A 57,671-nucleotide genomic window follows, 5' to 3' on the forward strand; every position below is an offset into this window, starting at 1 on the left:
GCGGCCCCGACCACCTGGTTCACCGTCAGCCGGCGGGTGAAGCCGCCGAACGGCAGCTCGCCGAGCAGCAGCAGGCCGATCACGGCGACCGCGAGGATCACCGCGTCCACCGACTTGCGGCCCTGCTCGCTCCAGTAGACGTCCTCGAGGTGCAGCACCAGCGCGAACTCGTCGAGCACCAGTCCGGCGCCGATCCCGAAGCCGCAGGCCAGCCAGTTCCAGGCCTGACCGCCGTCGCCGCGGATGGCGAAGGCGGCGACGCCGCAGACCAGCATCAGGGCCTGGCCGAACACCACGTGGTGGATGTGCATGCCGCCGGGCGTGACGTTGCCCGGCCACCACCGCGCGCCGCGGCGGATCATCCGGACGCTGAACCTGATGAAGAGGAAGGAGGCGATCAGGCCCACCAGCAACAGGAAGAGCGGCTCGCGGCCGGAGTCCACGATCCGCTCCCGGTAGGCGTCGGTCACCCACTGCCACATCGCTGGACGCACCTCCGGCGGACGCTGCACGGCTCTGTTCCATCTGACGACGGCTCAGCGCCGGGCGGCCACCCGGCGGCCGGTCCGGTACGCCGAACGGATGAGCGTGCTCCCGGCGCACGGGGTATCGCCCGCGCCACTTGCGCCGCCTACTCGGGACGCGCGCCCCTCCGTGCCATGCTGTGGCCCGGCCCGGCCATCCAGTCCCACTGATGCGTTTATCGGACTGACCGTCAGCGCCGACCTCCGCCTCCGCTGCCAGGACACCCCACCCACCGCGAACGGATGTGACCATGGAAGCCCTCCCCCGCCGAACCCTGCTCGCCGCCGGTGCCGCCACCGCCGCCACCCTGGCAGCCGGCTGCTCCGGGATGGGCGGCAGCGGAGGCGAACAGGCTGCCCAGCCGGGCGCCACCGGCACCGGCGGCGCGGCCGGCCAGAGCCCCCAGCCGGTCCCCGTCGTCACCCTGATCGGCGACGGCTCCACCTCCGACACCGGTGCCCAGCCCAACCAGCCCAAGGCCGAGCCGCTGAAGCTGGGCGAGCGCCCGCCGCAGTTCGTGGTGTTCTCCTGGGACGGCGCGGGCGAGCTGGACAACAAGCTGTTCAGCCGGTTCCGGCAGCTCGCCAAGGAGCACAACGCCGGGATGACCTTCTTCTTCAGCGGCGTGTACGCGGTGCCCGAGGCCAAGAAGACCCTCTACCGGCCGCCGCAGCACCCGATCGGCGCCTCCGACATCGGCTACCTCACCGACGAGCACATCCACGGGACGCTCCAGCAGCTCGGCGCCGCCTGGCTGGAGGGGCACGAGATCGGCACCCACTTCAACGGGCACTTCTGCGGCCCGACCGGCGGCGGCAAGTGGTCGCCGGAGGACTGGGACAGCGAGATCGAGCAGGCGATGGACTTCGTCATGAACTGGAAGACCAACACCGGCTTCGACCTGCCCGCGCTGCCCTTCGACTACCGCAAGGAGCTGATCGGCTCCCGCACCCCCTGCCTGGAGGGCCAGCGCGGCCTGCTGCCGACCGCCGCCAAGCGCGGCTGGAAGTACGACAGCAGCGGCGGGGGCGGCCTCCAGGTCTGGCCGCAGAAGTTCCAGGGCGGCGCGCTGTGGGACATGCCGCTGCAGTCCATCCCCTTCCCGGGGCACAGCTTCCAGGTGCTCTCGATGGACTACAACATCATGTACAACCAGTCCGGTGCCAACACCAAGGGCGACCCCGGCCACTACCCGGCCTGGCAGGTGCAGGCCCGCGACTCGTACCTGGCCGGCTTCGACCGGGCGTACAACTCGAACCGGGCCCCGATGATCATCGGCAACCACTTCGAGGAGTGGAACGGCGGGATCTACATGACCGCCGTCGAGGACGCCCTGAAGATCATCGCCGGGCACCCGGAGGTGCGGCTGGTGTCGTTCCGCCAGTTGGTGGAGTGGCTGGAGGTGCAGGACCCGGCGGTGCTGCGCAAGCTCCAGGCGCTGCCCCCCGGCCAGTCGCCGACCGGCGGCTGGGCCGAGTACCTCGGCGCGGCGGGCAACAGCACCCCCTCGAAGCCGCCGGCCTCAGCCCAGGTCGCGCCCCGGACCTGAGGCTCCGGCAGCGCCCGCCGCCGCGGGGACCCCGGTGCGTCCGGAGACCAGCGCGCCGACCAGGGCCACCCCGGTCATCACCAGGAAGATCACCGCGAACGGGCCGACCGGGGTCGGCCCGTTCGCCGTCCCGGTCAGCGCGCCACCGCCGAGGGCCGCGAACAGCACCCCGGACAGGCCCATCAGCACCACGTTGCCGAGCGCGTCGCTGAGCTGGAGCGCCGCCGAGTTGGCGCCGGTCTCCTCGGCCGCCGAGAGCTTCATCATCAGCACGCTGATGCTGGCCACCGCCAGCCCCATCCCGACCCCGCCGACGGCCCAGGCCACCGCCGCCGCCCAGGTCGGCACCGCGGGCACCAGCACCAGGGCCGCCCCCGCGATCGCCACCGCCGTCAGCACGAAACCCAGCCGGATCAGCGCCTCCCGGTGCCGGTCGGCCCACGGCCGCCCCTGCAGGAAGGAACCCAGCGCCCAGGACAGGCCGCCGCTGGTCAGGGTGAGGCCGGCCAGCGTCGGGGACAGCCCGCGCTGGGTCACCATCATCAGCGGGATGAACGCCTCCGCCGCGAAGAACGCCCCCGCCGCCACCCCGCGCAGCAGGATCACCGTCGGCAGCCCGCGCGCCGCCAGCAGCGTGCCCGGCGGCAGCAGCCGCACCACCGCGGGCAGCAGCAGCGCCGCCCCGGCCGCGGCCGGCAGCAGGCCGATCAGGTCCAGCCGCTGCCCCGCGTACTGCAACAGCCCGGCGCCGAGCGCGGCCATCGCCGCCAGCACGGTGCGCCGGCGGTCGTAGGCCGCGGCCGTGACCGACGGCTGGGCCCGCTCGGCCCGGCGCAGCGCCGGGCCCATCACCGCCAGCGGCAGCAGGATCAGCACCGGCACCGCCAGGAACACCCAGCGCCAGCCCAGGTGCTGGGTCACCGCGCCGGAGATCAGCGGGCCGAGGATCGAGGGCAGCACCCAGGCCGCCGAGAAGGCCGCGAACACCGCCGGCCGCAGCCGCTCCGGGAACGCCCGGCCGACCACCACGTACAGCGCCACGATCACCAGCCCGCCACCGAGCCCCTGCACCGCCCGGCCGGCGACGAAGGGCCACATCCCGGCCGCCGTGCCGGCCAGCACCAGGCCGGCCCCGAAGACCGCGATCCCGGTGAACAGCGGCGCCAGCGGACCACGCCGGTCGCACCACTGGCCGGAGACCACCAGGGCGAACAGGGTGGTGGTGAAGTAGCCGGAGAACGCGAACGCGTACAGCCCGAGGCCGTCCAACTGCCTGGCCGCCACCGGCATGGCCGTGTTGACCGCGGTCGCCTCGAAGGCGAGCAGCAGGACGACCGAGACGATGCCCAGGGTGAGCGCCCGGTACGGGCCGCTCAGCACGCCACCTTCCGCCGGGGGCGGCTGCGGGGTCCGGGCGCTGTCGACCGAGGCGGAGGAGGCAGTGGTCATGCCAGCCATCGTAAGACCCGTGGCGGCGGATGACTCCTGACGGGAGACCGGTTCGGCCTCCTCCGTCGGACCTACGACCTGTGCGCCGCGGTCCCGCCGGATCAGTGCAGCACCTTGAGCCCCACCACACCGGAGAGGATCAGCAGCAGACACGTGATCCGGGCCGCCGTCACGGCGTCCCCGAGCGCCACCATCCCGTACAGCGCCGTGCCGATCGCGCCGATGCCGACCCAGACCGCGTAGCCCGTCCCCAGCGGGATGCTGCGCATGGCGTACGCCAGACCGCCCATCGAGAGCACCAGGGCGACGGCGAAGACCAGGCTCGGCGTCAGGCGCGAGAACCCCTTCGACCCCTCCAGGGCCACCGCCCAGACCGTCTCCAGCACACCCGCGACGATCAGAACCACCCAGGCGATCACGACAGACTCCTCCGCAGTCACTGCGTGGCGGCCCTGCGCCGCCACTGCTGTACTGCGTCGTCTTGTCGTGCCGGGTACGACGCACCTCGTCCGGGGCGAGCTGATGACCTCGCCGCACTTCGAAGGTAGCACACCACGACACACAGAATTCATATTCGGATATTGACGCACCCCCGGCCCTGCCGCATAAGATGAATTCATCAGCACGGCGACGGAGCAGAATCCCGCCGCCCCGGGTGTTACGGACGACAGGAGTCGGCGATGAACAGGAGCACGGAGGCCCGCTACGCGGCGCCCGGCACCTGCGCCCACTGTTGCCGGCGCCCCGACTGTCGCGCCTGAGCGCGTCTCTCCCCCCGACCGGTGAGGCTTTCCGGCCTCGCCACCCTCCCGGCCGTGTGCCCGAGTGGTTCAGGGAACCGCCTGCAAAGCGGTTTACGTGGGTTCGATTCCCGCCACGGCCTCCACCGATCGAATTCCCGGACAGCTTCCCCGCCGTCCGGGAATTCGGCATTCCCGTATCCGGTAATTCACGACCCCGAGGCGTCCGAGGAATTCGGCGGGGAATGCCGCAGGGGCGCCCCCGCACTCGGGAGCGCCCCTGCCGTCGAACCGGCCGCCGGTGGTTACTCGATCACCGGCGGCAGGGCCGAACCGCCACGCCAGGTGTCCTCGTCCTCGACGAGGTAGTCCGGGCGGTGGCCGGCGTCCTTCTTCTTGCCCTTGCCGGCCCCGCCGGCGCCGGCACCGTGCATGCCGCCCGCGCCCGCCGCGCCGTTCTGCCCGCCGCGGCCCGCGCCGGCCGCGCCCGCACCGGCACCACGACCCTTGCCGAGGCCGGAACCGCCCTCGGTGAAGGCCCGGCCGCTCGCGCTGCCCGGCTTCGCGCCGCCGACCGTGCCGCCGGCCTTGCGCACCAGACCACTGCCCTTGCCGCCGGCGCCGCCCTTGCCGCCACCGGCGCCGCCACCCATGCCGCCGCCGTGCATACCGCCGGCCCCGGCACCGGCACCGGCACCGCCGGCCGCACCGCCCTTGCCCTGGCCGCCCGCGCCACCGGCGCCGGCACCCGCGCCCGCACCGCCGGTCGCACCCGGCCGCTGGGCGCCGCTGCTGCCGCTCTTGCCGGTACCACCGACACCGCCGGCGATACCGCCACCGGCCCGGCCACCGCCGAGCCCGCCACCGCCGCCGAGACCACCGGGGATGAACCCACCCCCGGCGATACCGCCACCACCGGCACCGCCACCCGCGCCACCGCCGATGCCGCCACCGGCACCGATCCCGCCGCCGATGCCGATACCGCCGCCACCGGTCGGGTGCGTGGTGGTGGGCGGCGTCCAGCCGTCGATCCCGGTGGACGGAGGCTGCACCACACCACCGGGATGCGTCGTCCCACCCCCGGGCAACGTGTGCCCGGGCTGACCGGGCACGGTCGGGCTGGTCGGGTCCAGCTGATGCGGCATGGTGCCGGGGGTCAGGCCGGTGCTGCCCTTGTCACCGGAGGACGGCGTGTCGGGGAACGCCGGGGTGGGCATCGGCGAGGGGACGACTCCGCCCGGGGGGACGGGGTTGGACGGCTCGGGCGGGAAGCCCTTGCGTGTGGCGTCGAAGCCGTCGGATCCCTCGGGATCCTTCAGATGCGAAGCAGCCTTGTTGTACTCCGGGCCGAGGTACTCCATGATCCCGATGGCGTACTGGTGCTGGACCTCGGTCGCCGACAGGTCGTCCTTGTTCTTGTTGACCGCGTCGATCCGGTTCATCCCGGCCGCCACGTCCGCCTTGAACTGGGCGTCGGAGCGGTCGAATCCGTCGCCGAGCAGCTTGACGCCGCTTTCGAGCGTGCTCGGCACCCGGACCTGCTTCATGGTGCTCTGCGCCTGCTGCAGCGCCTGCCCGGCGATCTGCAGCGCCGCCGAGGTGTTCTGCGCGTGGGCGGCCGTGTTGGTCAGGCTGGTCTGGATCTCACCGGCCTTGCGGGTGAAGCCGCTCGCGGCATCGCCCTCCCAGTTGGCGTTGGCGTGCTCCACCGCCTTCTGGAGGTCCTGCACCGCCTGCTGGAGTTCGGCGTGCACATTCGTCCAGTGCTGGCTCACCTCCTGCAGCCGCGCCGGCTTGGCGCCGGAGAGCATCCCCTTGAGCGGAATCAGGTCGTAACCGTCGAAGCTCGTCTTCGGTCCGTCACTCATCTCAGACCGCCCTTCCGTTGTGCCCGTCCATGACCATCACACCGTCGGACTCCCGGGCCAGGTAGGCCTGATTGACGGTGTGCGTCTTGTCGCCGAACTCGTTGATCAGGGAGTCCAGCTGCGCGATGGTGTTGGTCAGGAACTGCTGCATTCTGTCGTGTGCGGCGAACATGGCCTGGGCCTCTTGGAAGTCCCCGCCGAAGTCGTCACGGGTCACCACCGTGTTGTACTTCGCCTTGCTCCCGCACTCGCTGATGCCCTGCTGGAGGGTCCGCAGTCGCTTGACGACTGCCTCCAACTCATCGGTGTTGACGCGGTATCCGTCGGACACGCGACCCTCTCCCCCTGGAAATCTTGTGCTTCCCCGTGAATTCGCCCGTCGCCACGGGCGGTTACTGGCTGGCTAGAGCGTTCGATGGTATCGCCTTCGGGCGGTGTACTGACACACCCTCAACGCTGCTGGTTACCGTCCTGGTACGGGTTGTGCTGGTACGGCTGTTGCTGCTGCTGCGGGTACGCCTGCGGGGGCTGGCCACCGAACGGCTGCTGCTGGGGGTACCCCGGCGGCGGCGCCTGCCCACCGTACGGCGGCTGCGCCGGCGGCCAGCCGGGAGCAGTGCCGTAAGGAGCCTGCTGCGGCGGGACGGGCGGCCGGCGACGGCTGCGGCGGGACACCACCACGATCAGCACCACCAGCAGGACCAGGCCGACCAGGACCGCCGCACCGATCGCCAGGTAGGAGGACTTGGATCCCGAGTCCGTGGACGCGAGCGGCGGAAGCGTCCCGGTCGAGGGCTTCGGCGCGGAGCCATCCGTTGCCGGTGATGACGCCGCGCCGCCAGCACCCGCCGAGGCGGCGAGCGGGCCCTGCGCGGAGCCGGCCGGGATGTCCATGGTCAGCGCCTCGTAGGGACGCAGGATGCCGTAGCCGTAGTGCGGGTCGGGCAGCTTGGAGCCCTTGGCCGCCGGCGGCACGAGAGCCGACTTGACCAGGCGGTTGGCAACCTGACCTGCGGTCAGCGTCGGAAACTTCGCACGGATCAGGGCCGCCGTGGCCGAGACGTAGGCGGCCGAGTCCGACGTGCCGTCGCTGATGCAGTACTCACGACCGTCACAGTCCCCCGCACTCACCATGTCGGTGCCGGGGGCGGAGATCAACGTCTGCGGCCCGTAGTTGGCCTTGCTCCAAGCAGTGTTGGTCTTGTCGACGGCGCCCACCGCGAGCGCCCCGGGAACGTTCGCAGGGCTGGCCACGGTGCCGGTGGCATCATTGCCGACCGCCGCCACGACCAGGACATCGTGCTGCACGGCGTATGCGACGGCGGACACCTCGTCGTTGGACGGAGCACGGGTCTTGCCCGCCGAAATGTTGATCACCTTGGCGCCGTGGTCGACGGCCCACTTGATGCCCTCGGGAATGGCGTTGCCGCCGGTGGCGTCGTCGTAGTAGACCGGCAAGATCTTGGCGCCCGGCGCGAGTCCGACGACGCCGGCGTTGCTTCCGTGCCCCTTGGCCGCAATCTCGGCCGCCATGCTGGTGCCGTGCGACTTCGGGGGCTTGCGGTCACGACCCTGGCCGCCCGGGTCGAAGCCCGGGAGCACCTGTCCTGCCAGGTCGGGGTGGTTCGGGTCGACGCCGCTGTCGATGACCGCGACGATGATCCCCTCGCCCTTGGTGACCGTCCCCACCTTGTCCAGGGAGTAGTACTGGTTCACCCACTGACCGTCCCGCACGGCGTCCGCCGAGGCCGTCGGTGCGGCGGTCAGCAGCAACGTACCGGTGAGCGCCGTGGCGCCCAGTACTCGCATGGCTCTGGTCAGCGTCATCAGCACCCCGTCAGTCGGCTACCGCTACCCGTGTCTCGCAATGGCCCCCATCAGGCCGGGCCGTTCGATCGTATCCCCCGGGCCTGCCATCCGCGCAGCACCCCCTGCGATCAGCGCCCCACGCAGCGCCACTGACGCACGCTCAGGGCCCGGCCACGCGGTCCGGGTCGGGCAGCGGGGTGGACGGCGGGGGGAGGAAGGCGGGCGGGGGCGGGGGCGCGGCGGTGCGGCGGTTGTGGCGGTTGAGGGCCACCGTCGCGATCGGGAAGGCGACCAGCAGGAGCAGCAGGAGCACACCGCCCCCGCCGGAGGACCCGTCGGTGGAGCTCGGGCGGGTGGCGGCGGAGTGGGCGGCGGCGGCCGTGGTGGCCGCGGCCGCCGGTCGGGCGAGCGGGCCCTGGACCGGGCCGGCGGGGATCTCCTGGGTGAGTGCCTCGTACGGGCGCAGCACGCCGTAGCCGTAGCGCTGGTCGGGCAGGTGGGCGCCCTCCAGGCCGGGGGTGATCAGGGCGGACCTGACCAGCCGGTCGGCGACCTGGCCGGCCGTCAGGTTCGGGTACTTGGCGCGGACCAGCGCGGCCGCGGCGGAGACGTAGGCGGTCGCGTCCGAGGTGCCCTCGCCGACGCAGTACTGCTGCTCGTCGCAGGAGCCCGCGGCCACGATGCCGACGCCGGGCGCGGACAGCATGATCTGCGGTCCGAAGCTGGACTCGGCCCAGATGTCGAGCCGTTGGTCGACGGCCGACACCGCGAGCACGCCCGGGCTGTCGGCGGGGCTCAGCACCCGGGCCTCGCCCTCGTTGCCGGCGGCGGCGACGATCAGGACGTCCTTCTGCGCCGCGTACGCGACGGCCTGGCTGAGGGCGCGGCTGGCGCCGTCCTTGCCGCCCAGCGAGATGTTGATGACCTTGGCGCCGTGGTCGACGGCCCACTTGATGCCGTCGGGGACGGCGTCGTAGCCCCGAGCGTCGTCCTTGTAGACCGGCAGGATCTTCACACCGGGGGCGAGCCCGACCACCCCGGCCGAGCCACCGGGGCCGTGGCCGTGGCCGGCGATCAGGCTGGCCATGCTGGTGCCGTGCGGGTCGGTGGGGCTGGTGTTGAGGCCCTTGCCGGCCGGGTCGTAGCCGGGGAGCACCTGGCCGGTCAGGTCCGGGTGGCCGGCGTTGACGCCGCTGTCGATGACGGCGACGATGACGCCCTCGCCCTTGGTCACCCGCCAGACCTGGTCGAGCTTGAAGAAGCCGTTGGCCCACTGCTCGTCGCGCAGGTCGTCGGCGGTGGCGACCGGGGCGGTGGCGAACAGCGCCGTCGCCGTCAGCACCGCCGTACCCAGCAGCGAACCGGCTCTGCCGAACCGCCCCATCCTCGTACTCCCCCGCCCGAAAACCGCCAATCGCCCGCCGCCTGCTCCCCGCCGGCCGCCGGCCCGAAAGCAGCGATCGTACCGGCCGCGACCTGCGGTGGCGCCTCCTTTGTCGCAGGTCGGTCCTCAGCCGACGATGGCGTCCTCGGGGAGGATCGGGAGGCGGCCGACCGGGAGTCCGGTGGCCGCCCGGACGGCGGCCGCGACGGCCGCCGGGGCGACCACGGCGGGCGGGGCGCTGACGGCCTTGGCGCCGAAAGTGGCGACCACGTCGCGCTCCTCCAGCAGGGCCGCGATCCGGATGTCGGGGGTGTCCAGCGCGGTCGGCAGCCGGTAGCCGGTGAGCGAGGGGTTGACCAGCCGGCCGCCCTCGGTGCGCAGGTCCTCCAGCAGGGCCAGGCCCACGCCCTGGGCCACCCCGGCCTCGATCCGGTCCTCGATCTGGCGCGGGTTGAGCGCCCGGCCGACGTCCTGGGCGACCGTCACGTCGACCACCCGCACGGCGCCGAGCTCGATGTCCACGTCGACCACGGCCCGCATCGCGCAGAACGCGATCGAGACGAAGGCGTCGCCCTGCCCGGCCTCGTCCAGCGGCTCGGTCGGGTGCGGGCGGCACTGCGCGGTGGCCCACAGCTCGCGGCCCTCCAGCGCCTCGCCGACCGGCATGCCGAGCACGCCGTCGTAGGAGGTGATCTTGCCGTCGGAGATGGTGAGCAGCTCCACCGACATCCCGAAGTTGGCGGCGATCGGCTGCAGCATCTGGTGCCGCACCATCAGCGCGGCCCGCTCGACGGCGCCGCCGGACACCCAGGTGTGCCGGCCCCGGGCGGACGGGCCGGCGCCGGACTGGTCGCTGTCGACCGGCGCGATGTAGACCTCGCTGACGCCGAGCACCGACTGCACGATCTGCCGGGCGAGGGTGGCGAAGCCCTGGCCGGAGTCGACCGCGGCGCAGATCACGGTGGCGTGGTCGCCGCTGACCCGCACGGTGGCGGTGGAGACCTCGTCCTCGCCCTCGGCGCCGAGCATGTGCACCATGCCGACGGCGTAGCCGATGCCACGCCGCACCGCCGCCGGGTCGCCGGCGCCGCCGGGCCCGCCGGGCAGCAGCCAGTCGGCCTCGGGGTCGTCGACCGGCAGCGCGGGCAGCGGCTGCTCGGCGATCGCCTCCAGCAGCGCGGTGACCGGGGCGGGGCAGGTGACGGGCTGTCCGGTGGGCAGCGGGTCGCCGGTGGCCATCGCGTTGCGGCGGCGGATCTCCAGCGGGTCGATCCCCACCCGGGCGGCCAGCTGGTCGAGCTGGGACTCGTACGCGAAGCAGGCCTGCAGCGCGCCCTCGCCGCGCATCCGGCCGGCCGGCGGGTTGTTGGTGCGCACCGCCCAGGCGTCGACGAAGACGTTGGGGCAGGTGTACGGGCCGACCGAGAAGGCGGTGGCCGCGGCCAGCGCCTCGGCGGAGACGTCGGCGTAGGCGCCGCCGTCCAGCAGGATCTGGGCCTCGACCTTGACCAGCCGGCCCTCGGTGTCGGCGTGGTGCCGGTAGCGCAGCAGCGCGGGGTGGCGGGTGGTGTGGGTCTGGAAGGACTCCTCGCGGGTGAGGGTCATCTTCACCGGACGGCCGGTGCGCAGCGCCAGCAGGGCCAGGGTGACCTGGAACGAGAGGTCCTCGCGGTCCGCGGTGGCGCCGGGCACGCCGGTGACCACCAGGCGGACCCGGTCGGGCTCCAGGCCCAGGCACGCGGCGGTGCGGTCGCGGTCGCCGTGCGGATCGGTGGTGGACAGGTGCAGCTCGACCCCGCCGTCCGGGCGGGGCACCGCGAGCCCGGCCTCGGCGCCGATCGGCGCCGGGTCCTGCCGGCCGACCTGGTAGAGGCCCTCGACCACCACCTCGCCGACCGCCTCCGGGTCGCCGGTGCGCAGCGGGAGATGGCGGAAGAGGTTGCCGTCGGGGTGCAGCGGCGGGGCGTTGAAGGCCGCCTCGGGGTCGGTGACGGCCTCCAGCGGCTCGTACTCCACGACCACCAGGGAGGCGGCCAGCCGGGCGGTGTCGGGGTGGTCGGCGGCGACGGCGGCGACCGGCTCGCCGTGGTGGCGGACCACGCCGGCGGCCAGGATCGGCCGGTCGGCGACGATCGGGCCGTGCGGGGCACCGTCGGCGCTGCCGTCGGGCCCGGCCGGCAGGTCCGCGGCGGTGACCACGGTGTGCACGCCGGGCACGGCCAGCGCGGCCGAGGTGTCGACGGAGACGATCCGGGCGTGCGGGTGCGGGGAGCGCAGCACGGCGCCCCAGAGCAGGCCCTCGGCCCAGAGGTCGGCGGCGTACGGGTAGATGCCGAGCGCCTTGGGGAGGGCGTCGGTGCGCAGCGGGGAGCTGCCGAGGCCGAACGGCTCGGGGGCCGACCCGGTCTCCTCGGCCGCGGCGGGCGCGGGGGCCGGCGTGAGGTCGGTGGGCGAGCTCATGCGTGGCGGTCCTCGTGGATCGGGGCCCCTCCGGCCGAGGGCTGGGTGGGGATGCCGTGGGCGGGGGTGCTGCCGTCGTAGCCGGCCGGGTCGTAGACCGGGGTGTCGTAGACCGTGCCCTCGTAGCCGGGGTCGTAGCCGCCCGGCTGGTAGCCCGGGATCGGGTAGCCGCCGGTCGGGTGGTCCTGGTAGCCGGGCGCGGGGTGCCCGGTGCCGTGCGGGGGCGTGGGCAGGTACGGGGTTCCGTGGGCGGGGGTGGCGTCGGGACCGGGGCCGTCGTGCGCCGTGCCGTGGGCCGGGGTGGCCTCGTGGCCGGGGGCCGGGTAGTAGCCGGTGTCGTACCCGGTGGGCTGCGGCGGTACGACGGGGTAGCTGCCGGTCCCGTACCCCGCCGGGTCCTGCACCGGGGGGTGGGTGGGCTGCTCGTAGCCGCCGGTGTTGTACACGCCGGTGCCCACGGCGGTGGGCCGGCCGGGCTGGAACTGCTCGGCCTGGAACTGCTCGGCCTCGACCCAGAGCTCGGAGTCGGCGTAGAGCGGGAGTTCGCCGGCCAGCGGGAGGTCGGCGGCGGACTGGGCGACCACGGACCGGTCGGCCGGCGCGGCGGGCCCGCGGTCGGCCGGCTGCCGGGCCGGGGCGCCGGAGTCCGGCTCGGCCTGCGCGGCGGCGGCCGCGTCGGCCTCGGCCTCCAGCTCCGCCTCGCGCTGGTCGGCGACGGTCTGGACGGCGGCCAGCACGCCCCGGTAGCCGGTGCAGCGGCAGAGGTTGCCGCAGAGCGCCTGGCGGGCCTCGACGTCGCTGGGTCGGTGGTTGCGCTGGAGCAGGTCGTGCACGGCCATCGCGAGGCCCGGGGTGCAGTAGCCGCACTGGACGGCGCCGGACTCGGCCAGCGCCCGCTGGACGTCGCTGGGGCCGCCCGCTTCGGAGAGCCCCTCGACGGTGGCGATCTCGCTGTCGGCGGCCAGCGCGGCGGGCACCAGGCAGCCGGCCACCAGCTGGCCGTCCACCTGCACCGAGCAGGCACCGCACTCGCCCTGCTCGCAGCCGCCCTTGGCGCCGGCCAGGCCGAGCCGCTCGCGCAGCACGTACAGCAGGCTCTCACCGATCCAGGCGTCGGTGACGGGCCGTTCGAAGCCGTTGACCCGCAGCGTGTAGGAGGCGCAGGGGCGCACGTCGGCGCCGAACGCGGTGGGCTGCCCGGTCGGCTGCCCGGTCGTCGGGTGGTCCGTCACTTCAGCGCCCTTCCCAGTGCCCGGCGGGCCAGTACCGCCACGGTACGCCGCAGCCGGACGGCGGCGGCGCTCGGCCCCTCGCCCGCGCCCTCCAGGGCGCCGTCGGGGATGCAGGCCCCGGCGACGTAGTCGCCGAAGGCCGCCAGTGCGGCGGGGTCGATGGTGCTGGCGCCCTCCTCGCCGCGGGCCTCCCAGTCGATGCAGCCGGCCACCCAGGCCTCGGCCTCCAGCGGCCGCAGCGGGACGGGCGCGACGGCCCCGACGGCGCAGCGCACGGCGCGCCGGGCGGGGTCGAGGACCAGGGCGACCGAGGCGGTGGCGCGGGCCGGTCCGCTGCGGCCGGTGGACTTCAGGAAGACCTGCGGGGCGTGCAGCAGCGGCACCCGGACCCAGGTGAGCAGTTCACCGGGCCGGATCGGGTCGAGGCCGGTGAGCACGTGGCTGACCGGCACCTCTCGGGTGGCACCGGCCCGGGCGAGGGTGGCGGTGGCCTCCAGTGCGGCGAGCACCGGCAGGGTGTCGCCGGTGGCGGCGGCGGTGGCCAGGTTGCCGCCGAGGGTGCCGACGTTGCGGACCTGCGGCGGGCCGGCGGTGCGGGCGGCGTCGGCGAGCGCGGGGATCAGCGCGGCGAAGTCGGGGCGGTCCATCCGGGCGTGGGTCAGCCCGGCGCCGAGGACGGCGGTGCCGCCGTCCTCGTAGCGCCAGCCGCGCAGTTCGGTGATCCGGCCGAGCCCGATCAGGGCGGCCGGGCGCAGCCGTCCGGCGTTGACGGCCTCCATCAGGTCGGTGGCACCGGCCACCGGCACCGCGCCCGGGGTGGCGGCCAGCGCCTCGACGGCCTCGTCGACCGAGGCCGGCAGCATGATCGTCCGGTTCACCAGGATTCCACCGTGCTCCACTTGCTCATCAACTGCCCGCTCCCCCCGCCTTCGGCCGGGGACGCCCGGAGGCGGTGCGACCTGGCCCGTAGGGTACGGGCGATCGGGCCGGGTTGGGCAACTCTGGCACACAATGTTTGGTGATCAATTCCCGGGTCGTGGACCGCCGCCCGGAATCTCGGACAAGTCAGGGCATAAATCGGCCCGATTCCGAACCGGGCTGGTCGACTGTTCACCTGATCTTGACGTCGGCGACCATCCGGGAGTTCCCCGCCGGGCGGCGGACCGGCGGGGGCCGATGGTGGACCGGCGGCGGCCGGCGGCGGACCGCTCAGGCCGTCGGCGGGCGCCCCTCCAGCGGCCTTCCCGCCACCCCTGGCCTGCGCTGCCACGGGCGCGGGCCCTCGGGGCGCCGGTACTCGACCCCGAGCGCGTCGAGCCGGGCGTAGTGCCCGAGCATCCGCCGTTCGAAGTCCGCGAAGTCCCGGGCCGCCGGATCGGTCGGCAGCGCCGACCAGGCCACCTCGGCGAACGCGGCCAACCGGGGGAAGGCGCGGTAGTCCACGTCCCGGGCGTCGTCCATGAACTCGGTCCACAGGTTGGCCTGGGCGCCCAGCACGTGGGCCGCGGCCTCGGCGTCCAGCTCGGCGGGGACGGGCTCGAACCGGTAGACGTCCTCCAGGGTGCGCACGTACGCGACCGGGATCGGCTCGTCCTCCCCGGGCGCCTGCCGGTAGTCCAGGTACACGTACTGCTCCGGGCACATCACCACGTCGTGCCCGGCCCGCGCGGCCGCCACCCCGCCGGCGTACCCGCGCCAGGAGGACACCGCGGCGCCGGGCGCCAGGCCGCCCTCCAGGATCTCGTCCCAGCCGATCAGCCGGCGTCCGCGCTCGGCCAGCCAGCGGTCGAAGTGGCGGATGAACCAGCTCTGCAGCTCCTCCTCGTCCGCCAGCCCGAGCTCCTTGATCCGGGCCTGGGCGGCCGGGCTGGCCTTCCACTGCTCCTTGGGGCACTCGTCGCCGCCGAGGTGGACGAACTCGGACGGGAAGACCTCCAGCACCTCCTCCAGAACTCCCTCGAAGAAGCGAAGGGTCGACTCCGAGACGTTCAGCACATTGGGGTTGATCCCCCAGTCCGTCCACACCGTGAGCGCCGCGGTGTCCACCACGTCGGTGTTGCCCAGTTCCGGGTAGGCGGCGATGGCGGCCTGGGAGTGGCCGGGCAGGTCGATCTCCGGCACCACGGTGATGTGCCGCCTCTGCGCGTACGCGACGATCTCGCGCAGGTCGTCCTTGGTGTAGTAGCCGCCGTGCGGCCGGTCGTCCCGGCGCCCGCCGGCCCGGTAGCCGACCATCGAGCGCCCCCGCCAGGAGCCGACCTCGGTGAGCCTCGGGTAGCGCTCGATCTCGATCCGCCAGCCCTGGTCGTCGGTCAGGTGCAGGTGCAGCACGTTGAGCTTGTGCGCCGCCATCAGGTCGATGAAGCGCAGCACGTCGGACTTGGGCAGGAAGTGCCGGGAGACGTCCAGCAGCACCCCGCGCCAGCCGAACCGGGGCGAGTCCTCGATCGTGATGCTCTGGATCTTCCACGGCTCGCCGGGCAGCGGCGCCTTCCGGAAGGCCCGCGGCCCGAGCAGCTGGCGCAGGGTCTGGGCGGCGTAGAACAGGCCCGGCCGCCCGCCCGCGGTCAACCGGGCACCGTAGACGTCGATGGTGATCCGGTACGCCTCACGGCCCCGCTCGGCGCGCAGCTGCTCGTCGAAGGTCAGCGTGACGGTGTCGGCCGAGCGCGAGGCCTGCTCCACCGAGCAGGCGTCGAAGGTGAAGCCGGTGGCCGCCGCCAGTTCGGAGCGCAGCCAGCGGGCCACGCCCTGGGCCCCCTGGTCGGCACCGATCCGGGTGGTCGGCTTGAGCTCGAAGGTCCACTCGTGGTGTTCCCACTCGTCGACGCGGTTCGGGGCGGGGATGAGGTCCATACGGCTCATCCTGCCCCGCCGGCACCCCAGTGGCATAGACCAATGTGCGGACTCAGTCCTGCTTGTCGTCGCCGCCCTTGTCCGAGCCGAGACCCTCGAAGATCTCCTTGCACATCGGGCACACCGGGTACTTCTTCGGGTCTCGGCCGGGCACCCAGACCTTGCCGCAGAGCGCCACCACCGGGCTGCCGGAGAGCGCGCTCTCCATGATCTTGTCCTTCTGGACGTAGTGCGCGAAGCGCTCGTGGTCGCCGTCGCCGTGCGACACCTGGGGGACGGGCTCGACCAGGGTGCCGGTGCCGAGGCCGCGCTCGGGCTCAAGAGTGCTCATGGGTGCCAAGTCTAGGGCGGCCGCGCGGAACCGGGCCAGTAGCGGCAGGCCGGGGCCCCGGCGGCCGTACGGGGGCGGGCCCGGCTCAGTTCAGGGTCGGGTCGTCCGGGTAGGTGGCCAGCATCGCGAGCGGCCCGCGCTGGCGGCGCAGCACCGAGCGCCAGAGCCGGTCCGGGTCGGGGCAGGAGACGTCGCCCGGCTCGCAGTCCGCCAGGTACCAGGCCCCCTCCTCGATCTCCTTCTCCAGTTGCCCGGGCGACCAGCCCGCGTAGCCCGCGAACACCCGCAGCGCCCCCAGTTCGCCCACCAGCACCTCCGGCGGCGCCTCCAGGTCGACCAGGCCGATCGCGCCGTGCACCCGCCGCCAGCCGAGCGGTTCGGCGTGACCCTCCTCACCCGGCACCACCGCGATGGCGAGCGCCGAGTCCAGGGCCACCGGCCCGCCCTGGAAGATCACCGGCGGCTGGCCGGTGAGGTCCGCCCAGGCGTCCAGCACGCTGGCCACCTCGACCGGGGTGGGCCGGTTCAGCACCACGCCGAGCGCGCCCTGCTGGTCGTGGTCGAGCAGAAGTACCACCGCCCGGGCGAAGTTGGGGTCGGTGAGCACGGGGGTCGCGACGAGCAGTCGGCCGGTGTGGGAGGGGGCCGGGGTCATGCCCAACATGATCCCGCAGCCGGGGCGGTCACGGGCGCCCAACACGAAACCTCCGCGAGCCGCGCCGCCACCCGTACGGCCCAGTCGATCGGTCCCGGAACGCCCCGGAAGAGCATGATCACTAATAGGACACACGGGAACCAATCGACCGCCTACTACCATCTACGTTTGGTGGTGAGCCTTGCGGGTGGATTCCGTCCCACAGCTGTCCGTCCATCCGCCGCCTCAGCCCTGTCCTCCCCCCGGCACCCGGATTGCGAGAACGATGATCGACGACGTCCTGCTGGTCCACGGCGGTAACCCGCTCGAAGGCGAGATCCAGATCCGTGGTGCGAAGAACCTGGTCCCCAAGGCCATGGTCGCCGCGCTGCTCGGCCAGGGCCCCAGCAGGCTGCGCAACGTCCCCGACATCCGTGATGTCAAGGTGGTGCGCGGCCTGCTCCAGCTGCACGGTGTGACCGTGCGGACCGGCGACGAGAACGGCGAGCTGATCCTCGACCCCTCGCACGTGGAGAGCGCCAACGTCGCCGACATCGACGCGCACGCCGGCTCCTCGCGCATCCCGATCCTGTTCTGCGGCCCGCTGCTGCACCGGCTCGGCCACGCGTTCATCCCGGGCCTGGGCGGCTGCGACATCGGCGGCCGGCCGGTCGACTTCCACTTCGAGGTGCTGCGCCAGTTCGGCGCGCAGATCGAGAAGCACCCGCAGGGCACCTACCTGGTCGCCCCGCAGCGGCTGCGCGGCACCAAGATCGAGCTGCCCTTCCCCTCGGTCGGCGCCACCGAGCAGGTGCTGCTCACCGCCGTCCTCGCCGAGGGCGTCACCGAGCTGCGCAACGCGGCCATCGAGCCGGAGATCGTCGACCTGATCTGCGTGCTGCAGAAGATGGGCGCGATCATCTCGATGGGCACCGACCGGACCATCCTGATCACCGGTGTGGACGAGCTCGGCGGCTACAACCACCGCGCCCTGCCGGACCGCCTGGAGGCGGCCTCCTGGGCCTGCGCGGCGCTGGCGACCAAGGGCGACATCTACGTCCGCGGCGCCCGCCAGCTGGAGATGATGACCTTCCTCAACACCTTCCGGAAGGTCGGCGGCGCCTTCGAGGTGGACGACGAGGGCATCCGGTTCTGGCACCCGGGCGGCGAGCTCAAGGCGATCGCCCTGGAGACCGACGTCCACCCCGGCTTCCAGACCGACTGGCAGCAGCCGCTGGTGGTCGCGCTCACCCAGGCCAACGGCCTGTCCATCGTGCACGAGACGGTGTACGAGTCGCGGCTCGGCTTCACCGGCGCGCTGAACCAGATGGGCGCTCACATCCAGCTCTACCGCGAGTGCCTGGGCGGCACGCCCTGCCGCTTCGGCGCCCGCAACTTCAAGCACTCGGCGGTCGTCTCCGGCCCGTCCAAGCTGCTCGGCGGCGAGCTGGTCATCCCCGACCTGCGCGGCGGCTTCTCGTACCTGATCGCGGCGCTGGCGGCCGAGGGCACCTCCACGGTGCACGGCATCGACCTGATCAACCGCGGCTACGAGAACTTCATGTCCAAGCTGCGCGACCTCGGTGCGCACGTCGAGCTGCCCAGCGAGGAGCTCGTGGTCACGGCCTGACGGCCCGAACGACACGATGGCCGGCCCCCCGCGGGGGACCGGCCATCGTGTCGTTCGGCGAGGCTCCGAGGAGCCCGGCGTCACTTGCCCTTGGCGGCTTCCTTGAGCTTCGAGCCGGCGCTGACCTTGACGCTGTAGCCGGCCGGGATCTGGATCGGGTCGCCGGTCTGCGGGTTGCGGGCGGTGCGGGCGGCGCGGAGGGTGCGCTCGAAGGTCAGGAAACCGGGGATGGTGACCTTCTCGTCGCCCTTGGCGACAACCTCGCCCGTGATCTCGGCGAAGGCGGCCAGCACGGCGTCGGCGTCCTTGCGGGTCACCTCGGCGCGCTCGGCCAGCGCGGCCACCAGCTCACTGCGGTTCATGTGTACTCCTGTGGTCTGTTGCTCTGCTGCGTGCAAGGGCCCGCCGACGCCCGCCAGGGGCACCCGGAGGGCCGTTGGTCCGCACACTGTGCTCATTCAGGCGAAAGGTGGTCAGGGGCCGGGCTCGCACCCCAAAGCGCCGCAAACTGCCCGCCTCGGACGAATCCTGCCCCGACCGGCACTGAGAAAGCCAATCGGGCACCGGCGGGGTTGACCCGAACAGCGCCCGCCCGACCGAGGTGTGACGCTCCGTCGGCTCCGGGTGACCCGGTGCGGGCGGCGGTCGGGACGACTCGCCGAGGTGCGTGAGGGGACGTTCCGTACTTGTCGGACACGCCGCCCCATGCAGGGCTACCGTACGCCCTGGCACCGACAAGCCCAAACACGCCCCTGCCCTTGTGTCGCAAGGGCTCGGGGCGTGTGGCGGTGGACGGGGGCGCCAATCGGACATTTGACCGATCGGCAGTGGCCCTCGGGCTCAGAGTCCGGCGGTCGGGAACGCGGCCGCGTCCAGGGTGCCGACGATGCCCGCGGTGGGCCTCGCCGGAGCGGGCTCCTCGCCGCCCCGGGCGGCCAGCGCGGCGTCCCGGACGGCGGTCGCGACGGTCTTGGCCACGTCCGGGTGGAAGACGCTGGGGATGATGTAGTTCGGGTTCAGCTGGTCGTCCGCGACCGTGGTGGCCAGGGCGCGGGCGGCGGCCAGCATCATCTCGGTGTTGACGGTGTGGCTCTGGGCGTCCAGCAGGCCGCGGAAGACGCCCGGGAAGACCAGCACGTTGTTGATCTGGTTCGGGAAGTCGCTGCGGCCGGTGGCCACCACGGCGGCGCTCTGCCGGGCGACCGCCGGGTCGACCTCCGGGTCCGGGTTGGCCAGTGCGAAGACGATCGCGTTCGGGGCCATGGTGGCCAGGTCGTCCCCGTCCAGCACGTTCGGCGCCGAGACGCCGATGAAGACGTCGGCGCCCGCCACGGCCTCCTTGAGGCTGCCGGTGCGCCCCGAGCGGTTGGTGTGCTCGGCGATCCAGCGCAGGCTGTCGTTGAGGTCGTCACGGCCCTGGTGGACCACGCCGCGGACATCGGCCACGGTCGCGTGCTCGACGCCGGCGGCCAGCAGCAGCTTGAGGATCGCGGTGCCGGCCGCGCCGGCGCCGGACATCACCACCCGGATCTCGGAGATCTCCTTGCCGACCACCTTGAGCGCGTTGGTCAGCGCCGCCAGCACCACGATCGCGGTGCCGTGCTGGTCGTCGTGGAAGACCGGGATGTCCAGCGCCTCGCGCAGCCGGGCCTCGATCTCGAAGCAGCGCGGCGCCGAGATGTCCTCCAGGTTGATCCCGGCGAAGCCCGGCGCGATCGCCTTCACGATCGCCACGATCTCGTCGGCGTCCTGGGTGTCCAGGCAGATCGGCCAGGCGTCGATGCCCGCGAAGCGCTTGAACAGCGCGGCCTTGCCCTCCATCACGGGCAGCGCGGCCTTGGGGCCGATGTTGCCGAGGCCCAGCACCGCGGAGCCGTCGGTGACCACGGCCACGCTGTTGCGCTTGATGGTCAGCCGGCGGGCGTCCTCGGGGTTCTCGGCGATCGCCATGCAGACCCGCGCCACGCCCGGGGTGTAGATCATGCTCAGGTCGTCACGGTTGCGGATCGGGAGCTTGGAGGACATCTCGATCTTGCCGCCGAGGTGCATCAGGAAGGTCCGGTCGGAGACCTTCCCGATGGTCACGCCGTCGATCGCCCGGAGCTTCTCGACGATCTCCTCGCCGTGCGCCACCGAGGAGGCGGCCACCGTCACGTCGATCCGCAGCGCCTCGAGGCCGGAGGCGGTGACGTCCAGGCCCGTGACCGAGCCGCCGGAGGACTCGACGGCGGTGGTGATCGAGCTCACGGCGTTGCCCGTGGCCGGAACCTCCAGCCGCACCGTGATCGAGTTCGAGACACTTGGCACCGTCGCCATCGACGTCCTTCTTCCGTCCGTGTTCAGGGGTGTCGGGCTGCGCCTTCAACAGTCTGTTGAATGGCGCGCCCTGCGCATGCTAGACCTCGATCGTCGCACCTACCAGCGGGTAGCCAGAAATAAGGTTCCGCCGCTGTGCACAGTCCACAAACGGGGTTCCGGCCGCCTGGGTGAGCCTCCGAAAATCTGTCGCCGCCACCTTGGATCCCGGAGCCGATGCGTTACATTGGACGGGACACCGGCTCGATCCAAGCCCCCGGGCCCAACCTTCGTCGCTTCGAGCGACCACTTGCCGCGAGGCGAGCATGGCGGGTCGGTGTCATTGACCGGACGAAGGCCCCCACCGCGAGGTGGGGGCCTTCGTCGTGTCCGGCCGCTCAGCCGTGCAGCAGCGCGGGGACCCCGGCCGCGTCCGGCAGGTCGTCCGGCCCGGAGAGCACGGTCAGCCGCTGGGTCGCCCGGGTCAGCGCGACGTACAGCACCCGCAGGCCCGCCTCGGACTCGCCGGCGATGCCGGTCGGGTCGGCGACCACCGTGGCGTCGTACTCCAGGCCCTTGGCCTCCAGGCTGCCCAGCGCCACCACCCGGCCGCCCAGGCCCTCGGCCCAGCCGGCCGCCTCGGCCCGGCGGTCCATCGGGACCACCACCGCCACCGTGCCGTCCACCTCGCCCAGCAGCCGCACCAGCTCGGCCCGCGCGGCGGCCGCGAAGGCCCCCGGCGCCGGGTCGGTCACCGCGGCGAACCGCGGCTCGACCCCGGTCGAGCGCACCGCGCTCGGGGACGGCGTACCGGGCGCGGCCAGCGCCAGCACCTTGGCGGCGACCTCGGCGATCTCCGCCGGGTTGCGGTAGTTCACCGTCAGGGTGTGCCGACGGCGCGGCTTGCCGGCGAGCACCTCGTCCAGCGCCGCCTGGGCCTCCTGCGGGTGCGGCCAGGAGCTCTGCGCCGGGTCGCCGACGATGGTCCAGGTCGCCATCCGGGCCCGGCGGCCGATCATCCGCCACTGCATCGGGGTGAGGTCCTGGGCCTCGTCCACGATGATGTGCGCGTACTCGCGGCGCTCCACCGGCACCGCGGCGCGCTGGCGGGACATCCGGTCGGCGAAGGTGGTGACCTCGTCCAGCCCGCTCAGCAGGTCGACCGCGTCGACCTCGCGGACCTTCGGCCGGGCCGCCTCGCCGAGCAGCAGCTGCAGCTCGTCCACCAGCGCCACGTCGTGCGCGGACAGCGCGCCGCGCCCGCGGTCGTCCAGGTGCCGCCAGGAGGCGGCCAGCAGCTTGGCCTCCTCCGGGGTGACCGCCCGCCGGGCGATCCGGTTGATGTGCCGCGGCTGCCGGAGCGAGGCCAGCACCCGGCGCGGGGTGACCGCCGGCCACCAGGCGTCCAGGAAGTCCAGGAACGGCGCCTCGTCCGAGACGTACTCGTCGAAGGACTCCCGCTCCTCCTGGCGCTGCTCGCGCTCGGCGTGGCTGACCGGCTTCGGCTGGTGCCGGACGGCGACCGACCAGAGCGCGTCCAGCAGCAGCCGGCGGGCCCGCGGGCGGAGCAGGTTCAGCGGGGTGCCGCCGCTGCCCAGCACGTTGCCGCGGACCGACCGCAGCCGGGCCGCGTCCAGCCGCAGCGCCTCGCCCCGGGCGAACACCCGCAGCTCGGTCGGCTCGTTCAGCTCCAGCGCCGCCCTGGCCGCCCGGCGCAGCAGCTGCACCATCCGCGAGGAGCCCTTCACCCGGGCCGCCTCGGGCACGTCGTAGCGCTCCGCCTCGATCCCGTCGACCAGGCTGCCGACCGCGCGGATCGCGACCTGCCCCTCCTCGCCGAGCGAGGGCAGCACGCCCTCGGTGTACGAGACCAGCAGCGCGGTCGGGCTGACCACCAGGATGCCCCCGGCGTACCGGCGGCGGTCCTGGTAGAGCAGGAAGGCCGCGCGGTGCAGTGCGACGGCGGTCTTGCCGGTGCCCGGGCCGCCGGTGACCAGGGTGGCGCCGGCCGCGGGCGCCCGGATGACCTCGTCCTGCTCCTTCTGGATGGAGGAGACGATGTCCCGCATCGAGTGGCTGCGGGCCCGGCCGAGCGAGGCCATCAGCGCGCCGTCGCCGACCACCGCCAGCTCGCGGCCGTCCAGGGTCGGGGTGAGGTCGGGGCGCAGCAGGTCGTCCTCGACCCCGATCACCTTGCGGCCCTTGGACCGGATCACCCGGCGGCGGACCACCCGGCCCGGCTCCAGCGGGGTGGCCCGGTAGAACGGCGCGGCGGCCGGGGCCCGCCAGTCGATCACCAGCGGGCCGAACTCGGCGTCGAGCACGCCGAGCCGGCCGATGTGCAGGGTCTCCGCGACGGCCGGGTCGGCCGGGTCCATCGGGGTCTGCGAGGGGATGCCGTGCTCCTCCGGGGCGTCCGCCTGCTGCAGGTCGATCCGGCCGAACAGGAAGTCCTCGAACTCGCTGTTCAGCCGGTGCAGGTGGGCGCCGGCCCGGTAGACCTGGGCGTCCCGCTCGGCCAGCGCGCCGGGGGTGCCCACCTGAACGCGCTTGGCGGCGTCCTCCAGGATGTACTCGGCCTCGGCGAGCTTCTCCTCCAGGCGGTGGTAGACGGTGTCGAGGTGCTGCTGCTCCTCGGCGATCTCGCGGTCGCGAACCGTGTCCGGTTCGGTGGTGCGGTTGGTGCTGTGGTGCTGGGCTGAGCCGTGCGCGCCCAAGGAGCCCCCTGAGGTACGTCCTGCGGGTGGTGAGTACCGCCCTCCAGGAAAAAGGCGGACGGATGATCCTACGCCTCAGCCTGGGGCTCGCGGGCACGCAGGGCACCTTCGGGGCCGGTGTGCCGTCCGGCGGGGTCGCGGACGGCCCGGGGCGGGCCCGGGTCAGCCGCCGTACTTCTCCCCCGGGTCGGCCACCGGGTCCAGGGCCAGCCGGTAGCCGCGCTTGACCACGGTGGCGATCAGACCCGGTGTGCCGAGCACGGTCCGCAGCCGGGCCATCGCGCTCTCCACGGCGTGCTCGTCGCCCCCGCTGCCCGGCAGCACGCCGAGCAGCTCGGCGCGCGGCACCACCCAGCCGGGCCGCCGGGCGAGCGCGTGCAGCAGGGCCATCCCGGCCGGCGGGACGGGCCGCAGCTCGCCGTCGACCAGGGCGGCCTGGCCGCGCAGCTCCAGATGGTGGCCGGCCACGGCGAGGCGGCGGGCGCGCCCGGGCAGCTCGGCGGTCAGCGTCTGCACCATCGCGCCCAGCCGCATCCGCTCCGGCCAGACGGTCGGCACGTCCTGCTCCTCCAGCGGCGCGGCGGTGACCGGGCCGACGCAGACCGGCAGGACGTCCCGGCGCAGGGCGTGCAGCAGTTCGGCAGTGCGACCGCGGGCGGCGGCGCGATCGAGCAGGCTGAGCGCGGCCGGGGCGCTGGTGAAGGTGACCGCGTCCAGCGAGCCGGCGCAGCAGGCGTCCAGCAGCCGGTCCAGCGGGCCCTGGTCGACCGGCGGCAGCCAGCGGTACACCGGCACCTCGACCACGTCGGCGCCGGCCGCGGTGAGCGAGTCGACGAAACCGCGCAGCGGCGCGCCGTGCAGCTGGACGGCGATCCGGCGGCCGTCCACGCCCTGCTCCAGCAGGCGTTCGAGCACCTCCACGGAGGACTCGGACTCGGGCGACCACTCCTCGCGCAGCCCGGCCGCCCGGATCGCCCCCTTGGCCTTGGGGCCGCGGGCCAGCACCGCCGCCCGGCCGAGGCGTTCGGTCAGCTCGTCGCCCAGGCCCCAGCCCTCGGCGGCCTCGATCCAGCCGCGGAAGCCGATGCCGGTGGTGGCCACCGCGATGTCCGGCGGGTCGGCGACCAGGGCGCGGGTGGCGGCGAGCAGGTCGGTGTCGTCCGAGAGCGGGACGATCCGCAGGGCCGGGCCGCGCAGCACGGCCGCGCCCCGGCGCTGGAGCAGGGCGGCCAGCTCGTCGGCCCGGCGGGCGGCGGTGATGCCGATGGTGTAGCCGGCCAGCGGGGGCACCGGTCCGGCGGGTGGGGGGTCGATCGGATCTGCCATGGCGTGCGGTCCTTCGGTGGTGCGCCCCGCGGCCGTCGGCGGGCCGCAGGGTGAGGTGGGTGGACGGACATCCTCCCGGGCCCGCGTCACGGTCCCGGGTCGGCGCGGTGTCCCGGGTGTTTCACCGCCAGGTGCGGGCGGGTGCGGCGCGGCCGGGTGCGGCGCGCGATGGTGCGGCGCGGCCGGGGTGCGGCACCCGGCCGCCCCCCGGCCGCCGCCAGGTCAGATCCGGGCGAGCGTCGGGGCCTGCGCCGCCACCTCGGAGCCGGTCGGGCGGCGCAGGTAGACCGCCCAGGTGAGCAGGAAGCACAGCCCGTACGCGGCCAGGAAGGAGACGAAGGCGGGCGTACCGGTGTGCACCGTCAGGAAGGACTCCCGGAAGGCGAGGTTGATGAAGAGACCGCCGAGCGCGCCGACCGCGCCGATCACCCCGATCGCGGCGCCGGACATCCGGCGCGACCAGGCGGCGGCCGCCTCGGCGCTCTCGCCGGCCGCGATCCGGTCCTGGGCCTTGGCCTCGAAGATGCCCGGGATCATCTTGTAGGTGGAGCCGTTGCCGATCCCGGCGAAGACGAACAGCCCGATGAAGCCGGCCAGGAAGACCGGCAGCGAGCGCTGGGCCGAGGCGTAGGTCACCAGGCCGGTGGCGGCCGCCATCGCGACGAAGTTCCAGAAGGTGATCCGGGCGCCGCCCCAGCGGTCCGCCAGCCGGCCCCCGAGCGGGCGGATCAGCGAGCCGAGCAGCGGCCCGATGAAGGTGAGCTGGGCGGCCTGCAGCGGGGTGCGGCCGAACTGGTTCTGCAGGACCAGCCCGAAGGCGAAGGAGAAGCCGATGAAGGAGCCGAAGGTGCCGATGTAGAGCACGGACATCAACCAGGTGTGCTTCTCCCGGACGACCTGGGCCAGCGCCCCGGTGTCGCTGCGCACCGGAGCCAGGTTGTCCATGCACAGCGCGGCGAGGGTGGCCGCGAGGACGATCAGCGGCAGGTAGATGCCGAGCACCAGCCGGGGGTGGCCGGCCCCGGCCCAGCTGATGACGGCCAGCGCGACCAGTTGGATCACCGGGACACCGATGTTCCCGCCGCCGGCGTTGAGGCCGAGCGCCCAGCCCTTGCGGCGCATCGGGAAGAAGGCGTTGATGTTGGTCATCGAGGACGCGAAGTTGCCGCCGCCGAGCCCGGTGAGCGCCGCGACCAGCATGAACGTGGTGTACGAGGTGCCCGGGTGCATCACGTACGCCGCGGCCAGCGTGGGCACCAGCAGGAGCAGCGCGGAGACCACCGTCCAGTTCCGGCCGCCGAACCGGGCGACCGCCACCGTGTAGGGGATCCGGACGAAGGCGCCGATCAGGGTCGGCATCGCGACCAGGAAGAACTTTCCGGCCGGGTCGACGTGGTAGTCCTTGCCCATGAAGAGCACCATCACGGACCACAGGCTCCAGATCGAGAAGCCGATGTGTTCGGAGAGGACGGAGAAGATCAGATTCCGGTTGGCCGTGCGCCGCCCGGAGCGCTCCCAGAATTCGGTGTCCTCCGGATCCCACTGCTGAATCCAGCGGCCGCCGCTTCTGCCCTGCCGTGCCGTGCCCGTGGTCATCGTGTGTCCCTCCGCCTGCCGGGTGGCTTCCTGCCACCGACAGTAGAAAGACATGGTTTCGGCCTCGTTGTGCACTGTGAAGGACACGAGACCGTCAACTCACCCGGTGCGGCCCCCGACTGTGAGGAGCCTGCGGACACACGAAAGCCGCCCTCCGGAGGGAGGACGGCCGTTGTGCACATGGGGTGGTGGAGATGCCGGGAATCGAACCCGGGTCCAATGCAGCAGATTCAGGACTTCTCCGAGCGCAGTCCGCTGTGATTTTCTCGGCCCTGGCAGTCACGCGGACAAGCCGCCAACAGGCCCAGCTGCTGTTTGATTTCCCATCCACCCCCGCAGCCCGGGTGGACGGTTGAGTTCCCTAGATTATGCCAGGATCCGGGTCGGGAACTGCCCGGGCTGACACCCATTCACTCTGGCAGACTAGGCTGCGAGAGCGAACTGCTGGGAATCGCGCTTAGAGTTGGCGATTATATTTTTGCGACAGATGGTTTACGAGATCATTGCCGCGTTCCTCGGCTCGCTTCTCCTGTTTCGACCAACACTGTCGAAACCGATCATCCCCATGTTGATTTGAAAAACAGCTCCGGCGGGCAGGCCCTCCGGTGGTGCTCGGCCCATAGTACGCGCTGTGACCGACGAGGGTCCAGCAGATTAACGCTGGCGACGGCGCGCGGCGGCCACCGCACGGTCGGACTCACGCCGGTCCTGCTGCTCGCGCAGGGTCTGGCGCTTGTCGTACAGCTTCTTGCCGACGGCCAGGGCGATCTCCAGCTTGGCCCGGCCGTCCTTGAAGTAGAGCGAGAGCGGCACCAGCGTGTGACCGGTCTCCTTCACCTTGGACTCGATCTTGCGGATCTCCAGCTTGTGCAGCAGCAGCTTGCGCTTGCGCCGCGCGGAGTGGTTCGTCCAGGTGCCCTGGGTGTACTCCGGGATGAAGAGATTGTCGACCCACGCCTCCCCGCCCTGGATGTACGCGTACCCGTCCACCAGGTTCGCCCGCCCCTCGCGGAGCGACTTCACCTCGGTCCCGGTCAGCACCATGCCGCACTCGTAGGTGTCGAGGATGGTGTACTCATGCCGCGCCTTCTTGTTCTGCGCGACCAGCTTGTGTCCCTTTTCCTTTGCCATAGCGCCGATCATTCTCGCACCTCGACGGGGCGGTCGGCAGCCCCTTTAGGGCCTACCCGCGCGTCCCGAGCCCGCCGAGCACCCGCAGCGCCAGCTGGGCCGGGTCGTCGCCGGGCTGGGCCGGCACGTCCGGCAGCAGGCCGACGCCGTCGGGAGAGCGGCCGGACGGCGTGGTGTAGCGGCCCACGGTCAGCTCCAGCACCGAGCCGTCGGCCAGCCGGCTGGGCTGCTGCACGGCGCCCTTGCCGAAGGTCCTGGCGCCCACCAGGACGGCCCGGCAGCGGTCCTGCAGAGCGCCGGCCAGGAGCTCGGCCGCGCTCATGGTGCCGCCGTCGACCAGCACCACCAACGGGGTGGCGGTGTCCCCGCCCGGCGTGGCGGACAGCTCGCGCTCCTCGCCGCGCTCCTGGTAGGTGGCCACCGGGCCGCCGTCCAGGAACAGCGAGGCGGTGGCCACCGCCTCCTCGACCAGGCCGCCGGAGTTGCCGCGCAGGTCGAGCACCACCGAGCGGGCGCCGCGCACCGCCTCCCGGACCTGGCCGGACACCCCGCTGGTGAAGGCCCGCACCGCGACCCTGGTCACGCCGGGAGCCGGCTGGTCGGCGGCCACCTCGCGGGTGGCCAGCTCGGTGCGGCGCAGCACCACGTCGCGGACCGGGCCGCCGGACCGCTGGACGGCCAGCGCCACCGTGGAGCCGGCCTGCCGGCCGCGCAGCCGCGCCACCACCTCGGTGACCGGCAACTGGTCGGCCGGGGCGCCGTCGATGTGCAGCAGCCGGTCACCGGCCGCGATGCCGGCCGCGGCGGCCGGACCGCCGGGCAGCACCTCGGAGACCGCCGTCCCGCCGTCCCCGGTGCGGCCCACCGAGAGACCGACCCCCTGGTAGCGCCCGTCGGTGAACGCCTCGTACTCCTCGGGGCTCAGGTGGGCCGCCCAGCGGTCACCGCTGGAGCCCACCAACTGCTCGGCCTGGAGCGGGGAGAGGTCGGCGCCCGCCAGGTCACCGTGCCAGACGCCGGTCGCACCGGCCGCGCGCGGCGCCGGCAACGGCGGCTCGCCCCAGGCCCCGGCGGCGGCCCCGACCAGCAGCACCACGCCGAAGACCGCGCTGAGCGTGGCTCCCTGTCGTACGCGCTGTGCAACGGCCATGCACCGGAGTCTAGGGCGCCCGCAGGGCCCCGGTGGCCGAATGACGACGGTGCGCACGCGCAGCGGCCCCGGACGGCGCACAGGCCGTCCGGGGCCGCCGGGGCCGGCCGGTCGACGGCGACCGGCCGGGGGTCAGACCTTGAGGTACTTGCGGAGCGTGAAGAACGCGGCGATGCCGGCCATGCCCATACCGACCACCACCAGCAGCGGGATCACCGTCAACACCGAGGACAGGCCGATGAAGTGGATGAACAGCACGCGCTGCGCCAGCCAGTGCTGGACGAAGAAGTGGCCGGCCAGCAGCAGCCCCGACGCCATCGTCGCGCCGAGCAGCGCGGCGAACGCGGCCTCGGCGATGAACGGCATCTGGACATAGAAGTTCGAGGCACCGACCAGGCGCATGATGCCGGTCTCGCGCCGCCTGCTGAACGCGGACACCCGGACGGTGTTCACGATCAGCAGCAGCGCGACGAAGAGCATCAGCACCATGATCACGAATGCCGCGGTCTGGAGGCCGTTCAGCAGGCCGAACAGGTTCTCCAGGATCTTCCGCTGGTCCTCGACCGACTTCACGCCGGGCTTGCCCGCGAAGGCGCTCTGGATCACGTCGTACTTGGTCGGGTCGACCAGCTTGATCCGCCAGGACTGCGGCATCGCCTCCGCACCCACGGCGGCGAGCAGCGGGTTGTCCGGGTTGGTCTCCTTCCAGCGCTTGTAGGCCTCGGCCGAGCTCTCGAAGGTCGAGCTCTGCACCAGCGGCATCTTCGACAGACTGGCCTGCACGTCGTCGATCTGCTGCTGGGTGGCGGCGCCGGCCGAGCACTGGGCCGAGGTGGTGGCGTCCGACTTGGTGCAGAAGTAGACGCTGACCTCGACCTTGTCGTACCAGTAGCCCTTCATCGAGTTGACCTGGTCGCGGACCAGGAGCGAGGCACCGGCGAGGGCGAGCGAGAGCGCGACGCTGACGACGACGGCGATGGTCATCGTCAGGTTGCGGCGGAGACCGACACCGATCTCCGACAGGACGAACTGGGCGCGCATGCTTCTCTCAATCCAGGGTCAATGCAGGTATGGCGAATCAGGCGGGAGTGCGTCGGACCGGCTGTCCCAGGGATCAGGACTGGTAGCCGTAGACGCCGCGGGCCTGGTCGCGGACCAGCAGCCCCTTGTCGAGCTCGATCACGCGCTTGCGCATCTGGTCGACGATGGCCTGGTCGTGGGTGGCCATCAGCACTGTGGTGCCGGTGCGGTTGATGCGGTCGAGCAGCTTCATGATGCCGACGGAGTTCTGCGGGTCGAGGTTGCCGGTCGGCTCGTCCGCGATCAGCAGCATCGGGCGGTTCACGAAGGCACGGGCGATCGCCACGCGCTGCTGCTCACCACCGGAGAGCTCACCGGGCATCCGATCCTCCTTGCCGCCGAGGCCGACCAGGTCGAGCACCTCGGGCACCACCTTGGCGATGGCGCTCTTGGGCTTGCCGATCACCTCCAGGGCGAAGGCCACGTTCTGCGCCACCGTCTTGTTGGGGAGCAGGCGGAAGTCCTGGAAGACGGTGCCCAGCTGGCGGCGCATGTGCGGCACCTTCCAGTTGGACAGCTTGCCCAGGTCCTTGCCGAGCACATGCACCGCGCCGACGCTGGGTCGCTCCTCGCGCAGGCACAGGCGCAGGAAGGTGGACTTGCCCGAGCCGGACGAACCGACCAGGAAGACGAACTCGCCCTTCTCGATCTCCAGCGAGACGTTGTCCAGGGCCGGACGGTTCTGCTTGGGATAGGTCTTGGAGACGTTGTCGAATCTGATCACGGCTGCATCACGGAGGCCATCCTAGGTGGAAGGGCGACCGGCCCGGCCGGGGCCCCCGTGACCCGATCGTTACGTCCAGGTCCGAAGGCTCGACCCGCAGCGCCGTTCCTCGGTCAGTACTTGGCTCGGGACCATACGCGACCCGGATGACGGCGCGCAGGCCTTGGGCTCGTTGGGCGAAGGGAATTGTCCGCCTCTATTCCCGTTTGACCGGAAAACTGCGAGGCATCTCACAGCCCTCGGGACCATGGACAGCAGGGGCCGGAACCGTCGGGACCTGGCACAGTGGAGAGGAGCGGTCCCGGTCGGCCGCTACCCCGCACAGGGCAATCGAGGAACCAGATCCCCGTCCGGTGCGTTGGCAGTAGCAGCAAGGAGGAGATCGCATGACTTGCGACCATCTGGTGTGCGCCAACTGCAACGGCCGCGTGAGTGACGGCCGCTGCCCGGTGTGCCGAGCCAACCGCGCCCGACTGCAGGACGAGCAGGGCCCGTTCGCCGCACTGACCCCGGCGGCGCTGCTCGCGCTGCTGGTGGCCCTGCTGGCGGTGGCGTTCATCGCCCGACAGGCACTGGCCTGACAGACGACACCGAAGGGCCCCGGAGCAACCGCTCCGGGGCCCTTCGGCATTCCGCGCCGACTTGTCAGTCGTTCGAGGCCTCGCGCTGCTTGCGCCAGCGGATCCCGGCCTCGATGAAGCCGTCGATGTCGCCGTCCAGCACCGCCTGCGGGTTGCCGACCTCGAACTCCGTCCGGAGGTCCTTCACCATCTGGTACGGGTGCAGCACGTAGGAGCGCATCTGGTTGCCCCAGGAGCTGCCCTCGCCCTTGAGCGAGTCCATCAGGGCCCGCTCCTCCTGGCGGCGGCGCTCCAGCAGCTTGGCCTGGAGGACGTTCATCGCCGAGGCCTTGTTCTGGATCTGCGAGCGCTCGTTCTGGCAGGAGACCACCACGCCGGTCGGCAGGTGGGTGATCCGGACCGCGGAGTCGGTGGTGTTGACGCCCTGGCCGCCGGGGCCGGAGGCGCGGTACACGTCGATTCGCAGCTCGGACTCGTCGATGTCGACGTGGTCGCTCTGCTCCACGACCGGCAGCACCTCGACGCCCGCGAAGGAGGTCTGGCGGCGGCCCTGGTTGTCGAACGGCGAGATCCGGACCAGCCGGTGGGTGCCCTGCTCGACCGAGAGGGTGCCGTAGGCGTACGGCGACTTCACGGTGAAGGTCGCCGACTTGATGCCGGCCTCCTCCGCGTACGAGGTGTCGTAGACCTCGGTCGGGTAACCGTGCCGCTCGGCCCAGCGGAGGTACATCCGCATCAGCTGCTCGGCGAAGTCCGCGGCGTCCACACCGCCGGCCTCGGCCCGGATGTTGACCAGGGCCTCCCGGGCGTCGTACTCGCCGGACAGGAGGGTGCGGACCTCGAGCTCCTCGACGGCCTTCTGGACCGAGGTGAGCTCGGTGAGGGCCTCGGACAGGGTGTCCGCGTCGTCCTCGTCGGCGGCCAGCTCGAACAGCACGCCGAGGTCGTCGACCCGGCCGCGCAGGTGCTGCACCTTGCGCAGTTCGCCCTGCAGGAAGGAGAGCCGGCTGGTCACCTTCTGGGCGTTGGCCAGGTCGTCCCACAGGTTCGGAGCGGCTGCCTCCTCCTCCAGCGACGCGATGTCGGCCCGGATCTTGTCCAGGTCGAGGACGGCCTCGATCGACCCCATGGTCGATTCGAGGTTCTTGAGCTCTTCGGAAGGATCGACGGCTGCCACGCCCTCAAGCGTAATGGTTGGCGCAGGGCGCTCAACTACACCGGGGGGTGCCAGCCCTCCACGGGCGCCTCCACGGGCGCCCGCACGCCCTCGCCGGCGGCGTGCGCGGGCGGCGGCGCGGACTCCGCGGCGAAGGCCGTGTACGCGGCCGCCGCGCCGGCCAGCAGCAGCACCACGGCCAGCACCACGGCCAGCAGGCGGCGGCGCCGGACCAGCGCCTTGCGGCCCTTGCGGTGGCCCACCGCCGGGGCGGCCCCGCGCTGGGCGCGGGACTCGGCGGCGTACGAGGCCAGCTCCTGCGGGGTCGGGCGGCGCAGGCTGGTGTGGGTGTCGCGGGTCGAGTCCGGCAGCGGGGCGGGCACCAGCGGGACGGCCGGGCCGCGCCGGCGGCGGTGCGCGCCGGTGCCGGTGTCGGCCTCCGCGTAGACCGCCTCGCCCGGGGTCGGCACCTCCTCGACGGGCGGCCGGCCCTGCGCCGGGATCACCGCGAGCGCCGGCAGGCCGGCCAGCGCGGGCAGCTGCTCGCGCAGGCGCTCGGCCAGCTCGGCGGCGCGCAGCCGGGAGGCGGGCGCCTTGGCCAGGCACTCGGAGATGATCCGCCACAGGCCGTCCGGCAGCCCGGGGACGGGCGGCACGCTCTCGGTCACATGGCGGCGCAGCACGGCGCCGGTGTGGCCGCCGCCGAACGGTGTGGTGCCGGCCAGCAGCTCGTAGAGGACCGTGGCCAGGGCGTAGATGTCGACCGCCGCACGCGGCTCCAGGCCCTCGATGATCTCGGGGGCGAGGTAGTCGGGGGTGCCGATGATCCGGGTGGCCCTGGTCCGGCGCGGGGCGTCCACCAGCCGGGCGATGCCGAAGTCGGTGAGCTTGGCCCGGGGGGCGCCGGCGGGGCCGGCCGGGGCGGCCAGGTCGAGCAGGACGTTCTCCGGCTTGACGTCGCGGTGCACGATGCCGGCCGCGTGCGCGGCGGCCAGGCCGTCGGCCACGTCCGCGATCACCGAGGCCGCGGCGGCCGGGGTGAGCGCGCCCTCGCGCTCCAGCCGGGTGCGCAGATCGGTGCCCTGGACCAGCTCCATCACCAGCGCGAGGTCGTCGCCGTCCACCACCATGTCATGGACGCCGACCACCCGGGGGTGGTCGAGGCCGGTCAGGGCGGACCGCTCCTGGACGAAGCGGCCGACCAGCACCTGGTCGGATGCCAGGTCCTCCCGCAGCAGCTTGACTGCCACCGGTCCGTCCGGGCCTTCGCCGAGCCACACGGTCCCGGCGGAGCCTCGGCCGATCACCTGGTGGACGGTGTACCGGCTGCCGATCTTGCGTGCCAATGCTGCTCCGTGGGCTCGGTAGGTCGGTGCTCAGCGAACAACCTACGCGCCCCGGAGCCCTCCGAGGGCCGCCGAAGCGCTCCTGGCAGGCACTGGCGGGCGAGAAAATTTGTGAATTGTCGACATATCGTCAATCTCGCCCGCCGGCAGGGCGCGGGTCACTTCCCCAGCTTGCCCAACCAGTCCTGGACACCGGCGAACCAGTCCTGGACGTTGTGCCAGTAGTCCGGCAGCGGGGTGAAGTTCCACAGCGCCACCGCGGCCAGCCCCAGGATCAGCAGCACCATCAGGCAGCCCTTCAGGCAGCCGAGGCCGGGGATGTACATCTTGTTCCGGCTGCGCCGGCGCGGCTCGCGCTCGCGCGGGGGCTCGGGCTCGCGCTGCGGTGGGCGCTGCTGCTCCCGGCGCTGGGGCGGCTGGGGCTCGCGGTGCTGCGGCGCCGGCGGCTCCTGGCGGCGCTGGGGGGCCGCGGACGGCGGCGGGTACGCCTGGGGCGGCTGCTGACCCTGGTACCCCTGATAGCCCTGGCCCTGCTGCGGCTGCTGGTACTGCGGCGGCTGCTGGGGCTGCTGCTGCGGGCGGGGGGCCTGGTACGGCGGCGGCGCGACCGGCGGGCGCTGGGCGTAGCCCGGCTGGGGCTGCTGCCGGTACTGGCCCGGCTGCGGGGGTCGCTGCTGGGGCTGCTGGGGCTGCTGCCGGCCGTACGGGTCCGGCCCGGCCTGGTAGGGCCGCGGCGCCACCTGGGGGCGGCCGAGCTCCTCCTGGTCGAGGTAGCCCACCTCGGTCTGCTGGTTGCGGTCCCGGGCCGCGCGCAGCTGGGTCTGCCACGGGTGCGGGGTCTCGGGCGCACCGGCGGGCGGCGCGGCGGGGGCCGCCGGCCCGTTCTGCGGCACCGGCGGCATCATCCGGGTGCGGTCGGCCGCGCCGGCCGCCGCCGGCTGCCCCATCACCTGGGTCGCGGCCGCCGGGTCGAAGGCGTGCGAGGGCAGCACCTGGGTCGCGTCGGCGGCGCCGAACGGCGCGGCGACCGGGGCGGCGGGCGCGGCCCGGTCGGCGAACTGCGGGTCCGGCAGCAGCAGGGCCCCGACGGCGAGGGCCGCGTCCACGGCCGCCGGCGAGGCGTGCACGCCGACCCCGGCGGCGACCACCCGCAGCGCGTGCGCGAGCGAGGTGGCGGTCGGCCGGTCGGCCGGGTTCTTGCGCAGACAGCGCTCGATCACCGTCCAGAGCGGCTCGGGCACCGTGCGCGGGCGCTCCGGCTCCTGGGCCAGGTGCGCCTGCAGCACGGCCAGCGGGCCGTCGCCCTGGAACGGCGGGCGGCCGGTGAGCAGCTCGTAGAGCATGATCCCGGCGCCGTAGACGTCCACCGCGGAGGTCTGCGGGCGGCCCTCGGCGGACTCGGGGGCCACGTACGCGGGGGTGCCGACGAACTCGTGGGTGCGGGTGATGCCCGGGGAGTCGGCGAGCCGGGCGATGCCGAAGTCGGTCAGCATCGGGTGCATCTGCTCGACGCCGTCCTGGCGCACGGTGGCCAGCAGCACGTTGGCGGGCTTGAGGTCGCGGTGCACGATGCCGTCCGCGTGGCTGGCGGCCAGCGCGTCGGCGACCTGGGCCATCAGCAGGGAGCCGGCGATCGGGCTGAGCGGGCCGTTGCCGCGCAGGTAGTGGAACAGGTCCGGGCCGTCGACCAGGTCCATCACCAGGGCCAGCAGCTCGCCCTCGACCACCAGGTCCCGGACCTGGACGATGTTGGGGTGGCTGAGCCGGAGCAGGGCGGAGCGCTCGCGCAGGAAGCGCATCACGATGTCGGGGTCGGCGGCCAGCTCCTCGCGCAGCACCTTGACCGCGACGGCCTGGCCGGGCTGCAGACCGGGGACGGCGACGTCGTCCCGGACCCGGCCGCGCCAGACGGTGCCGGTCGCCCCGCGCCCGAGGCTCTCCTCAAGCAGATACTTGCTGCCGACTGGCCGCACCTGTGCTCCCGTTGTCGTCGCTCGCCCCCCGGCCGAGACGGGTTGGCGGACCCCTGATTTCGGCAACTCTAACGGTGTCCGTGCGGGTTTCCGAGTGGGCGGCGAGTGTCCTGATCCAAGTCGCCGGACGGCCTGGTGGGGCGGGGTTTGACCTGACGTACCGTCCGGCCCACCATGGCGATCATCGCAAGATCGTCAAATCCGGTACCGTGCGCGGACTGTCAGTCCCGGGTGGCAGGATGACACCACCACACTTGTGGCCCAATGCCCAATGCCCTCCCATACCGACCACCGCGCCCACTCACCGCGTCAGCACGAGCAGAGTCAGCACGAGCAGAAGGGACCACGGGCGAGATGCAGATCCGGCTGACCGTCCTACGACCGCGCAGCGGCCCGGCAGGCGCCGGAGTTGCCACCGATGTGCTGGTCACGGCTCCGGCCGGGACCACGCTGGGTGCCCTGGCGGGCGCCCTGGCAGGCGCGGCAGGTGTCAGAGGCCCGCGGTCCGCGACCCATGTGCACCTCTACGCCGGCGCACGCCGGATCGAGGAGCAGGCCCTGCTCGGCCACCCGCCGCTGGTCGACGGCACCGTCCTGTCGCTCGGCGAGCCCGATCCGGACGCGGACGGCGACGGGTCGCCCGCCGCCGCGGAGCTGCGCGTGATCGGCGGCCCGGACGCGGGCGGCGTGCACCGGCTGCACGGCGAGGAGATCCGGCTCGGCCGCTCCAGCGAGGCCGACGTGCCGCTGGACGACCCGGACGTCTCCCGGCTGCACCTCTCGCTGCACCTGGCCGCCGACGGCCGCGCCACCGTGCGCGACCTGGGCTCGACCAACGGCACCCGGCTGGACGGCTGGTACCTGCGCGGCGAGGCGGCCGAGCTGGCCGACGGCGGGCTGGTCCGGCTCGGCGAGTCCACCGTCCAGCTGACCCGCCCGGGCGGGTCCGAGCCGGCCGAGCAGCCCCGCCCGCTGGTGCCGGACGGCGAGGGCCACCTCGGCCTGGCCGCCCGCCCGCCGGCCCGGCCCGGCCCGGGCGCACCGGCACCGGCCCCCGCGGCCGAGCCGCCGAGCTCCGGCGGGCGGGCCCGCGCCCTGCTCTCCCGCCGCCGCGGCCGGGCCGCGGCCGAGCCCGACCGGGCCGATGCCGCCCAGCAGCACGCCGACGCGGTGAGCCGGCAGGCCCTCGCCCAGCGCGAGCGCTGGCCCGACCCGGCCGCCCTGCTGCTCACCGCCCTCGGTCCCGGGCCCCGGCTGTGGGAGCGGGCCCCCGGGCATCCGGACGCGCTCACCCTGCGGCTCGGCACCGCGGACCGGCCCGCGGGCCCCGGCACCGCCCCCGGCGCCGTCCTGCCCGCCGTGCCCGTCACGGTCGGCCTGCAGGCCGCCGGCAGCCTGGGCCTGGCCGGCCCCCGCCCCCGGCTGGCCGCGCTGGCCCGCGCCCTGGTGGCCCAGCTGGCCGCCCTGCACCCGCCGAGCGGGCTCAACCTGGTGCTGGTCGCGGCCGACGAGGAGGCCGCCGCCGAGTGGTCCTGGGCGCAGTGGCTGCCGCACCTGCGGCCGATGCACGGCCAGGCCTGCCGGCTGCTGGTCGGCGTCGGCCCCGAGCAGTCCGAGGCCCGGCTCACCGAGCTGGCGGCCGCCACCGCCCGGCCGCCCGCCACCGTCGTCCTGGTGGACGGTGACCCGGGCACCGCGGCCGGGCGCGACGCCCTGGCGCTGCTGCTGCGCCAGGGCCCGGCGCTCGGCGTCCACCCGCTCTGCCTGGCCGAGCGGGTGGACCAGCTGCCCGCCGGGATCGGCGCCACCGCCCGGATCACCGGAGAGGTCGGCACCCTGCTCACGGTCGACCGGCCCGCCCCCGAGGGCCGCGAGCTGGTCGAGGAGGTCGCGCTGGACGCGGTCTCGACCGTCTGGGCGGAGCGCCTGGCCCGGGTGCTGGCCCCGCTCCGGGAGGCCACGCCGGTCGCCCGCGGGCCGCTGCCCGCCTCGCTGCGCCTGCTCGACCTGCTCGGGCTGGACAGCGTCACCCCCGCCAAGGTCTCCGCCCGCTGGTCCGAGCTGCCGCTGTCGGCCGGTGCGGCCGGCGCGCTGCTGGGCACCGCGCGCGGCGGCGAGCCCTGCACCGTCGACCTCGCCGACCCGGAGCTGGCGGCCGCCGAGGCGGGCGGTCCGCACCTGCTGGTCGGCGGCGGCCCCGGGGCCGGCAAGACCGAGCTGCTGCGCACGCTGATCGCCTCGCTGGCCGTCGCCGAGCGGCCGGAGCGGCTCCAGCTGATGATCGTCGAGGGCCGGGCGGCGGGCTCCGGCGAGGACTTGGGGCTCGCCGGCTGCACCGAGCTGCCGCACGTGGTCGGCCACCTCAACGCGGCCGCAGATCCGCGGCAGGCCCTGCTCACCGCCGAGTCGCTGCTGGACGAGCTGACGCACCGCGCCGCCGTCCTCGGCGAGCTGGGCTTCGCCGCCTGGCACGCGGCCCGACCGTTCGCCCGGAGCCCGGCGCTGGTCACCAGCGGCGGCGCGGCCCCGGCCGGGGCCGGCGCCCGGGTGATCGAGCCGCGCCGGGCACCCGGCACCGCCCCGGCCGGCCCGGCCGCGGACGGGCCGCCGCCGGCCCGGCTGATAGTCGTGGTGGACGACTACGACGCGCTGCTCGCCCCGACCTCCCCGGCCGGCCGGCCGCTGGCCAGGGCGCTGGCCGAGGTGGCCGGGCGGGGCGGCCGGCTCGGCGTCCACCTGATCGCGGCCACCGGGGCGCCCGAGCTGACGGCCGGGACGGAGGTGGACGAGGCGGCCCTGCTGCGGATCGCCCTGCGCACCGACCAGCCCGCCGAGTCCGACCTGCTGATCGACCTGCCGGACGCGGCGGCGCTGCCGGAGGACACCCCGGGCCGGGGCTACCTGCGCCGCCCGGACGGCGGGGTGACGGCCTTCCAGACCGCCCGGGTGAGCGGCCGGATCCCCCGGACGGCCACCCTGCGGCCCACCGTGGTGGCGATCGACCAGGCCCAGCTGGGCGAGCCACCGACCCGCCGACCGGTCCGCGAGCTCGGCAACGGGCCGACCGACCTCGCGCTGCTGGCCAGCGCGCTGCAGCGGGCGGCGGCCTCCTAGGGCCGCGGCCCACCGCGGTGGACGCCGAAGGGGCGGGACCGGTCACCCGGTCCCGCCCCTTCGGCGTGCTGCTACCTGCTCAGCGCGCGGCCCGCAGCAGGGTGCGGATCACCCGCATCGCGACCGAGAGGCTGGACAGCTCGTAGTTGTCCGAACCCCTTATGTCGTCGAGGGTGGTCTTGGCCCGCGACAGCAGGGTGCTGTTGAGCTCGGCCCAGGCGCCGTAGCGCTCCTCCGGCGAGGAGCCCTCGGGGCCGCAGGCCAGGATGTCCGCGCTGAGCGCGGCGTGCGCGGCGAACAGGTCCTCGCGGATGGCCGCGCGGGCCATCGAGGACCACCGGTCGGTGCGCGGCAGCTCGATGATCCGGTCCAGCAGGTGGGTGATCTGCAGGCGGTCGGCCAGGTCGTAGTAGAGCTCGGCGACCTCCATCACGTCCGCGTCCGAGCGATCCGCCACCCCGACGATGTCCAGGGTCGGGAAGGCCGAGGACAGACCCGCCACCCGGGTGGCCAGCAGCTCGGGCACACCCGCCTCGGAGAGCTCCTGGTAGATCTTGTCGAACCAGGCCGCGTCCTCGCCGCGGAGCGGCTTGGGCAGGCTGTCCCAGACCTGGTTGACCCGGTCGTGGAAGAACTCGATGGTGCCGGCGATGTCCAGCGGCTGCCGGCGGTTGTTGAGCATCCACCGGGTGGCGCGCTCGACCAGGCGGCGCGAGTGCAGCCGCATCTTGGTCAGCATCTCGGCCGGGACCTGGTTGTCCAGCGCCTCGATCTGGTCCCAGATGTGCTCCAGGCCGAAGACCGCGCGGGCCGCCGCGTGGGTGCGGGCGATCTCCTCCATCGTCGCGCCGGTCTCCTCGCGGAGCCGGAAGGCGAAGGTGCAGCCACCGCGGTTGATCGTGTCGTTGACGATCAGGGTGGTGATGATCTCCCGGCGCAGCGGGTGGTTGTCGATCGCCTCGGCGAACCGGGCCCGCAGCGCGCTCGGGAAGTACTCGTGCAGCACGGTGCGGAAGTACGGGTCGTCGGGCAGCCCGGTGGCGAGCAGCTCGTCGGCCAGCGTGATCTTGGTGTAGGCGAGCAGCACCGACAGCTCGGGCTGGGAGAGCCCGCGGCCGCTCTGCTGGCGCTCGCGGATCTGCCGCTCGGTGGGCAGGAACTCCAGTGCCCGGTCGAGCTGCCCGGCCGACTCCAGCCGGTTGATCATGCGGGAGTGCACGTTGACCATCGAGACGGCCTGGGCGACGGCGTTGGCCAGCACCACGTTCTGCGCGTAGTTGTTGCGCAGCACCAGGTGGCCGACCTCGTCGGTCATCTCGGCGAGCAGGGCGTTGCGCTGCTTGACCGTCATGTCGCCGTCGGCGACCACCTGGTTGAGCAGGATCTTGATGTTGACCTCGTGGTCCGAGGTGTCCACACCGGCCGAGTTGTCGATCGCGTCGGTGTTGATCCAGCCGCCGGTGCCCTCCGGGCCGCCCACCGCGGCGTACTCGATCCGGCCGAGCTGGGTGCAGCCGAGGTTGCCGCCCTCGCCGACCACCTGGGCCCGGACCTGGCTGCCGTTGACCCGGATCGCGTCGTTGGCCTTGTCGCCGACCTCGGCGTTGGTCTCCGTGGAGGCCTTGATGTAGGTGCCGATGCCACCGTTCCAGAACAGGTCGACCGGCGCCTGCAGGATCGCCTTCATCAGCTCGGCCGGGGTGATCTTGGACGCCTCGATGCCGAGCCGCTCGCGGACCTGCGGGGAGAGCTGGATCGCCTTGGCGGAGCGCGAGAAGACGCCACCGCCGGCCGAGATCAGCGACTTGTCGTAGTCGTCCCAGGAGCTGCGCGGCAGGTCGAACAGCCTGCGGCGCTCGGCGAAGGAGACCGCGGCGTCCGGGTCGGGGTCGAGGAAGATGTGCCGGTGGTCGAAGGCGGCCACCAGCCGGATGTGCTCGCTGAGCAGCATGCCGTTGCCGAACACGTCACCGGACATGTCGCCGATGCCGACCACGCTGAAGTCCTCGGTCTGGGTGTCGTGGCCCAGCTCGCGGAAGTTGCGCTTGACCGACTCCCAGGCACCCCGGGCGGTGATGCCCATGCCCTTGTGGTCGTAGCCGGCCGAGCCGCCGGAGGCGAAGGCGTCGCCCAGCCAGAAGCCGTACGCCTCGGCGACGCCGTTGGCGATGTCCGAGAAGGTCGCGGTGCCCTTGTCGGCGGCGACCACCAAGTAGGTGTCGTCCTCGTCGTGGCGGACCACGTCGGCGGGGTGGACGACCTCGCCGGCCACCAGGTTGTCGGTGATGTCCAGCAGCGCCGAGATGAAGGTCTTGTACGAGGCGATGCCCTCGGCCAGCCAGGCGTCGCGGTCCACCGACGGGTCCGGCAGCTGCTTGGCGACGAAGCCGCCCTTGGCACCGACCGGGACGATCACGGTGTTCTTGACCATCTGGGCCTTGACCAGGCCGAGGATCTCCGTCCGGAAGTCCTCGCGCCGGTCGGACCAGCGCAGACCGCCGCGGGCGACCTTGCCGAAGCGCAGGTGGACGCCCTCGACCCGGGGCGAGTAGACCCAGATCTCGAAGGCGGGCCGCGGGGCCGGCAGGTCAGGGATGGCCTTCGGGTCGAACTTCATCGACACGTAGGAGTGCCACTGGCCGTCGGCCGCGTGCTGGAAGAAGTTGGTCCGCAGGGTGGCGTTGATCAGGTGCAGGAAGGAGCGCAGGATGCGGTCCTCGTCCAGCGAGACGACCTCGTCCAGGGCGCCGTTGAGCTCCTCGAAGATGCCCTCGGTGAGCTCCAGCGCGCCCGAGCGGTGGCTGGGGCTGAGGCGGGCCTCGAAGAGGTTGACCAGCAGCCGGGTGGTGTGGGTGTTGTTGCGGAGCGCGTCCTCCATGTAGTCCTGGGAGAAGGTGCTCCCGGCCTGCCGGAGGTACTTGGCGTACGCGCGCAGCACGACCGCCTGGCGCCAGGTCAGCCCGGCGGTCAGGACCAGCTCGTTGAAGCCGTCGTTCTCGGCCTTGCCCATCCAGGTGGCGGAGAAGGTCTCCTGGAAGCGCTCGCGGGCCTCGTCGGTCAGCTCGGTGGCCTCCCGGAGCTTCAGGCCGAAGTCGTACACCCACGCGGTGGTGCCGTCCGAGCGGCGCAGCGCGTACGGGTGCTCGTCGAGCACCTCGACGCCCAGGCGCTGGAGGACCGGGAGGACCTCGGTGAGCGAGATCGGGCCGCCGACCCGGTAGATCTTGAAGCGGCGCTCGTCGTCGCCGGCGCCGACCGGCTGGTAGAGGTTCAGCCGGAAGTCGCCCTCGCCGTGCAGCGACTCGATCTGCTTGAGGTCGGAGACGGCGGTGCGGGCGGTGAAGTCGGCCCGGTAGCCGTCGGGGAAGGCGTTGGCGTAGCGGTGGCCGAGCTCGGCGGCCCGCTCCTCGCCCAGCTCGGTGTGCAGCTGGTCGTGGAAGCTGTCCATCCAGAACCGGGCGGCCTCGGCCAGCTTGGCCTCGATCCGCTCGATCTCGGCGTCGCTGAGCTGCGGCAGCTCGGTGCCGGCCGCGACCCGGACCACGAAGTGCAGGCGGGTCAGCACCGACTCGGTGGCGTGCACCGTGTAGTCGATCGTCTCACCGCCCAGCTCCTCCATGAGGATCTCCATCAGGCGCAGCCGGATCCGCGTGGTGTAGCGGTCCCGCGGCAGGTAGACGAAGGCCGAGTAGTAGCGGCCGTAGTCGTCCTGGCGCAGGAACAGCCGCAGCCGGCGGCGCTCCTGCAGGTAGAGCACGCTGGTGGCGATGGAGAGCAGCTCGGCGGCGGCGGTCTGGAAGATCTCGTCCCGGGGGAAGGTCTCCATGATCTGCAGCAGGTCGCGGCCGTCGTGGCTGTCGCCGGAGAAGCCGGAGTCGGCCAGGACTTCCTGCACCTTGCGGCGGACCACCGGGATCCGGGTGACGGACTCGGTGTACGCGGCGGAGGAGAACAGGCCGAGGAAGCGGCGCTCGCCGATCACCTCGCCGTTGGCGTCGAACTTCTTCACGCCGACGTAGTCGAGGTAGGCCGGGCGGTGCACGGTGGCGCGGCTGTTCGCCTTGGTGAGGACCAGCAGCTTCTTCTCGTGCGCCTTGGCCCGGACCGGGGCGGACAGCCGGCCGAAGGCCTCGCTGACCGGGTGGTGGTCGGTGTCGACGCTGATCGGGTCGGAGCGCAGCACGCCGAGCCCGGTGCCGGGGACGGCCCGCAGCACCTCCTCGCCGCGGTGCTCGGCCAGGTCGTACTCGCGGTAGCCGAGGAAGGTGAAGTGGTCGTCGGCCAGCCAGCGCATCAGCTCCCAGGCCTCGGCCACCTCCTGCTCGGCCAGGTGCGCCGGGGGCTCCTCGGCCAGCTCGTCGGCCAGCCGGAGCGCGGAGTCGCGCATCTTGGTCCAGTCCTCGACGACCTCGCGGACGTCGCCCAGGATCCGGCGCAGGTTGGTCTCGATGGCGCGGAGGTCGTCGCGGTCGGTCTCGCGGTCGATCTCGATGTGCATCCAGGACTCGACCACCGCGTCGGCGGGCCACTCGGTACCGGCGGCCTGGCTGCGCGAGCAGGCGTCGATGTCCAGGATCTCCAGCAGCTTGCCGGTGATGTCACGGCGGACGGCCAGCTGGGGGTGGATGACGACGTGGATGCCGCGGTCCTCGCGGGTCAGCTCGTTGGTGACCGAGTCGACCAGGAAGGACATGTCATCGGTGACCACCTCGACCACGGTGTGGCCGCAGGACCAGCCGTTCTCCTCCACGGTCGGGGTGTAGACCCGGACCTCGGCGGTGCCCTGGGGGCGCTTGAGCCCCAGCCGGTAGTGGGAGGCCGCCGCGCCGTACACGTCGACCGGGTCGCGGTCGACCAGGTCCTCGGGAGCGGTGTGGAGGTAGTAGTGGTGCAGGTATGCGGCCAGAGCGCCGTTGCTCAGGCCCTCCCCTGGCGCCGCTCCCCCCACCTGGCTGTTCTCAGCGGCTGCTGCTGCCTTGGTGAGCAGTTCGGCCTTGGCTGCGTCCAGCTTGGTCTGCATGGCTGTTTGGCTCCTGTCGCGCGCCGTTGCGTGACTCGGTGGTGGCTGGGTGTACACCGCCGGGTCCGTCCGCAATCCTCTCGCATGATCCTGATGAAAACCGCCCATGCCACGCATGAACGGCACTACATCTGGGTACGACAGGACGTTTGGCCTGCGACTATCCGGCGACGCCAGTCAGCCTAACCTGATGAAACGAAGGTGTCAGGGGACAGGGAGGAGCAATCCTGTAGGGAGATCGTTCCTTCCTGGACACCATGTCCAATCGGCACGATCGGACTGTCAGCGGCTGCCGGATTGATCGCCATCCTGCACCCCTCAGCCCATGTGCGGGTAGCGGTGGTCGGTCGCCGGGACGAACGTCTCCTTGATCGATCTGGCCGAGGTCCAGCGCAGCAGGTTCTGGGCCGCGCCCGCCTTGTCGTTGGTGCCCGAGGCGCGGCCGCCGCCGAACGGCTGCTGGCCGACCACCGCGCCGGTCGGCTTGTCGTTGATGTAGAAGTTGCCGGCGCTGAACCGCAGCCGCTCCACCGCCTGGGCGATCGCGTACCGATCCTGCGCGATCACCGCCCCGGTCAGCCCGTACGGCGCCCCGCCGTCCACCCGGTCCAGCACCTCCGGCCAGCGGGCGTCCTCGTAGAGCTGGACGGACAGGATCGGGCCGAAGTACTCGGTCCGGAAGATCTCGTCGCGCGGGTCGGTACCGACCAGCACGGTGGGCCGCACGAAGTAGCCGATGGCGTCGTCGTACTCGCCGCCCGCCACCAGCTCCACGGTCGGATCCTGCCGGGCGCGGTCGATCGCGGTCCGGTTCCTCGCGTAGGCCCGGGCGTCGATCAGGGCGCCCATGAAGTTGCTCAGGTCGGTGACGTCTCCGACGGTGAGCGCGTCGACCTCGGCCAGGAACTCGTCCTTGATCCGCTGCCACAGTCCGCGCGGCAGGTAGGCGCGGGAGAGCGCGGAGCACTTCTGCCCCTGGTACTCGAACGCGCCCCGGAGCAGCGCCGTGCGCAGGATGCCGGGGTCGGCCGAGGGGTGGGCGACCAGGAAGTCCTTGCCGCCGGTCTCCCCGACGATCCGCGGATAGGTCCGGTACGAGCCGAGGTTGGCGCCGATCGTCTTCCAGAGCAACTGGAAGGTCTTGGCCGATCCGGTGAAGTGCAGGCCGGCCAGTGCCGGATTGGCCAACGCGACCTGGGAGAGCGCGTGGCCGTCACCGGTCACCAGGTTGATCACCCCGGGCGGCAGGCCGGCCGCCTCCAGCAGCCGCATCAGGTGGTGCGCGGCGAGGGTCTGGGTCGGCGACGGCTTCCAGACCACGGTGTTGCCCATCAGCGCCGGCGCGGTGGGCAGGTTCCCCGCGATGGCGGTGAAGTTGAAGGGGGTCACGGCGTAGACGAAGCCCTCCAGCGGCCGGTGGTCGGTCCGGTTCCACACCCCGGGCGAGGACTGCGGCTGGTCGGCCAGGATCTGCCGGGCGAAGTGCACGTTGAAGCGCCAGAAGTCGACCAGCTCGCAGGGTGCGTCGATCTCCGCCTGCTGGACGGTCTTGGACTGGCCGAGCATGGTCGCCGCCGCGACCGTCTCCCGCCACGGCCCGGCCAGCAGGTCGGCGGCGCGCAGGAAGACCGCCGCCCGGTCGTCGAAGGAGAGCGAGCGCCACTCGGCCCCGGCCGCCAGCGCGGCGTCCACGGCCAGCTGCGCGTCCTGGTGGGTGGCATTGCCGAGCACCCCCAGCCGGGCCGCGTGGTGGTGCGGCTGGACCACCTCGATCCGCTCCCCGCCGCCGAACCGCAGCTCGCCCGCGATGGTCATCGGCAGCGGGATCTGCTCGGCGGCCAGCTCGTCCAGCTTCCGCTCCAGCCGCTCCCGCTCGGGGCTGCCCGGCGCGTATCCGTGCACCGGCTCGTTGACGGGGATCGGGACCTGGGTCACTGCGTCGATCGGCACGGTAGCTCCACGGAAGTCCGGACGGCCGGCGCCGGGCCGGCGCTGACTGGCGTCGGTCCAGACTGACCAACCGGCCGCCGATCCGGCCGGGGCGACACGCCCGCGCGGTGATCTCCCGGGCGCTGCGCTCAGGCGGCCAGTTCCGCCGCCAGCTCGACCGCCTCCGCGAGGCTGTCCACCACCGGGACGCCGGCCACCTCCAGCTTCGCCCTGGTGTGCGAGCCGCCGGTGTAGAGCACCGCGTGCAGCCCCGAGGCGAGCGCCGCCCGCGCGTCGTCCACCGCGTCGCCGATCAGCACCGTGCGCCCCGGCTCCACCTCGGCGCCGAGCGCCGCCAGGTGCCGGGCCAGGTGACCCGCCTTGCGGCCGCCCGAGGCACCGGTCCGGCCGTCCACCCGGAGGAACTCGTCCAGCAGCCCGAAGGTGCGCACCACCGGCAGCAGCCGGTCGTGCTCGTACATCGACAGCAGCGACTGGCTCCGGCCCGTGGCCCGCCAGCCGCTCAGCAGCTCCGGCACACCGGTGGTCAGCCCGCAGGCGCGGCTCAGCTCCGCGTACCGGAGGTGGAAGACGTCGTCCAGCGCCTCCCACTCGGCCTGGCTCGGGTCGCGGCCGAGCAGGCGCCGGTAGAAGCGCGGGATCGGGATCTCGTACATCTCGCGGTACTGCTCGAGGCTGAGCGGCGCGATGCCGATGGTCTCGAAGGCCGCGTTGCTCGCGCCGAGCACCGCGTCCATGTCGTGGAAGAGCGTGCCGTTCCAGTCCCAGACGATATGAGTGCGCACGTCGGCAACCGTACCGGGCACCGCCGACAGTCAGGCCAGCAGGCCGGGGATCTCCTGGGTCGCGAACCAGAGCAGCTCGTGGTCCTCGGCGCCGCCCACGGTGAACTGCGCGTCCGAGTCGCCCTTGTCCGCCGCCGCGATCGCCAGCGCCGCGGCCGCCACGTCCGCCGCCACCTCCTCGTCGGCCACGTCCGCGTGCACCGCGGCGGCCTTCGCCAGCGGGATCGGGCCGGTCAGCACCACCCGGCCCAGCGAACCCTGGTCCTCGTACTCGTCGCCCGGGTACGGGGAGACCGCCGAGTCGGCGACCTCGACCGCCACGACCACCCGGCGCCGGGGCGCCGCGGCGTCCTCGGCGAGCAGGCGCAGCGAGCACTCGGCGGCCCGGTTGAGCGCGGCGTACTCCAGCTCCTCCAGGTCGTCGCTGACGTACCACTCGCGCAGCGCGGGGGTCACCGCGTAGGCCACGCCCTGGTCCAGCGCGCCCCCCGGGTGCACCGCGGCCAGACCCTTCAACGTGGTGGGCACGTACACGCGCATCGGGAGCACCTTCCTCGATCAGTCGCGGCCAGCACACCGCGTCCCCAAGAATACGGCCCGGGTGATCACCCTGGCGCCGCTTGCGCCCGCCGCGCGTGGGGCGGCCGGCCGGCCCGGTCAGCCGGCCGGCGCGGCGAGGGCGGCGAGGGCGGCCCGGCTGGTGCGCAGCGCCGATTCCAGCACCGGGCCGCGCCGGGACGGGTCCATCATGTTCGGCCCCATCACCGCGAGGTCCGCCTGGGTCGGCGCCAGCAGCTGCACCCGGGTGCCCACCGCCCGCAGCTGCCGCACCTCGCGCAGCAATTGCCGGGTGACCGCGCGCCGGTAGCGGCTGAGCAGCTGGGCCAGCACCCCGCGCGGCCGGTCGCGCTCGCGCCACTCGCGCAGCGCGGCGACGGTGCCGCGGCCCGGCTCGGCGCGGCCGGCGGGGTGCAGTCGCACGCCCATCGGCGCCAGCACGTACACCTCGTCCAGCCCGCGGCCGGCCATCAGGTCCGCGTTGGTCGCCGACCAGCAGCCGCCGTCCACGTACCGGCCGCCGGCCACCTCCACCGGCGCGAACCAGCCGGGGATCGCGCAGGAGGCCATCACCGCCTCGGCCACCCCGGCCACCGGCGCGTCCGGATCGCCGAAGGCCACCCGGTGCCCGGACCGGTAGTCCACGGCGGCCACCCGCAGCCCGCTGCCGGCCGGCCAGTCGCCGTCCCCGAGCAGCTCCCGGACCAGGTCGCCGATCGGCGCGACCGAGCCCCGGCCGGGCGGCACGGCGGCCGAGACCATGGTCAGGAACGGATAGTCCCGCGGGTGGCGCACAACGTCGCGCAGCAGGCCCGGCGACCCGATGCCGGCCTGCGGACGCGGCGGGAGCGCCCCGCCGACCACGGTGTCGTAGTCGAAGTCGATCCCCACCAGCGGCCCGGCGGTGACCGGCCGGCCGAGCTGGTGGTCGCGCAGCTCCGCGGGCTGCACCCCGGCCGCCAGCAGGGCGCTCAGCAGCGCGCCGGCCGAGGTGCCGAGCAGGACCTCGGCGCTGCCCGGCCGCCAGCCGGTGATCTCCTCGACCGCGCACAGCGCCCCGACCGTCCAGGCCGCCCCGAGCATCCCGCCGCCGCCCAGCACCAGGCCGCGCCGCGGCCCGTCCCCGGCCCGGCCGCCCCCCGCACGCTCGGCGGCCGGCCCGCTCCGGGCCGGCCGGTCGTCTCCGGTAGACACCTGGGTCACGCCGCACCGCCCGCCTCGTCGCCGATTCCGCTCCCCCCGATACTGCGCCCTACCTGCCGGTAGTCCCGGCAGGGCAACGCCCGTTCGCACCCGTCACCCGTACCCCTTCGGGCCATCCGGGCCGGCCAGGGCGACGACCGGGCCCGGGCCGGCCCGGATGGCCCGAGGCCCGCGCCAGCACCGGCCTCACTCGGATAGGTGACACCGAGGCGGGCACCGACCGCGCGCGCCGGGCGCTTGCCGCCCCGTCCCGCGCCTCGGTACCAAGGGACCCGCCGCCACATCCCCGGGAGGTCCGCCGTGCTCGAAGCCACCACCCTCACCGCCGCCGCGCCGGAAGCCGGGCCGAACGCACCGGTCGACGCGCCGGTCGACGCGCCGATCGACACACCGGTCGACCCGCTCCGGCCCGCGTCGCCCCGCGTCCACCCGCTGGTGCCCTCGCCCGGGCGGCACCGCCCGCGCCGCCCCGTCCGCCACCCGCATCCGGTCACCGCACCCGCCGCCTCACCCACGGCCCTGCACGCCCGCACGGCGCCCGCCCGCGCCCCGCGCCACCCGCGGACAGCGTGTGCCCCGGCGCGCGGGGCCGGGCAGGGCGAGCTGGCGACCCGCTTCGCGCACCGCCTGGTCGAGGTGCTCACCGGGGTCCGTCCGGTCGGCCAGCTCCAGCGCCACACCACGCTGCGCGGCTACCAGCAGATCGTCGCCCTGGTCCGCAGCGGCCCGCTGCGCCCGCACGGCCGGCCCCCGCGGACCAGGCTGGGCCGGGTCTACGACTCCGCACCGGGCACCGGGGCGCTGGAGGTCTGCGTCCGGGTGGAGTTCGGCCCGCGCCACCACATGGTCGCCTTCCGCCTGGAGCAGCACCGCCAGACCCTGCAGTGGCAGTGCGCCGCCGTGGAGGCCCGCTGAACGGCCGCCCCGGTACGCGCCAGGGCGCCGCCCCCGCGACAGCGGGAACGGCGCCCTGGTGACAGCGTGCGCCGGGCCGGTCAGACCTTGCGGCGACGGCCGCCCTTGGCCGACTTGGCGGCCTTGCGGCGCTCGGCGCGGGTCAGCCCGTCGCCGTCGTCCGGCACGGCGTCCTCGAAGTCGCCCTCGACCACGCCGCCGCCGATCTGGTCCGAGGGGGCGACGTAGTGCAGCTTCTTGCGCTGCGGCGCCTCCAGGCCCTTGGCCTTGATCTCCGGGCGGGCGTCCTTCTCCAGCGAGAGCGGGGCGTCCGAGTCCGAGTCCGCGACCGGCACCTCCTCGACCTGCTGCTCGACCTGGACCTCCAGGTTGAACAGGTAGCCGATGGACTCCTCCTTGATGCCCTCCATCATGGCGGAGAACAGGTCGAAGCCCTCGCGCTGGTACTCGACCAGCGGGTCGCGCTGGGCGTAGGCCCGCAGCGCGATGCCCTCCTGCAGGTAGTCCATCTCGTACAGGTGCTCGCGCCAGCGGCGGTCCAGCACCGAGAGCACCACGCGGCGCTCCAGCTCGCGCATGATCTGCTCGCCGAGCTGGTCCTCGCGGGCGCCGTACTGGGACTGGACGTCCTCCTGGAGCACCTTGGTCAGGTAGTCCGGGGTCAGCGCGGCCGGGCCGCCGGCCTCCTCCTCCAGCTCCTCCAGGTCGAGGGTGACCGGGTAGAGCTGCTTGAGGGCCGTCCAGAGCTTGTCCAGGTCCCAGTCGTCCTCGAAGCCCTCACCGGTCGCGGCGGCGACGTAGGCCGCCACCGTGTCGTCCATGAAGTGGCCGATCTGCTCCTGCAGGTCCTCGCCCTCCAGGACCCGGCGGCGCTCGGTGTAGATGACCTCGCGCTGGCGGTTGAGCACCTCGTCGTACTTGAGGACGTTCTTGCGGATCTCGAAGTTCTGCTGCTCGACCTGGGTCTGCGCGGAGGCGATCGCCCGGGTGACCATCTTCGACTCGATCGGCACGTCCTCCGGGACGTTCGCCATCGACAGCACGCGCTCGACCATGCCGGCCTTGAACAGCCGCATCAGGTCGTCGCCGAGCGACAGGTAGAACCGGGACTCGCCCGGGTCGCCCTGCCGGCCGGAGCGGCCGCGCAGCTGGTTGTCGATCCGGCGGGACTCGTGCCGCTCGGTGCCGAGGACGTAGAGGCCGCCGGCCTCCTGGACCTCCGCCTCCTCGACCTTGACGGCCTCCTTGGCCTTCTCCAGCGCGCTCGGGTAGGCCGCCGCGTACTCCTCCGGCGTGTCCTCCTCGTTCAGCCCGCGCTGGGCCAGCTCGGCCGCGGCCAGGTACTCGGGGTTGCCGCCGAGCTTGATGTCGGTACCGCGGCCGGCCATGTTGGTGGCCACGGTGACCGCGCCCTTGCGACCGGCCTGCGCGACGATCTGCGCCTCGCGCTCGTGGTGCTTGGCGTTCAGCACCTCGTGCGGGACACCGCGCTTGCGCAGCTCCTGGGACAGGTACTCGGACTTCTCCACCGACACGGTGCCGACCAGCACCGGCTGGCCCTTCTCGTGCCGCTCCGCGATGTCCTCGACCACGGCGGCGAACTTGGCCGGCTCCGACTTGTAGATCAGGTCGGGCTGGTCGATCCGCAGCGGGTTCTTGTTGGTCGGGATCGGCACCACGCCGAGCTTGTAGATCTGGTGGAACTCGGCGGCCTCGGTGGTACCGGTACCGGTCATGCCCGACAGCTTGTCGTACAGGCGGAAGAAGTTCTGCAGGGTGATGGTGGCCAGCGTCTGGTTCTCGTTCTGGACCTCCACCCCCTCCTTCGCCTCGATCGCCTGGTGCATGCCCTCGTTGTACCGGCGGCCGGCCAGCATGCGGCCGGTGTGCTCGTCCACGATCATGACTTCGCCGTTCATGACGACGTAGTCCTTGTCGTTCTTGTAGAGCTCCTTGGCCTTGATGGCGTTGTTGAGGAAGCCCACCAGCGGGGTGTTCACCGACTCGTAGAGGTTGTCGATGCCCAGGTAGTCCTCGACCCGGGTGACACCCTCCTCCAGCACGCCGACGGTGCGCTTCTTCTCGTCCACCTCGTAGTCGCGGTCGCGCTTGAGGCGCTGGACCAGCTTGGCGAAGTCGCTGTACCACTTGGTGGCCTGGTCCGCCGGACCGGAGATGATCAGCGGCGTACGGGCCTCGTCGATCAGGATCGAGTCGACCTCGTCGACGATCGCGAAGTTGTGGCCGCGCTGCACCAATTCGTCCTGCGACCAGGCCATGTTGTCGCGCAGGTAGTCGAAGCCGAACTCGTTGTTGGTGCCGTACGTGATGTCCATCCCGTACTGACGCTGGCGCTCGGCCGGCGACATGTTGGCGAGGATCACGCCGACCTCGAGGCCGAGGAAGCGGTGCACCCGGCCCATCCACTCCGAGTCACGCTCGGCGAGGTAGTCGTTGACCGTGATCAGGTGCACGCCCTTGCCGGTCAGCGCGTTGAGGTACGCCGGCAGGGTGCCCACCAGGGTCTTGCCCTCACCGGTGCGCATCTCCGCGACGTGGCCGAAGTGCAGCGCCGCGCCACCCATCAGCTGGACGTCGTAGTGGCGCTGCCCGAGCACCCGCTTGGACGCCTCGCGGACGGTGGCGAACGCCTCCGGCAGGAGGTCGTCCAGCGACTCGCCGTCCGCCAGCCGGGACTTGTACTCGTCGGTCAGTGCCCGCAGTTCGTCGTCGGTGAGGTTGACGAAGTCCTCTTCGATCGAGTTGACCTGGGCAGCAATCCGCTGCAGCTTGCGAAGGGTCTTACCTTCGCCTGCGCGCAGGATCTTGTCGAAGACGGACACTTGGGCGGGCTCCTTGCCTGGATCGGCTCTGGACTACAGCACGGCGAGACCTACCCCACCGTACGGTCATCGTATGCGAGGAGGACAAGCCGTCGGGAGGTGCGTCAGCACGGTATTCCCGTGTCACCCGCCAGGGCAAAGCACCGATTAGCGTCACCCGCCGGGGCAAAACGGTCACCGTACCGCTCTCCGTGCACTGCTCAACCGCCGAGGGGGCCGAAGGGTTCCCCTCCTTCCTCCTGCCGCTTCGCCCGACTGTCGGTGCCGGGGCCTACCCTGCCCGGCATGACCGCCATGAGCCTCTCCGCCGACCAGGCCCGCCTGATCGCCCTCCGCGCCCAGGGCCTGCTCGGCGCACCGGACCGCCGCGCCGGGGTCCGCGGGCTGCTGCGCCACCTCGGCGCCGTGCAGCTGGACACCATCTCGGTGCTGGCCCGCTCGCACGAGCTGGTGCCGTACGCCCGGCTCGGCGCGGTCGGCCGGCCGGCCGTGGAGAGCGCGTACTGGGGCGGCGCCGGCACCTTCGAGTACTGGTCGCACGCCGCCTGCATCCTGCCGATCGAGGAGTGGCCGCTGTTCGCCTTCCGCCGCCGGGCCTACCGCGCCCGGGGCAACCTCTGGGGCCACCAGGTCACCCCCGCCACCTACCGGCAGGTGCTCGACAAGCTGCGCGCCGAGGGTCCGCTGACCTCCACCGAACTGGGCGGCGCCAAGCGGACGGCGGAGTGGTGGGACTGGTCCGACACCAAGATCGCGGTGGAGCGGGCGCTCTCCTTCGGCGATGTGGTCTGCACCGAGCGCCGCGGCTGGAAGCGGGTCTACCGGCTGGCCGAACAGGCCGTCCCGGACGCGCTGTTCGAGCGCGACCCCACCGACGCCGAGTGCCTGCGGCAGCTGGTCGCCCAGGCCGGCGCGGCGCTCGGGGTGGCCACCCGGGCCGACCTGATGGACTACCACCGGCTCAAGGCCGCGCAGTTCGACGCCGCCGTGCCCGAGTCCGGCCTGGTCCCGGTCGAGGTGGCCGGCTGGGGCGCACCCGCCTGGGCCGATCCGGCCGCCCTGGCCTCCGACCCGCGCGGGCGGCACCGCACCACCCTGCTGTCGCCCTTCGACTCGCTGGTCTGGGACCGCGCCCGCACCGAGCGGATCTTCGGCATGACGCACCGGCTGGAGGCCTACACCCCCAAGCACAAGCGGGTGCACGGGTACTTCGCCATGCCGCTGCTGACCCAGGGGCGGCTGGTCGGCCGGGTCGACCCGGCCCGCGAGGGGCGGACCTTGGTGGCCCGTCAGATCTCGCTGGACGCGCCGAAGCACCTCGGGGCGCTGGCCACGGCGCTGCGCGAGGCGGCCGGCTGGGTGGGCTGCGAGGCCGTCCGGGTCGAGGCCCTGGACGACGAGCGGCTGCGCCCCGCCCTGCAGGCGCTGCTGGACGGCTGAGCGACCGAACGGCCCCCGCGGTCAGCCTATTTCGAGGATCTTCTCCCGCATCGCGTAGACCACGGCCTCCATCCTGGAGTGCAGCTGCAGCTTCTCCAGGATGTTGCGCACGTGGTTCTTCACGGTGTTCTCGCTGATGAACAGCTCCTTGGCGATCTCCCGGTTGTTCATCCCGGTGGCCACCAGCTTGAGCACCTCCAGCTCCCGGTCGGTGAGCCGGGGCACCGGCACCAACTCCCGGTCGTCGGAGCGGCGCTGGATCATCGACTTGAACTCGGTGAGCAGCTTGGAGGCCATCGAGGGGCTGATCTGGGACTGACCGTCCGCCACCGCGCGGATGGCGGTGGCGACCTCGTCGGTGGAGATCTCCTTGAGCAGGTAGCCGGTGGCACCCGCCTTGATCGCCTCGTAGAGGTCGGCCTCCTCGTCGCTTATCGTCAGCATGATGATCTTGGCGCTCGGGACCACGTCCTTGATCGCGGTACAGGCCTCGATCCCGCTGCGGCGCGGCATCCTGACGTCCATCAGGATGATGTCCGGCAGCAGGTCCGCGGCCTTGAGCACGGCCTCGGCGCCGTCGCCGGCCTCACCGATGACCGTGATGTCCTCCTCCTCGGCCAGCACGATCTCCAGGCCTCGGCGGAACAGTGCGTGGTCGTCCACCACCAGGACCCGGATCGGCTCGGTGCGGCGCAGCGCGTACTCGGGCTCCCTACCCTCGCCCTGACCGCCCCCCCGGCCGGCTCCCAAACCCTGGCTGAATGGCTCGCCCATCCGCTCCTCCCCCGGCTGCCGGTCGATGTCGGGCCCATCATTCCACGGCGGGGGCCCGATTGATCACCCTCCGCCGTCGCACCGCCCAGCTGGGTGACCCCGGCGGCCGCAGCCGCCGGGGTCACCGGTGTGTCCTGTCTTCGGTGTTGTACCGGGCCACCGCGGCGGCTCCGGGCCCTACGGGTCGGCGGACGGACCGTCAGTCCTCGTCCGGCCCACCGATCGCGCCACCGGCGCCGCCGGCGTCACCCTGGGCGTTGTGGTCCTCCTTGAGGTGGATCACGCCGTAGTGGTATCCGTGCCGGCGGTAGACCACGCTCGGCAGGCCACTGTCCTTCTCCACGAACAGGTAGAAGTCGTGGCCGACGAGCTCCATCTCGTACAGCGCCTGGTCGAGCGACATCGGCCCGGCGGGGTGCGTCTTCTCCCGGACGACGAGCGGACCGTCGCCCTCCACCTCCAGCGATCCCATCATGGTCTTGCGGGCTGCCCCGTTGCTACCGGCCGCGGGTCGGGCCGTCTCGGGGAGAGCCGCCAGCGCCGCCGTCGCCTCCGCGACGCTGATCGGGGTGCGGCCGCTGCCGCCCTTGTGCACGCGGCGGCGGTCGGCGGACTTGCGCAGTTGCGCGTCCAGCTTCGCCGAGGCCAGGTCGAGGGCCGCGTACGGGTCGGCCGCGGCGGCCTCGGCCCGGATCACGGGGCCACGGGTACGGAGGGTGATCTCGACCCGCTCCGAGCGGTCGGCCTGGCGCGGGTTGTGCTCCTTGGACACCTCGACGTCGAGGCTGATCACCTTGCCGTCAAACTTCTGGACCTTCTCCAGCTTCTCGGCCACGTGCTCGCGGAACCTCTTGGGCACCTCGGTCTTGCGGCCCTTGACGACGATGTCCACGCAGAACTCCGATCCCTTGTGCTGTCGCCGAACCGGAGTGCATACCGGATCGGCCTGAGACCCAGCCGGACCAGCCAATCAGTCACCGGCCCCAGCGTCGCCGGGAACGGCGAGCGCGACTGGCCCTCACCTCACTTCCTCCCCACCAGGAGCGCTTGAAACCCCCTCTGGCCTTATGAGACACCCCACGGGGGGATTCCGCCTCCCCAGTCGAACAACGTAACGAGGGAGAACCGGCGGCACGACTGTTGCCCTCTGTTTACCCTCCTACGGGTGAAAGAAGGGTAAACGGCTGGACAACACCGCCAGGGTGGTCAACCGTATGGCGCAAATCGCCGCTCCGCCACCCCCCGGAAGGCGCCGATATGACCGATCTGCCCACCGCCGTCCGCGAGCTGCTGGAGCTTCTGCTGCCCACCGCCTGCGCCGGCTGCCCGGTCGGCCGGGGCCAGCTCTGCCCGGCCTGCCGGGGCGTGCTCGTGGCCGCCCGCCCGGGCCCGGCCACCCCGAGCCCGGCGCCGCCCGGGCTGCCCCCGGTGCACGCCGCGGGGCCGTACGGCGAGCCGCTGCGCGGGCTGCTGCTCGCGCACAAGGAGCGGGGCGCGCTGCGGCTGGCCCGGCCGCTCGGCACGCTGCTGGCCGGCGCGGTGCGGTCGGCGGCCGACGGCTGCGGGCCGCTGCTGCTGGTGCCGGTGCCCTCCACCCGGCGGTCGGTGCGCGCCCGGGGCCACGATCCGATGCTGCGGCTGGCGCGGGCGGCCGCCGCGGAGCTCCGCCGCTCCGGCCGGGCCGCCCTGGTCGCCCCCGCGCTGCGGCAGACCCGGCGGGTGGCCGATCAGGCCGGCCTGGGCGCGGCCGATCGGCGGCGCAACCTGCACGGCGCCCTCGTGGTGCCGCCCGGGCTGCGCGGCAGGCTGGCCCGGGCCGGGCGGGGCCGGCGGCTGGTGCTGGTGGACGACCTGGTCACCAGTGGCGCGAGTCTGGCCGAGGCCGCCCGGGCGCTGTCCGCCGCCGGCCACCCGCCGGTGGCGGCCGCCACGGTCGCCGCGGTGCCCAGGCGCTCGGGCCGGGCACCCGGAGCAGCCGCACGGGGCGGCCGCAGCGGGCCGGCGCCGCCCCTGCGGCCCGGCCGGGCGGCTCAGCCCGGGTAGCTGAAGGACAGCGCCGGGTGCTCCTGCGGCACCGGCACCTCGCGCCACTGGGTGCCCTGGAGCCGGTAGATCCGGTGGTCCGAGACCGCCAGCACGGTCGGCACGGTGTCGCCGTCGCGGCCTTCGGTGGCCGAGACCGAGGTCATCGAGTCACCGCCCTGCAGCGGCGAGTCACTGCTCTGCGAGCCGTCGGTGCCCAGGTAGTGGAGCTGCTGCAGCTTCCCCTTCTCCTTGCCGAGCACCAGCAGCTGGTCGGTGTCCGCCCAGGAGACCGAGGCGACATCGGTCAGCAGCGGGCCGACCGGCCGCAGCCCGGTGATGTCCGCCTTCGGGTCGGCGACCGTGCCGCGGTGCGTCAGCAGGCCGAGTTCCACGGTCTGGGTGTTGTCCTTGGGGTTGCTGAGCACCAGGGCGATCCGGACGCCGTCCGAGGCCACCTTGAGCGACTTCACGGTACGGCCGCCCAGCCCGGCGACCGGCACCTCGACGACCTTGCCGCCGCGGACCATCAGCACCCGGGAGCCCGCCGGGTCACGGTCGACCAGCCACAGGTCCTGCCGGCCGTCCCAGCTCGGCGAGGCCAGCCCCTGCTCGGGGGTGGGCGCCCGGCTGGTGACCACGTTGGCGCCGGTCTTGTCGCTGTCGCCGGTGCCCACCACCTGCAGGTTCCGGCCGTCGGCCCCGATCACGGCCACCGCCCCGCCGTCACGGCGCACCGCGAAGGTGCCCGGGGTCGCCTTGCCGGGCTGCCCGGCCGGGGCCGGCTGCCCCAGCGGGCCACCCACCGCACGGCCCTGCCCGTCCCCCTGCGCGACCATCATCTGGCCGTTGTCCAGCTGGTAGTACTGGTGCGAGCCGAAGCTCCCGGCGAGGCTGCCGGGCGCGATCCGCGCCGCCGAGTCCTCGCTGATCGCGCAGCCGCCCTTGACGCCGCTCAGCTCCAGCCGCTGGATCGGCGCCTTGCCCTGCTGGTCGGCCAGCGTGTGGTAGAGCTGCCCGGCCATCTGCTGGCAGAGCTCGCTGCGGCCGCCGAAGTCCGGCACGTCGACCTTGACCGTGGCCACCTTGCTGTCGCTGACGGCCACCGGAGCCGTGATCCGGACCCCGTCCAGCGGCGAGTACACCGCGGGGGCCAGCCAGGTCGACGGCCCGGCCGCCAGCGCCTTGGCCGCCGCCGTCAGCGGGTCCACCCGGCGCCGCAGGTAGATCGGGTCCGGGATCAGCACGGACCCGGCCTGCGGGTGCTCGGCCGACGGGTCGGTGAGCGCGAAGAAGTAGCGGTGAACGGCCCGGTAGCCGTTCTTGAAGGTGGTCTGGTCGGCGATCAGCCCGTCCGGCAGCCGGTCGATCCGCCACTCGCCCTTGTCCGGGCCGTCGCTCTCCTTGACGAAGGTGAAGGTCTGGCGGAACTGCTCGCCGTCGGCCGCCGCCTGGTACGAGTGCTTGGCGTCCAGCGTGCCGACCAGGCCGCCGGTGACGGTGAT

Annotated in this window: 40 protein-coding genes, 1 tRNA gene, 1 other RNA gene, 1 pseudogene and 1 riboswitch (2 of these 44 cut by a window edge); of the genes and pseudogenes, 8 read left to right on the forward strand and 35 right to left on the reverse strand. The window is 73.1% G+C overall.

Features of this window, described 5'->3' with window-relative positions; translation table 11 throughout:
* Positions 1-482: the 5' end (the start) of a phosphatidylglycerol lysyltransferase domain-containing protein gene (locus tag AB0K43_RS15740; RefSeq protein WP_363639880.1), read on the reverse strand. The gene continues 2,065 nt to the left of window position 1, outside the view; only the first 482 of its 2,547 coding nucleotides appear in the window; the start codon lies at positions 480-482; its stop codon lies beyond the left edge, outside the window.
* Positions 483-775: 293 nt separating this feature from the next.
* Between AB0K43_RS15740 and AB0K43_RS15745 the strand changes: the two genes are divergently transcribed.
* Positions 776-2,074, forward strand: coding sequence for a hypothetical protein (locus AB0K43_RS15745; RefSeq protein ID WP_363639882.1), 1,299 nt, complete (start codon positions 776-778; stop codon positions 2,072-2,074).
* On the opposite strand, the gene AB0K43_RS15750 is transcribed toward AB0K43_RS15745, so the two are convergent.
* Together AB0K43_RS15750 and AB0K43_RS15755 are read right to left on the reverse strand one after the other, a co-directional pair.
* On the reverse strand, positions 2,048-3,523 hold the full coding sequence (locus AB0K43_RS15750) for an MFS transporter (RefSeq protein ID WP_363639884.1): 1,476 nt from the start codon (positions 3,521-3,523) through the stop codon (positions 2,048-2,050). The genes AB0K43_RS15745 and AB0K43_RS15750 overlap by 27 nt on opposite strands.
* A gap of 101 nt (positions 3,524-3,624) precedes the next feature.
* Entirely contained in the window at positions 3,625-3,939 is a 315-nt protein-coding gene (locus AB0K43_RS15755; RefSeq protein ID WP_363639974.1) for an SMR family transporter, read from the reverse strand.
* 54 nt (positions 3,940-3,993) lie between these two features.
* Positions 3,994-4,060: riboswitch (guanidine-III (ykkC-III) riboswitch) on the reverse strand.
* A 274-nt stretch (positions 4,061-4,334) separates the two neighbouring features.
* Here AB0K43_RS15755 and AB0K43_RS15760 point away from each other — a divergent pair.
* A tRNA-Cys gene (locus AB0K43_RS15760) sits at positions 4,335-4,409 on the forward strand.
* 159 nt (positions 4,410-4,568) lie between these two features.
* Here AB0K43_RS15760 and AB0K43_RS15765 read toward each other — a convergent pair.
* From AB0K43_RS15765 to AB0K43_RS15810, 10 genes and pseudogenes are all read right to left on the reverse strand, one after another.
* Positions 4,569-6,131, reverse strand: a complete 1,563-nt coding sequence (locus AB0K43_RS15765; protein ID WP_363639886.1) for a WXG100 family type VII secretion target — start codon at positions 6,129-6,131, stop codon at positions 4,569-4,571.
* 1 nt (position 6,132) lies between these two features.
* Entirely contained in the window at positions 6,133-6,462 is a 330-nt protein-coding gene (locus tag AB0K43_RS15770) for a hypothetical protein (protein ID WP_363639888.1), read from the reverse strand.
* A 119-nt stretch (positions 6,463-6,581) separates the two neighbouring features.
* Positions 6,582-7,958, reverse strand: coding sequence for a S8 family serine peptidase (locus AB0K43_RS15775; RefSeq protein WP_363639890.1), 1,377 nt, complete (start codon positions 7,956-7,958; stop codon positions 6,582-6,584).
* A gap of 142 nt (positions 7,959-8,100) precedes the next feature.
* Entirely contained in the window at positions 8,101-9,324 is a 1,224-nt protein-coding gene (locus tag AB0K43_RS15780; RefSeq protein WP_363639892.1) for a S8 family serine peptidase, read from the reverse strand.
* Between the two features lie 126 nt (positions 9,325-9,450).
* The gene (locus AB0K43_RS15785) at positions 9,451-11,784 is read right to left on the reverse strand and encodes a xanthine dehydrogenase family protein molybdopterin-binding subunit (protein ID WP_363639894.1); all 2,334 of its coding nucleotides are present in this window, start codon (positions 11,782-11,784) and stop codon (positions 9,451-9,453) included.
* Between the two features lie 695 nt (positions 11,785-12,479).
* A pseudogene (locus tag AB0K43_RS15790) lies at positions 12,480-12,944 on the reverse strand ((2Fe-2S)-binding protein); the annotation flags it as partial.
* Positions 12,945-13,012: 68 nt separating this feature from the next.
* Positions 13,013-13,879 carry an FAD binding domain-containing protein gene (locus tag AB0K43_RS15795; protein ID WP_363639976.1) on the reverse strand — a complete coding sequence of 289 codons (867 nt, stop codon included), beginning with the start codon at positions 13,877-13,879 and terminating at the stop codon, positions 13,013-13,015.
* Positions 13,880-14,225: 346 nt separating this feature from the next.
* Positions 14,226-15,872, reverse strand: coding sequence for a beta-N-acetylhexosaminidase (locus AB0K43_RS15800; protein WP_363639896.1), 1,647 nt, complete (start codon positions 15,870-15,872; stop codon positions 14,226-14,228).
* Positions 15,873-15,924: 52 nt separating this feature from the next.
* On the reverse strand, positions 15,925-16,203 hold the full coding sequence (locus AB0K43_RS15805) for a DUF3039 domain-containing protein (protein WP_363639898.1): 279 nt from the start codon (positions 16,201-16,203) through the stop codon (positions 15,925-15,927).
* An 85-nt stretch (positions 16,204-16,288) separates the two neighbouring features.
* Entirely contained in the window at positions 16,289-16,867 is a 579-nt protein-coding gene (locus AB0K43_RS15810) for a YqgE/AlgH family protein (RefSeq protein WP_363639978.1), read from the reverse strand.
* 256 nt (positions 16,868-17,123) lie between these two features.
* On the opposite strand from AB0K43_RS15810, the gene murA reads away from it, so the two are divergent.
* Complete coding sequence (gene murA / locus AB0K43_RS15815; protein ID WP_363639900.1) at positions 17,124-18,467, forward strand: UDP-N-acetylglucosamine 1-carboxyvinyltransferase; 1,344 nt, start codon at positions 17,124-17,126, stop codon at positions 18,465-18,467.
* Positions 18,468-18,547: 80 nt separating this feature from the next.
* Here the strand turns inward: murA and AB0K43_RS15820 are convergent, their stop codons facing one another.
* From AB0K43_RS15820 to ftsE, 10 genes are all read right to left on the reverse strand, one after another.
* A complete protein-coding gene (locus tag AB0K43_RS15820) occupies positions 18,548-18,829 on the reverse strand; it encodes an HU family DNA-binding protein (protein ID WP_033823863.1) in 282 nt (93 codons plus the stop codon).
* A gap of 478 nt (positions 18,830-19,307) precedes the next feature.
* On the reverse strand, positions 19,308-20,783 hold the full coding sequence (locus AB0K43_RS15825; RefSeq protein WP_363639902.1) for an NAD-dependent malic enzyme: 1,476 nt from the start codon (positions 20,781-20,783) through the stop codon (positions 19,308-19,310).
* A 377-nt stretch (positions 20,784-21,160) separates the two neighbouring features.
* Positions 21,161-23,479, reverse strand: a complete 2,319-nt coding sequence (locus tag AB0K43_RS15830) for a UvrD-helicase domain-containing protein (RefSeq protein WP_363639904.1) — start codon at positions 23,477-23,479, stop codon at positions 21,161-21,163.
* A gap of 162 nt (positions 23,480-23,641) precedes the next feature.
* A complete protein-coding gene (locus AB0K43_RS15835; protein WP_363639906.1) occupies positions 23,642-24,805 on the reverse strand; it encodes a uroporphyrinogen-III synthase in 1,164 nt (387 codons plus the stop codon).
* Between the two features lie 222 nt (positions 24,806-25,027).
* A complete protein-coding gene (locus AB0K43_RS15840) occupies positions 25,028-26,401 on the reverse strand; it encodes a nitrate/nitrite transporter (RefSeq protein WP_363639908.1) in 1,374 nt (457 codons plus the stop codon).
* A 186-nt stretch (positions 26,402-26,587) separates the two neighbouring features.
* Positions 26,588-26,966, reverse strand: a transfer-messenger RNA (tmRNA) gene (ssrA, locus tag AB0K43_RS15845).
* Between the two features lie 89 nt (positions 26,967-27,055).
* Entirely contained in the window at positions 27,056-27,532 is a 477-nt protein-coding gene (smpB, locus tag AB0K43_RS15850) for an SsrA-binding protein SmpB (protein WP_363639910.1), read from the reverse strand.
* 52 nt (positions 27,533-27,584) lie between these two features.
* Positions 27,585-28,682 carry a S41 family peptidase gene (locus tag AB0K43_RS15855; protein ID WP_363639912.1) on the reverse strand — a complete coding sequence of 366 codons (1,098 nt, stop codon included), beginning with the start codon at positions 28,680-28,682 and terminating at the stop codon, positions 27,585-27,587.
* 132 nt (positions 28,683-28,814) lie between these two features.
* Positions 28,815-29,723, reverse strand: a complete 909-nt coding sequence (gene ftsX / locus AB0K43_RS15860; RefSeq protein WP_350639675.1) for a permease-like cell division protein FtsX — start codon at positions 29,721-29,723, stop codon at positions 28,815-28,817.
* A gap of 73 nt (positions 29,724-29,796) precedes the next feature.
* The gene (ftsE, locus tag AB0K43_RS15865) at positions 29,797-30,486 is read right to left on the reverse strand and encodes a cell division ATP-binding protein FtsE (protein WP_100889970.1); all 690 of its coding nucleotides are present in this window, start codon (positions 30,484-30,486) and stop codon (positions 29,797-29,799) included.
* Between the two features lie 386 nt (positions 30,487-30,872).
* Here ftsE and AB0K43_RS15870 point away from each other — a divergent pair, with 386 nt between their 5' ends.
* On the forward strand, positions 30,873-31,067 hold the full coding sequence (locus tag AB0K43_RS15870) for a hypothetical protein (RefSeq protein WP_363639915.1): 195 nt from the start codon (positions 30,873-30,875) through the stop codon (positions 31,065-31,067).
* A gap of 64 nt (positions 31,068-31,131) precedes the next feature.
* Here the strand turns inward: AB0K43_RS15870 and prfB are convergent, their stop codons facing one another.
* From prfB to AB0K43_RS15885, 3 genes are all read right to left on the reverse strand, one after another.
* Positions 31,132-32,244, reverse strand: coding sequence for a peptide chain release factor 2 (gene prfB, locus AB0K43_RS15875; RefSeq protein WP_363639917.1), 1,113 nt, complete (start codon positions 32,242-32,244; stop codon positions 31,132-31,134).
* Positions 32,245-32,279: 35 nt separating this feature from the next.
* On the reverse strand, positions 32,280-33,569 hold the full coding sequence (locus AB0K43_RS15880; protein WP_363639919.1) for a serine/threonine-protein kinase: 1,290 nt from the start codon (positions 33,567-33,569) through the stop codon (positions 32,280-32,282).
* Between the two features lie 158 nt (positions 33,570-33,727).
* The gene (locus tag AB0K43_RS15885; RefSeq protein WP_363639921.1) at positions 33,728-35,542 is read right to left on the reverse strand and encodes a serine/threonine-protein kinase; all 1,815 of its coding nucleotides are present in this window, start codon (positions 35,540-35,542) and stop codon (positions 33,728-33,730) included.
* Positions 35,543-35,896: 354 nt separating this feature from the next.
* Between AB0K43_RS15885 and AB0K43_RS15890 the strand changes: the two genes are divergently transcribed.
* Positions 35,897-38,656 carry an FtsK/SpoIIIE domain-containing protein gene (locus tag AB0K43_RS15890; RefSeq protein WP_363639923.1) on the forward strand — a complete coding sequence of 920 codons (2,760 nt, stop codon included), beginning with the start codon at positions 35,897-35,899 and terminating at the stop codon, positions 38,654-38,656.
* Between the two features lie 79 nt (positions 38,657-38,735).
* On the opposite strand, the gene AB0K43_RS15895 is transcribed toward AB0K43_RS15890, so the two are convergent.
* From AB0K43_RS15895 to AB0K43_RS15915, 5 genes are all read right to left on the reverse strand, one after another.
* The gene (locus AB0K43_RS15895) at positions 38,736-43,676 is read right to left on the reverse strand and encodes an NAD-glutamate dehydrogenase (protein WP_363639925.1); all 4,941 of its coding nucleotides are present in this window, start codon (positions 43,674-43,676) and stop codon (positions 38,736-38,738) included.
* Positions 43,677-43,994: 318 nt separating this feature from the next.
* On the reverse strand, positions 43,995-45,620 hold the full coding sequence (gene pruA / locus AB0K43_RS15900; RefSeq protein WP_363639980.1) for an L-glutamate gamma-semialdehyde dehydrogenase: 1,626 nt from the start codon (positions 45,618-45,620) through the stop codon (positions 43,995-43,997).
* A gap of 134 nt (positions 45,621-45,754) precedes the next feature.
* Positions 45,755-46,411 (reverse strand): HAD family hydrolase, encoded by a 657-nt coding sequence (locus AB0K43_RS15905; protein ID WP_363639927.1) that lies wholly within the window; start codon positions 46,409-46,411, stop codon positions 45,755-45,757.
* Positions 46,412-46,441: 30 nt separating this feature from the next.
* Positions 46,442-46,951 carry a hypothetical protein gene (locus AB0K43_RS15910; RefSeq protein ID WP_363639929.1) on the reverse strand — a complete coding sequence of 170 codons (510 nt, stop codon included), beginning with the start codon at positions 46,949-46,951 and terminating at the stop codon, positions 46,442-46,444.
* A gap of 117 nt (positions 46,952-47,068) precedes the next feature.
* A complete protein-coding gene (locus tag AB0K43_RS15915) occupies positions 47,069-48,163 on the reverse strand; it encodes a patatin-like phospholipase family protein (RefSeq protein WP_363639931.1) in 1,095 nt (364 codons plus the stop codon).
* 309 nt (positions 48,164-48,472) lie between these two features.
* On the opposite strand from AB0K43_RS15915, the gene AB0K43_RS15920 reads away from it, so the two are divergent.
* Positions 48,473-49,087: an Rv3235 family protein gene (locus AB0K43_RS15920; protein WP_363639933.1), complete on the forward strand. Its 615-nt coding sequence runs from the start codon at positions 48,473-48,475 to the stop codon at positions 49,085-49,087.
* 80 nt (positions 49,088-49,167) lie between these two features.
* Here AB0K43_RS15920 and secA read toward each other — a convergent pair whose 3' ends face one another.
* Positions 49,168-51,930, reverse strand: coding sequence for a preprotein translocase subunit SecA (gene secA, locus AB0K43_RS15925; RefSeq protein WP_363639935.1), 2,763 nt, complete (start codon positions 51,928-51,930; stop codon positions 49,168-49,170).
* A 285-nt stretch (positions 51,931-52,215) separates the two neighbouring features.
* Here secA and AB0K43_RS15930 point away from each other — a divergent pair, with 285 nt between their 5' ends.
* Positions 52,216-53,370, forward strand: a complete 1,155-nt coding sequence (locus AB0K43_RS15930) for a crosslink repair DNA glycosylase YcaQ family protein (protein WP_363639937.1) — start codon at positions 52,216-52,218, stop codon at positions 53,368-53,370.
* A 21-nt stretch (positions 53,371-53,391) separates the two neighbouring features.
* Here AB0K43_RS15930 and AB0K43_RS15935 read toward each other — a convergent pair whose 3' ends face one another.
* The gene (locus AB0K43_RS15935; RefSeq protein ID WP_363639939.1) at positions 53,392-54,144 is read right to left on the reverse strand and encodes a response regulator transcription factor; all 753 of its coding nucleotides are present in this window, start codon (positions 54,142-54,144) and stop codon (positions 53,392-53,394) included.
* Positions 54,145-54,343: 199 nt separating this feature from the next.
* Positions 54,344-55,036, reverse strand: a complete 693-nt coding sequence (gene raiA / locus AB0K43_RS15940) for a ribosome-associated translation inhibitor RaiA (protein WP_363639941.1) — start codon at positions 55,034-55,036, stop codon at positions 54,344-54,346.
* 365 nt (positions 55,037-55,401) lie between these two features.
* On the opposite strand from raiA, the gene AB0K43_RS15945 reads away from it, so the two are divergent.
* The gene (locus AB0K43_RS15945; RefSeq protein ID WP_363639943.1) at positions 55,402-56,187 is read left to right on the forward strand and encodes a ComF family protein; all 786 of its coding nucleotides are present in this window, start codon (positions 55,402-55,404) and stop codon (positions 56,185-56,187) included.
* Here AB0K43_RS15945 and AB0K43_RS15950 read toward each other — a convergent pair.
* A protein-coding gene (locus AB0K43_RS15950) for an LpqB family beta-propeller domain-containing protein (protein WP_363639945.1) crosses the window boundary here: on the reverse strand, positions 56,175-57,671 show its 3' portion. It continues 384 nt past the right edge of the window; only the last 1,497 of its 1,881 coding nucleotides appear in the window; the start codon falls outside the window, past its right edge — the gene reads right to left on this strand; its stop codon occupies positions 56,175-56,177. The genes AB0K43_RS15945 and AB0K43_RS15950 overlap by 13 nt on opposite strands.

This window comes from Kitasatospora sp. NPDC049258 (assembly GCF_040678895.1).
Classification (GTDB): domain Bacteria; phylum Actinomycetota; class Actinomycetes; order Streptomycetales; family Streptomycetaceae; genus Kitasatospora.

Coding starts and splice junctions, on each gene's coding strand:
- AB0K43_RS15870 (WP_363639915.1), top strand. CDS start 30,873: ATGACTTGCGACCATCTGGTGTGCGCCAACTGCAACGGCCGCGTGAGT.
- AB0K43_RS15805 (WP_363639898.1), bottom strand. CDS start 16,203: ATGAGCACTCTTGAGCCCGAGCGCGGCCTCGGCACCGGCACCCTGGTC.
- AB0K43_RS15775 (WP_363639890.1), bottom strand. CDS start 7,958: ATGACGCTGACCAGAGCCATGCGAGTACTGGGCGCCACGGCGCTCACC.
- AB0K43_RS15895 (WP_363639925.1), bottom strand. CDS start 43,676: ATGCAGACCAAGCTGGACGCAGCCAAGGCCGAACTGCTCACCAAGGCA.
- smpB (WP_363639910.1), bottom strand. CDS start 27,532: ATGGCAAAGGAAAAGGGACACAAGCTGGTCGCGCAGAACAAGAAGGCG.
- AB0K43_RS15855 (WP_363639912.1), bottom strand. CDS start 28,682: ATGGCCGTTGCACAGCGCGTACGACAGGGAGCCACGCTCAGCGCGGTC.
- AB0K43_RS15765 (WP_363639886.1), bottom strand. CDS start 6,131: ATGAGTGACGGACCGAAGACGAGCTTCGACGGTTACGACCTGATTCCG.
- AB0K43_RS15890 (WP_363639923.1), top strand. CDS start 35,897: ATGCAGATCCGGCTGACCGTCCTACGACCGCGCAGCGGCCCGGCAGGC.
- AB0K43_RS15840 (WP_363639908.1), bottom strand. CDS start 26,401: ATGACCACGGGCACGGCACGGCAGGGCAGAAGCGGCGGCCGCTGGATT.
- AB0K43_RS15820 (WP_033823863.1), bottom strand. CDS start 18,829: ATGAACCGCAGTGAGCTGGTGGCCGCGCTGGCCGAGCGCGCCGAGGTG.
- murA (WP_363639900.1), top strand. CDS start 17,124: ATGATCGACGACGTCCTGCTGGTCCACGGCGGTAACCCGCTCGAAGGC.
- AB0K43_RS15825 (WP_363639902.1), bottom strand. CDS start 20,783: ATGGCGACGGTGCCAAGTGTCTCGAACTCGATCACGGTGCGGCTGGAG.
- AB0K43_RS15930 (WP_363639937.1), top strand. CDS start 52,216: ATGACCGCCATGAGCCTCTCCGCCGACCAGGCCCGCCTGATCGCCCTC.
- AB0K43_RS15810 (WP_363639978.1), bottom strand. CDS start 16,867: ATGTTGGGCATGACCCCGGCCCCCTCCCACACCGGCCGACTGCTCGTC.
- AB0K43_RS15945 (WP_363639943.1), top strand. CDS start 55,402: ATGACCGATCTGCCCACCGCCGTCCGCGAGCTGCTGGAGCTTCTGCTG.
- AB0K43_RS15745 (WP_363639882.1), top strand. CDS start 776: ATGGAAGCCCTCCCCCGCCGAACCCTGCTCGCCGCCGGTGCCGCCACC.
- AB0K43_RS15750 (WP_363639884.1), bottom strand. CDS start 3,523: ATGACCACTGCCTCCTCCGCCTCGGTCGACAGCGCCCGGACCCCGCAG.
- AB0K43_RS15935 (WP_363639939.1), bottom strand. CDS start 54,144: ATGGGCGAGCCATTCAGCCAGGGTTTGGGAGCCGGCCGGGGGGGCGGT.
- AB0K43_RS15795 (WP_363639976.1), bottom strand. CDS start 13,879: ATGCTGCCGGCCTCGGTCGACGAGGCCGTCGAGGCGCTGGCCGCCACC.
- ftsX (WP_350639675.1), bottom strand. CDS start 29,723: ATGCGCGCCCAGTTCGTCCTGTCGGAGATCGGTGTCGGTCTCCGCCGC.
- AB0K43_RS15800 (WP_363639896.1), bottom strand. CDS start 15,872: ATGGACCTCATCCCCGCCCCGAACCGCGTCGACGAGTGGGAACACCAC.
- AB0K43_RS15780 (WP_363639892.1), bottom strand. CDS start 9,324: ATGGGGCGGTTCGGCAGAGCCGGTTCGCTGCTGGGTACGGCGGTGCTG.
- AB0K43_RS15910 (WP_363639929.1), bottom strand. CDS start 46,951: ATGCGCGTGTACGTGCCCACCACGTTGAAGGGTCTGGCCGCGGTGCAC.
- AB0K43_RS15785 (WP_363639894.1), bottom strand. CDS start 11,784: ATGAGCTCGCCCACCGACCTCACGCCGGCCCCCGCGCCCGCCGCGGCC.
- AB0K43_RS15835 (WP_363639906.1), bottom strand. CDS start 24,805: ATGGCAGATCCGATCGACCCCCCACCCGCCGGACCGGTGCCCCCGCTG.